52 protein-coding genes (1 of these 52 only partly in view) are annotated in these 56,261 nt (G+C 67.9%); 26 read left to right on the forward strand and 26 right to left on the reverse strand.

All coding sequences use genetic code 11. The annotated features are described in order from the left end of the window. Positions 1-65 precede the first annotated feature (65 nt). The gene (locus WHX56_RS28975; RefSeq protein ID WP_129243114.1) at positions 66-848 is read left to right on the forward strand and encodes an SDR family oxidoreductase; all 783 of its coding nucleotides are present in this window, start codon (positions 66-68) and stop codon (positions 846-848) included. Positions 849-1,680: 832 nt separating this feature from the next. Here WHX56_RS28975 and WHX56_RS28980 read toward each other — a convergent pair. Beyond that, positions 1,681-2,379, reverse strand: coding sequence for an HAD family phosphatase (locus WHX56_RS28980; protein ID WP_338879667.1), 699 nt, complete (start codon positions 2,377-2,379; stop codon positions 1,681-1,683). A gap of 77 nt (positions 2,380-2,456) precedes the next feature. Next, positions 2,457-3,440, reverse strand: coding sequence for a tripartite tricarboxylate transporter substrate binding protein (locus WHX56_RS28985; protein WP_338879668.1), 984 nt, complete (start codon positions 3,438-3,440; stop codon positions 2,457-2,459). 87 nt (positions 3,441-3,527) lie between these two features. On the opposite strand from WHX56_RS28985, the gene acnA reads away from it, so the two are divergent. Genes acnA through WHX56_RS29000 form a run of 3 tightly spaced genes read left to right on the forward strand, consistent with a single transcriptional unit; the run spans position 3,528 to position 8,142 of the window. Next, positions 3,528-6,161 carry an aconitate hydratase AcnA gene (gene acnA, locus WHX56_RS28990; protein ID WP_338879669.1) on the forward strand — a complete coding sequence of 878 codons (2,634 nt, stop codon included), beginning with the start codon at positions 3,528-3,530 and terminating at the stop codon, positions 6,159-6,161. Beyond that, complete coding sequence (locus WHX56_RS28995) at positions 6,158-7,051, forward strand: GntR family transcriptional regulator (RefSeq protein ID WP_338879670.1); 894 nt, start codon at positions 6,158-6,160, stop codon at positions 7,049-7,051. Before acnA ends, WHX56_RS28995 begins: the two co-directional genes overlap by 4 nt. Positions 7,052-7,086: 35 nt before the next feature. Beyond that, positions 7,087-8,142, forward strand: a complete 1,056-nt coding sequence (locus tag WHX56_RS29000; protein WP_338879671.1) for a lactonase family protein — start codon at positions 7,087-7,089, stop codon at positions 8,140-8,142. Between the two features lie 12 nt (positions 8,143-8,154). On the opposite strand, the gene WHX56_RS29005 is transcribed toward WHX56_RS29000, so the two are convergent. The 5 genes from WHX56_RS29005 to WHX56_RS29025 form a co-directional block, all read right to left on the reverse strand. Further along, positions 8,155-10,620 carry a TonB-dependent receptor gene (locus tag WHX56_RS29005; RefSeq protein ID WP_338879672.1) on the reverse strand — a complete coding sequence of 822 codons (2,466 nt, stop codon included), beginning with the start codon at positions 10,618-10,620 and terminating at the stop codon, positions 8,155-8,157. 96 nt (positions 10,621-10,716) lie between these two features. Continuing rightward, positions 10,717-11,688 carry a FecR family protein gene (locus WHX56_RS29010; RefSeq protein ID WP_338879673.1) on the reverse strand — a complete coding sequence of 324 codons (972 nt, stop codon included), beginning with the start codon at positions 11,686-11,688 and terminating at the stop codon, positions 10,717-10,719. Positions 11,689-11,707: 19 nt separating this feature from the next. Further along, complete coding sequence (locus WHX56_RS29015) at positions 11,708-12,226, reverse strand: sigma-70 family RNA polymerase sigma factor (protein WP_338879674.1); 519 nt, start codon at positions 12,224-12,226, stop codon at positions 11,708-11,710. A gap of 78 nt (positions 12,227-12,304) precedes the next feature. Next, the gene (locus WHX56_RS29020; protein ID WP_129243093.1) at positions 12,305-12,547 is read right to left on the reverse strand and encodes a hypothetical protein; all 243 of its coding nucleotides are present in this window, start codon (positions 12,545-12,547) and stop codon (positions 12,305-12,307) included. A 211-nt stretch (positions 12,548-12,758) separates the two neighbouring features. Next, on the reverse strand, positions 12,759-13,646 hold the full coding sequence (locus WHX56_RS29025) for a prohibitin family protein (protein WP_129243091.1): 888 nt from the start codon (positions 13,644-13,646) through the stop codon (positions 12,759-12,761). A gap of 332 nt (positions 13,647-13,978) precedes the next feature. Here WHX56_RS29025 and WHX56_RS29030 point away from each other — a divergent pair, with 332 nt between their 5' ends. Together WHX56_RS29030 and WHX56_RS29035 are read left to right on the forward strand one after the other, a co-directional pair. After that, positions 13,979-15,040 (forward strand): M4 family metallopeptidase, encoded by a 1,062-nt coding sequence (locus tag WHX56_RS29030; RefSeq protein WP_338879675.1) that lies wholly within the window; start codon positions 13,979-13,981, stop codon positions 15,038-15,040. Further along, positions 15,037-15,366 carry a protealysin inhibitor emfourin gene (locus WHX56_RS29035; RefSeq protein ID WP_287753953.1) on the forward strand — a complete coding sequence of 110 codons (330 nt, stop codon included), beginning with the start codon at positions 15,037-15,039 and terminating at the stop codon, positions 15,364-15,366. The genes WHX56_RS29030 and WHX56_RS29035 overlap by 4 nt, the downstream gene beginning before the upstream one ends. 40 nt (positions 15,367-15,406) lie before the next feature. Here WHX56_RS29035 and WHX56_RS29040 read toward each other — a convergent pair whose 3' ends face one another. Then, entirely contained in the window at positions 15,407-16,624 is a 1,218-nt protein-coding gene (locus WHX56_RS29040) for an MFS transporter (RefSeq protein WP_338879676.1), read from the reverse strand. Positions 16,625-16,745: 121 nt separating this feature from the next. Between WHX56_RS29040 and WHX56_RS29045 the strand changes: the two genes are divergently transcribed. Next, entirely contained in the window at positions 16,746-17,543 is a 798-nt protein-coding gene (locus tag WHX56_RS29045) for an AraC family transcriptional regulator (protein WP_287753951.1), read from the forward strand. Between the two features lie 187 nt (positions 17,544-17,730). On the opposite strand, the gene tam is transcribed toward WHX56_RS29045, so the two are convergent. Next, entirely contained in the window at positions 17,731-18,504 is a 774-nt protein-coding gene (tam, locus tag WHX56_RS29050; RefSeq protein WP_338879677.1) for a trans-aconitate 2-methyltransferase, read from the reverse strand. Between the two features lie 109 nt (positions 18,505-18,613). After that, complete coding sequence (locus tag WHX56_RS29055; protein WP_338879678.1) at positions 18,614-19,612, reverse strand: TerC family protein; 999 nt, start codon at positions 19,610-19,612, stop codon at positions 18,614-18,616. A 106-nt stretch (positions 19,613-19,718) separates the two neighbouring features. On the opposite strand from WHX56_RS29055, the gene WHX56_RS29060 reads away from it, so the two are divergent. From WHX56_RS29060 to WHX56_RS29070, 3 genes are all read left to right on the forward strand, one after another. After that, positions 19,719-20,612 (forward strand): LysR family transcriptional regulator, encoded by an 894-nt coding sequence (locus tag WHX56_RS29060; RefSeq protein WP_129243079.1) that lies wholly within the window; start codon positions 19,719-19,721, stop codon positions 20,610-20,612. A gap of 83 nt (positions 20,613-20,695) precedes the next feature. Next, entirely contained in the window at positions 20,696-21,091 is a 396-nt protein-coding gene (locus WHX56_RS29065) for a hypothetical protein (protein WP_338879679.1), read from the forward strand. Between the two features lie 48 nt (positions 21,092-21,139). After that, positions 21,140-21,760 (forward strand): hypothetical protein, encoded by a 621-nt coding sequence (locus WHX56_RS29070; protein WP_338879680.1) that lies wholly within the window; start codon positions 21,140-21,142, stop codon positions 21,758-21,760. A gap of 6 nt (positions 21,761-21,766) precedes the next feature. On the opposite strand, the gene WHX56_RS29075 is transcribed toward WHX56_RS29070, so the two are convergent. Next, positions 21,767-22,168 carry a hypothetical protein gene (locus WHX56_RS29075; protein WP_287753946.1) on the reverse strand — a complete coding sequence of 134 codons (402 nt, stop codon included), beginning with the start codon at positions 22,166-22,168 and terminating at the stop codon, positions 21,767-21,769. A gap of 143 nt (positions 22,169-22,311) precedes the next feature. On the opposite strand from WHX56_RS29075, the gene WHX56_RS29080 reads away from it, so the two are divergent. Genes WHX56_RS29080 through WHX56_RS29090 form a run of 3 tightly spaced genes read left to right on the forward strand, consistent with a single transcriptional unit; the run spans position 22,312 to position 24,568 of the window. Next, complete coding sequence (locus WHX56_RS29080; RefSeq protein ID WP_338879681.1) at positions 22,312-22,887, forward strand: hypothetical protein; 576 nt, start codon at positions 22,312-22,314, stop codon at positions 22,885-22,887. 12 nt (positions 22,888-22,899) lie between these two features. Continuing rightward, positions 22,900-23,481 (forward strand): YdcF family protein, encoded by a 582-nt coding sequence (locus WHX56_RS29085; RefSeq protein WP_338879682.1) that lies wholly within the window; start codon positions 22,900-22,902, stop codon positions 23,479-23,481. Between the two features lie 43 nt (positions 23,482-23,524). Continuing rightward, complete coding sequence (locus WHX56_RS29090) at positions 23,525-24,568, forward strand: histone deacetylase family protein (RefSeq protein ID WP_338879683.1); 1,044 nt, start codon at positions 23,525-23,527, stop codon at positions 24,566-24,568. Here WHX56_RS29090 and WHX56_RS29095 read toward each other — a convergent pair. After that, the gene (locus tag WHX56_RS29095) at positions 24,556-25,455 is read right to left on the reverse strand and encodes a LysR family transcriptional regulator (RefSeq protein WP_287756307.1); all 900 of its coding nucleotides are present in this window, start codon (positions 25,453-25,455) and stop codon (positions 24,556-24,558) included. The genes WHX56_RS29090 and WHX56_RS29095 overlap by 13 nt on opposite strands. Positions 25,456-25,597: 142 nt before the next feature. On the opposite strand from WHX56_RS29095, the gene WHX56_RS29100 reads away from it, so the two are divergent. After that, positions 25,598-26,926 (forward strand): aspartate aminotransferase family protein, encoded by a 1,329-nt coding sequence (locus tag WHX56_RS29100; protein WP_287756306.1) that lies wholly within the window; start codon positions 25,598-25,600, stop codon positions 26,924-26,926. A gap of 53 nt (positions 26,927-26,979) precedes the next feature. Beyond that, positions 26,980-27,996, forward strand: coding sequence for an amino acid ABC transporter substrate-binding protein (locus WHX56_RS29105; protein WP_287756305.1), 1,017 nt, complete (start codon positions 26,980-26,982; stop codon positions 27,994-27,996). A 67-nt stretch (positions 27,997-28,063) separates the two neighbouring features. Here WHX56_RS29105 and WHX56_RS29110 read toward each other — a convergent pair whose 3' ends face one another. Continuing rightward, complete coding sequence (locus WHX56_RS29110) at positions 28,064-29,398, reverse strand: MFS transporter (RefSeq protein ID WP_287756304.1); 1,335 nt, start codon at positions 29,396-29,398, stop codon at positions 28,064-28,066. 223 nt (positions 29,399-29,621) lie between these two features. Here WHX56_RS29110 and cyoA point away from each other — a divergent pair, with 223 nt between their 5' ends. The 6 genes from cyoA (at position 29,622) to WHX56_RS29140 (ending at position 35,774) form a co-directional block, all read left to right on the forward strand. Continuing rightward, positions 29,622-30,665, forward strand: coding sequence for a ubiquinol oxidase subunit II (gene cyoA, locus WHX56_RS29115; protein WP_129243052.1), 1,044 nt, complete (start codon positions 29,622-29,624; stop codon positions 30,663-30,665). A gap of 71 nt (positions 30,666-30,736) precedes the next feature. Beyond that, positions 30,737-32,743 carry a cytochrome o ubiquinol oxidase subunit I gene (cyoB, locus tag WHX56_RS29120; protein ID WP_129243049.1) on the forward strand — a complete coding sequence of 669 codons (2,007 nt, stop codon included), beginning with the start codon at positions 30,737-30,739 and terminating at the stop codon, positions 32,741-32,743. Continuing rightward, positions 32,736-33,377 carry a cytochrome o ubiquinol oxidase subunit III gene (cyoC, locus tag WHX56_RS29125; RefSeq protein WP_129243047.1) on the forward strand — a complete coding sequence of 214 codons (642 nt, stop codon included), beginning with the start codon at positions 32,736-32,738 and terminating at the stop codon, positions 33,375-33,377. Before cyoB ends, cyoC begins: the two co-directional genes overlap by 8 nt. Continuing rightward, positions 33,374-33,775, forward strand: coding sequence for a cytochrome o ubiquinol oxidase subunit IV (gene cyoD, locus WHX56_RS29130; RefSeq protein ID WP_129243045.1), 402 nt, complete (start codon positions 33,374-33,376; stop codon positions 33,773-33,775). The genes cyoC and cyoD overlap by 4 nt, the downstream gene beginning before the upstream one ends. After that, positions 33,775-34,554 carry an SURF1 family protein gene (locus WHX56_RS29135; RefSeq protein ID WP_287756303.1) on the forward strand — a complete coding sequence of 260 codons (780 nt, stop codon included), beginning with the start codon at positions 33,775-33,777 and terminating at the stop codon, positions 34,552-34,554. Before cyoD ends, WHX56_RS29135 begins: the two co-directional genes overlap by 1 nt. 113 nt (positions 34,555-34,667) lie before the next feature. Beyond that, positions 34,668-35,774: a porin gene (locus WHX56_RS29140; RefSeq protein WP_338879684.1), complete on the forward strand. Its 1,107-nt coding sequence runs from the start codon at positions 34,668-34,670 to the stop codon at positions 35,772-35,774. Here the strand turns inward: WHX56_RS29140 and WHX56_RS29145 are convergent. Continuing rightward, positions 35,771-36,586: a helix-turn-helix transcriptional regulator gene (locus WHX56_RS29145; RefSeq protein ID WP_338879685.1), complete on the reverse strand. Its 816-nt coding sequence runs from the start codon at positions 36,584-36,586 to the stop codon at positions 35,771-35,773. The genes WHX56_RS29140 and WHX56_RS29145 overlap by 4 nt on opposite strands. Positions 36,587-36,669: 83 nt before the next feature. Between WHX56_RS29145 and WHX56_RS29150 the strand changes: the two genes are divergently transcribed. The 3 genes from WHX56_RS29150 to gvpU all read left to right on the forward strand — a co-directional run bounded on the left by WHX56_RS29150 (position 36,670) and on the right by gvpU (position 39,811). Further along, complete coding sequence (locus tag WHX56_RS29150) at positions 36,670-37,848, forward strand: MFS transporter (RefSeq protein ID WP_338879686.1); 1,179 nt, start codon at positions 36,670-36,672, stop codon at positions 37,846-37,848. Positions 37,849-37,931: 83 nt separating this feature from the next. Beyond that, positions 37,932-39,227, forward strand: a complete 1,296-nt coding sequence (locus WHX56_RS29155) for a ParB/Srx family N-terminal domain-containing protein (RefSeq protein ID WP_338879688.1) — start codon at positions 37,932-37,934, stop codon at positions 39,225-39,227. A gap of 137 nt (positions 39,228-39,364) precedes the next feature. Then, a complete protein-coding gene (gvpU, locus tag WHX56_RS29160; RefSeq protein WP_338879690.1) occupies positions 39,365-39,811 on the forward strand; it encodes a gas vesicle accessory protein GvpU in 447 nt (148 codons plus the stop codon). 19 nt (positions 39,812-39,830) lie between these two features. Here the strand turns inward: gvpU and WHX56_RS29165 are convergent, their stop codons facing one another. From WHX56_RS29165 to WHX56_RS29175, 3 genes are all read right to left on the reverse strand, one after another. Next, positions 39,831-40,820 carry a helix-turn-helix domain-containing GNAT family N-acetyltransferase gene (locus WHX56_RS29165; RefSeq protein ID WP_338879691.1) on the reverse strand — a complete coding sequence of 330 codons (990 nt, stop codon included), beginning with the start codon at positions 40,818-40,820 and terminating at the stop codon, positions 39,831-39,833. An 82-nt stretch (positions 40,821-40,902) separates the two neighbouring features. Continuing rightward, on the reverse strand, positions 40,903-41,532 hold the full coding sequence (locus WHX56_RS29170; RefSeq protein ID WP_338879692.1) for a DNA-3-methyladenine glycosylase I: 630 nt from the start codon (positions 41,530-41,532) through the stop codon (positions 40,903-40,905). Between the two features lie 23 nt (positions 41,533-41,555). Next, positions 41,556-41,969, reverse strand: coding sequence for a lysozyme inhibitor LprI family protein (locus WHX56_RS29175; RefSeq protein ID WP_129243029.1), 414 nt, complete (start codon positions 41,967-41,969; stop codon positions 41,556-41,558). A gap of 134 nt (positions 41,970-42,103) precedes the next feature. Between WHX56_RS29175 and WHX56_RS29180 the strand changes: the two genes are divergently transcribed. Beyond that, positions 42,104-42,922 carry a metallophosphoesterase gene (locus WHX56_RS29180; protein WP_287756295.1) on the forward strand — a complete coding sequence of 273 codons (819 nt, stop codon included), beginning with the start codon at positions 42,104-42,106 and terminating at the stop codon, positions 42,920-42,922. Here the strand turns inward: WHX56_RS29180 and WHX56_RS29185 are convergent. The 6 genes from WHX56_RS29185 to WHX56_RS29210 form a co-directional block, all read right to left on the reverse strand. Further along, on the reverse strand, positions 42,912-45,017 hold the full coding sequence (locus tag WHX56_RS29185) for a TonB-dependent receptor (protein WP_338881851.1): 2,106 nt from the start codon (positions 45,015-45,017) through the stop codon (positions 42,912-42,914). The genes WHX56_RS29180 and WHX56_RS29185 overlap by 11 nt on opposite strands. Positions 45,018-45,210: 193 nt before the next feature. Beyond that, complete coding sequence (locus WHX56_RS29190; RefSeq protein WP_287756294.1) at positions 45,211-45,642, reverse strand: YciI family protein; 432 nt, start codon at positions 45,640-45,642, stop codon at positions 45,211-45,213. 572 nt (positions 45,643-46,214) lie between these two features. Then, on the reverse strand, positions 46,215-47,264 hold the full coding sequence (locus WHX56_RS29195) for an NADP(H)-dependent aldo-keto reductase (protein WP_338879694.1): 1,050 nt from the start codon (positions 47,262-47,264) through the stop codon (positions 46,215-46,217). Between the two features lie 122 nt (positions 47,265-47,386). Continuing rightward, positions 47,387-49,879, reverse strand: a complete 2,493-nt coding sequence (locus WHX56_RS29200; protein WP_338879695.1) for a TonB-dependent siderophore receptor — start codon at positions 49,877-49,879, stop codon at positions 47,387-47,389. Positions 49,880-50,056: 177 nt separating this feature from the next. Continuing rightward, positions 50,057-51,043 (reverse strand): FecR family protein, encoded by a 987-nt coding sequence (locus tag WHX56_RS29205; protein WP_338879696.1) that lies wholly within the window; start codon positions 51,041-51,043, stop codon positions 50,057-50,059. Beyond that, complete coding sequence (locus tag WHX56_RS29210) at positions 51,030-51,539, reverse strand: RNA polymerase sigma factor (RefSeq protein WP_129243019.1); 510 nt, start codon at positions 51,537-51,539, stop codon at positions 51,030-51,032. Before WHX56_RS29210 ends, WHX56_RS29205 begins: the two co-directional genes overlap by 14 nt. 168 nt (positions 51,540-51,707) lie before the next feature. On the opposite strand from WHX56_RS29210, the gene WHX56_RS29215 reads away from it, so the two are divergent. Beyond that, positions 51,708-52,484 carry a hypothetical protein gene (locus WHX56_RS29215; protein ID WP_287753821.1) on the forward strand — a complete coding sequence of 259 codons (777 nt, stop codon included), beginning with the start codon at positions 51,708-51,710 and terminating at the stop codon, positions 52,482-52,484. A gap of 30 nt (positions 52,485-52,514) precedes the next feature. Here WHX56_RS29215 and fhuE read toward each other — a convergent pair whose 3' ends face one another. From fhuE to WHX56_RS29230, 3 genes are all read right to left on the reverse strand, one after another. Beyond that, positions 52,515-54,710 (reverse strand): ferric-rhodotorulic acid/ferric-coprogen receptor FhuE, encoded by a 2,196-nt coding sequence (gene fhuE, locus WHX56_RS29220; protein WP_338879697.1) that lies wholly within the window; start codon positions 54,708-54,710, stop codon positions 52,515-52,517. A 190-nt stretch (positions 54,711-54,900) separates the two neighbouring features. Further along, positions 54,901-55,527: a response regulator gene (locus WHX56_RS29225; RefSeq protein WP_129243014.1), complete on the reverse strand. Its 627-nt coding sequence runs from the start codon at positions 55,525-55,527 to the stop codon at positions 54,901-54,903. A 17-nt stretch (positions 55,528-55,544) separates the two neighbouring features. Further along, positions 55,545-56,261, reverse strand: partial view of a Bug family tripartite tricarboxylate transporter substrate binding protein gene (locus WHX56_RS29230; protein WP_129243012.1) — the 3' portion only. 261 nt of this gene lie beyond the right edge of the window; only the last 717 of its 978 coding nucleotides appear in the window; the start codon falls outside the window, past its right edge; its stop codon occupies positions 55,545-55,547.

The following is a 56,261-nucleotide window of genomic DNA, read 5'->3' on the forward strand; positions in this document are numbered from 1 at the left end:
CACAACTGGTTTACAACCTCCTGGTGTCCCGCGCTGTCGCGGGCGAGAACCGACCGGAGGGTTTCATGGATTTGCAGCTAGGCGGTAAACGCGTGCTCATCACGGGCGCATCCAAGGGCATCGGCCTGGCCTGCGCCATCGCGTTCGCCCGCGAAGGCGCCGAGCCCATCCTGGTGGCGCGCGACGACGACGCCCTGCATGCCGCCTCGCAAGCCATCGGCGCGCAGACCGGCCGGCAGGCCCGCGTGCACACGCTGGACCTGGCGCAGCCCGGCGCGGCGGAACGCCTGAGCAAAGAGGCGGGCGACGTCGACATCCTGGTGAACAACGCCGGCGCGGTGCCCGGCGGCGCCCTGGACCAGGTGCAGGACGAGCGCTGGCGCGCCGGCTGGGAACTGAAGGTGCATGGCTACATCGCCCTGGCGCGCCACTACTACCCGCGCATGCGCGAGGCCGGCGCGGGCGTCATCGCCAACATCATCGGCATGGCGGGATCCGCGCCGCGCGCCGACTACATCTGCGGCGCGGCGGCCAACGCCTCGCTCATCGCCTTCACCCGCGCGCTGGGCGGCGAGGCGCCGCGCCATGGCGTGCGCGTCTTCGGCGTGAACCCGTCGCGCACCCGCACCGACCGCGTGCTGACCCTCGCGCGGCAGCGCGCGCAGGCCCGCTGGGGCGAAGAAAGCCGCTGGCAGGAAACGCTATCCGACCTGCCCTTCGGCCGGCTGATGGAACCCGACGAAGTGGCCGACATGATCGTCTTCGGCGCCTCGCCGCGCGCCGGCTACCTCAGCGGAACGGTGATCGACCTGGACGGCGGCGAGCAGTATGCGAGTCATGGGCGGTGAACGGTTCATCCGCCCTGGTCGAGGTCGGTGTTCGACACCTTGGAGGTCAGTGTCTGACACCCCAGGAGATGCCCTGCATCCTGCACGGGTATCGCATGGGTGTCTGACACGGCATTCGCGCATCGGCGGGTGTCAGACACCCGGGAAGATCGGCTTCATCCTGTACGGGCATCGCATTGGGTGTCAGACACGTGACGCGCTGTCCGCTGTCTGAGGGTCAGTGTCTGACACCCCAGGAGACGCCCTGCATCCTGCACGGGTATCACACGGGTGTCTGACACCGCATTCGCACATCGGCGGGTGTCAGACACCCGGGAAGATCGGCTTCATCCTGTACGGGCATCGCATTGGGTGTCAGACACATGACGCGCTGTCCGCTGTCTGGAGGTCAGTGTCTGACACCCCGGGAGACGCCCTGCATCCTGCATGGGTATCGCATGGGTGTCTGACACGGCATTCGCGCATCGGCGGGTGTCAGACACCCGGGAAGATCGGCTTCATCCTGTACGGGCATCGCATTGGGTGTCAGACACATGACGCGCTGCCCGCTGCCTGGAAGTCAGTGTCTGACACCCCAGGAGATGCCCTGCATCCTGCACGGGTATCACACGGGTGTCTGACACGGCGTTCGTGCGTCGGCGGGTGTCAGACACCCGGGAAGATCGGCTTCATCGTGTACGGGCATCGCGTTGGGTGTCAGACACGTGACGCGCTGCCCGCTGTCTGAAGGTCAGTGTCTGACACCCCAGGAGACGCCCTGCATCCTGCACGGGTATCGCGCGGGTGTCTGACACGGCATTCGTGCATCGGCGGGTGTCAGACACTGTCTCTGTCAAGCACCCGCCGCCCGCAGCTCCCAGCCGGCCAGCAGCGCCGGCAGTTGCGCCATGTCGGTGAACACGCGGGCCACGCCCACGCCGCGCAAGGCCTCGGCGCCGCTGTGGCCGCTCGCGTCCGGGCTGTATCCGAATACCGTGGCGCCCGCGGCCACGCCGGCGGTCGCGCCGGTCACCGTGTCCTCCACGATGGCGCAGCGCCGGGGATCCACGCCCAGCGCCTCGGCGGCGGCCAGGTACACGTCCGGCCAGGGCTTGCTGCGCGGCATTTCGTGGCCGCTGAACACGCGCCCGCCGAAGCAATCGGCGATGCCCACCTTGGCCAGTTGCAGTTCCACCTTGCGGCGGTCGGCACCCGAGGCGACGGCGATCCGTCCGTCCAGCGCCTGGTGCAAGGCGCGCACGGCATCCGGCGCGCCGGGTATTTCCAGCAGGTCGCGGTCCAGCGCGTCGTTGCGCCGCTGGCGGAACTGGGCGAACCATTCCTGGCCGAGCGTGGCGCCGGTGCGGGCCTCGATCAGCGGCAGTTCGTCCCTGACGGCCTTCCCGGTGAAGATGCGCATGGTTTCTTCATGCACGATGTCCCAACCCAGTTCGTTGAGCATCTGCGTCAGCACGCGGCTGGTGATGGGTTCGGAATCGACCAGGACGCCATCGCAGTCGAACAGCACGGCGTCAAAGGGAAAATCAGTCATTGCGGCAAGCCGGGGGAAATCCATGAAGCGGGTAAGCATACTTCAAGCGGCCCGGCCTCCCCCGGCGCGGACGCGCCTCAGTTTTCCGCCGTGATGTGCCCGTCCGCCACGACCTTGGCGAACACCGCCGTCTGCGCCTTGATGAAATCGCGGAATTCGTCCTGGCTCATGGGCTGCACTTCCCCGCCCAGTTCGCGCAGGCTGGCCACCAGCTTCTCGTCCTTCAGCGCGCGGCCGATCGCGGCGGCCAGCTTCTGCTGCACGTCCGCCGGCGTCGCCGCCGGCACGAACACGCCGAACCAGTTCTCCAGCGCGTAGTCCGCGAGCGGCGCGTACTCCGCCACGGCGGGAATATCCGGCGCGAACGAGGCCCGCTTCGCGGACGTGACGGCCAACGGCTTGACCTTGCCGCTCTTGATGAAAGGCAGCGCGCCCGCCAGGCTGACGAACGTCAGGTCCACGCTGCCGGCGGCCACGTCCACCAACTGCGCCGACGCCCCCTTGTACGGGACGTGCACCATCTTGATCCCGGCCAGCGATTGCAGCAGCTCGCCATTCAGGTGCTGCGGATTGCCCACGCCGCTGGTCGCGTAGGTCAGCCTGTCGGGATTGGCCCGGCCGTAGGCAACCAACTGCTCCACGCTGGACACCGGCAGCCTGGGATTGGCGACCAGCACGTTGGGCACGCGCGCGATCAGCGCGATCGGCGCCAGGTCCTTGTCCGGCTGGTATTGCATCTTGCTCTTGAACACCAGCGGATTGATCGCGGTCTCGCCCGCCGAGCCCAGCAGCAGGGTGGCGCCGTCCGGAGCGGAACGCACCACCGTCTGCGCGCCCAGCATGCCGCTGGCGCCAGGCTTGTTTTCGACCACAACCCCTTGCGGCATTTCGCCGCGCAGCCGCTCGGCCAGCAGCCTGCCCATCCCGTCCACCCCGCCGCCCGCGGCAAACGGCACGATCAGGGTCACGGGCCGGCCCGCGGCCGGGTCGGCGGCGTGCAGCGGGACCGCCGCGGCCAACGCCAGGGCCGCGCCAGCGGCCAGGGTACGGATTGCATGCATGGTCTGTCTCCTGTGCGGCCGGTTCTCTGCCCGGCCGGGTTTTTCCTTAATTGCATTTTATAGATTCAATATGCAAAAATGGCAGCTATGGAAAACACCAATGCCACGCCGCGCCGCGCCAGCTTCACGCTGGACGGCGTCCGCTACACCTATCTGGACCTGGCCGGCGCCTATAGCGAGGCCTACTTCCGCCTGCCCGTGGTGTTGCGGCTACTGCTGGAAAACGCGCTGCGCAACATGGCCGATACCGAGCGCGACGCCGCCGCGGCCGCGCTGTTCGGCTGGCTGGAACAGGGCACGAGCGAAGCCGAGATCGCCTTCCAGCCCGGACGCGTGCTGATGCACGACACCACCAGCACCCCCGCGCTAGTCGATATCGCGGCGATGCGCGACGCCCTGGCCGAGGCCGGCGTCGACCCCGGCCTGCTGAACCCGGTGCTGCCCGTGGACGTATCGGTGGACCATTCGCTGGCGGTGGAAGCCTACGCGCGCGCCGACGCGGCCGCGTTGAACCTGGACCTGGAACTGCGCCGCAACGCCGAGCGCTACCGGTTCCTGCGCTGGGCGTCCAAGGCCCTGTCCAATGTGCGCATCCATCCGCCGGGCACCGGCATCATGCACACCATCAACCTGGAGCAACTGGCCGCCGTGGTCTGCCGGAAGGACGGCGCCGACGGCGTCTCGCTGCATCCGGACATGATGATCGGCACCGACAGCCACACGCCCATGATCAACGGCATCGGCGTGCTGGGCTGGGGCGTGGGCGGGCTGGAGGCGCAGACCGTCATGTTCGGCATGCCCACCCTGCTGCGCATCCCCGACGTGATCGGCGTGCGCCTGACCGGCGCGCTGGCGCCGGGCGTGACCGCGACCGACCTCGCCCTGACCGTGACCCAGCGCCTGCGCGCCATCGGCGTGTCCGGGGAATTCGTGGAGTTCTTCGGGCCCGGCGCCGCCACGCTGTCGGCAGGCACCCGGTGCGTGGTGGCCAACATGGCGCCCGAGTATGGCGCCACGACCGGCTACTTCCCCATCGACGGCGAAACGCTAGCCTATCTGCGCCAGACGGGCAGGCCCGAAGCGCACATCGCGCTGGTGGGCGCATACGCCGAACGGGCCGGCATCGCGCTGGACCCGGACGCCGCGCCGCGCTATACCCGCGTGGTCGACATCGCGCTGGACCGCGTGCAAATGCACGTGGCCGGCCCGAAGCGGCCGCAGGACCTGCATCCCTACACCGAGACGAAGGCCATCCTGCAAAGCCTGGGCTTCACGCCCCGGGCGCGGGCGGACGGCCTGCCCCGCCATGCCATCGCGATCGCCGCCATCACCAGTTGCACCAACACCTCGGACCCGCGCCTGCTGACGGCGGCGGGCCTGCTGGCGCGCAAGGCGCGCCAGGCCGGCCTGCGCGTGCCCGCCTGGGTGAAGACGTCCCTGGGGCCCGGTTCGCCCGCCGCCGCCGCGTATCTGGCGCGCGCCGGCCTGCTGGAGGACCTGGCCGCCGTGGGCTTCGATATCGTGGGCTACGGCTGCACCACCTGCATCGGCAACTCCGGCCCCCTGCCCGCCGCGGTGCGCGACGCCATGGCGGCCGGCGCGGTCCATCCGGTCGCCGTGCTGTCCGGCAACCGCAATTTCACCGGCCGCATCCATCCCGACCTGGACCTGGGCTTTCTCATGTCGCCGCCGCTGGTCATCGCATTCGCGCTGGCGGGCGACGCCGAGCGCGACCTCGGCCGGGAGCCGGTGCAGATCTCGCCGGACGGCCGCGCCATTCATCTGCGCGATCTCTGGCCCGACGAGGCCGAGATCGACGCCGCGCTGGCCGCCGGCCAGCGGCCCGGCGACTACCGCGGCGCGTTCAGGATCGCCAGCGCCAATCCCGCCTGGCAGGCGCTGCAATCGCCGGATACCGCCCGCTTTCCCTGGGATCCGGCATCCACGGCGCTGCGCCGCCCGCCCTTCGCCTCCACCGAAGAGGCCGGCCAATTGGGCCGCTACACGGCCCACCCCCTGCTGGTGCTGGGCGACGACGTCACGACCGACCACCTGTCGCCCGCCAGCGCCATCCCGCCGGACAGCCCGATCGCCGACTTCCTGGTCGAGCGCGGCGACAAGCGCGACGACCTGAACGTCTTCGCGTCGCGGCGCGGCAACTGGCAAGTCATGATGCGGGCCGCGTTCTACAGCAAGAGCCTCGTCAACCTGCTCTGTCCCGAGGCCCCCGTGGGCCATACGCGGCACGCGCCCAGCGGCGGGATCGAGCCCATCTGGGCAGCCGCGGCCCGCTACGCGCAGGCAGGGCAGCCGGTCGTGCTGGTGGCGGGCGAGCGCTACGGCACCGGGTCGTCGCGCGACTGGGCCGCCAAGGGCCAGCGCCTGCTGGGCATACGCGCGGTGCTGGCGGTCAGCTTCGAACGCATCCACCGGTCCAACCTGATCGGCATGGGCATCCTGCCCCTGCGCCTGCCCGAGGGCGTTACGCCCGCCAGCCTGCGGATACGGTCGGGCGACCGGATCGACATCGACGCCGATCCCGCCGCGCTGATGCCGCGCGGCGCGGTGCCGGTGCGCATCCTGCGCGCCGGCGGCGGGACCGAAACGCTGCTGGCCGCCGCGGCCGTCGAAACCCGGCTGGAAATCCGCCTGTTGCGGATGGGCGGCGTCATTCCCGCTATCCTGTCGGACACGATCGAATCGGCCCAATCCCATCCATGAGCGCGCAAACCAATACCGTCAACAAAATCCTGGAGCTGATCAAGGAAGAGCGCCTGCCCGAAGGCGCGCACCTGACCGCGCAGAAGCTCGCGGACCGGCTGCGCCTGTCGCGCTCGCCGGTCAACGACGCGCTGGGCATTCTCGAACGGCACGGCATCGTGACGCGCAGGCCCAACCGCGGCTACTTCCTGCGGCAGGATTTCGATGCGCTGGCGCAGGACGGCGCCGGGCTCGCGCAGCCCTCCGTCGACGACATCGTGACGCAAAGCTATTTCAGGCTGGCCGACGAACTGCTGCGCGGCGAACTGCCCATGCAGTGCAGCGAAGCCCAGTTGCGCGCGCGCTACGCGCTGACCAACGCGCAGACCCAGGCCCTGCTGGCGCGCATCTCGCAGGAAGGCTGGGCGCATCGCCGGCCCGGCTACGGCTGGGAATTCTCTTCCATGATGACGACGCCGGACAGCCTGCTTCAGTCCTACCGGCTGCGGCTGGCGCTGGAGCCGGCGGCGCTCCTGGAACCCACGTTCCATATCGACAAGGCCGTCCTGGCGCGCTGCCGCGCCGCGGAAAAGCACCTGTTGGACGGCGGCATCGCCACCGACACGGCGGATCAACTGCACGAACGCGGCGTGCGCTTCCACGAATCGCTGGTGGAAGCGTCGGGCAACCCCTTCTTCATCGACACGATCAAGCGCGTCAACCGCGTGCGCCGCCTGCTTTCGTACCGATCCATGCAGGACCGCAGCCGCTACAAGCAGCACTGCGACCAGCACCTGGCGATCCTGGACCTGCTGGAGCGCGAACGCAACGAAGAGGCCGCCGAGGCATTGGCCGCCCATCTGCGCAGCACCCTGGACAACCTGGCCCGCATCCGCGGCATCCTGGCCTAGGGCCGGCTCCATTCCTACCCGACGAGGCTCGCGCCATGCACGTCTATATCGGCTCCCGCACCACGCGCGAACGCAACGCCCGCGGCGAGGGCATCAGCGTTTTCGACTACGACCCCGGCAGCGGGACGCTGACCCTGACGCAGGTGATGGGCGGCCTGCTCAATCCTTCCTACCTGCTGCCGCATCCCGCCCTGCCGGTGCTGTACACCGTGCATGGCGACAGCCACGAGGTCAGCGTGCTGCGCCGCGACACGCGCGACGGATCCCTGGCGCCGTGGCGCACGCAGTCCTGCGAAGGACGCAATCCCGTGCATCTGGCCCTGGGTCCCTCGGGCCGCTACCTGATGGTGTCGAACCACCTGGCCGGCACGCTGGCCGTGCTGCCCGTGGCGGGCGACGGGTCGCTGCACCCCGTATCGCAAACGGTTCGCCTTGAAGGCGAGCCCGGGCCGCACCGCAAGGAGCAGCCTTTCGCCAAGCCGCACTACAACCTCGTCGACCCGTCCGGCCGCTACGTGGCGGTGCCGGACAAGGGCCTGGACCGCGTGTTCCTCTTCGCGCTGGACGAGCGCGGCCTCGGCGCGGAACCGGTTTGCGCGGCCGCCGCGCGCGAAGGCGCCGGCCCGCGCCACGCCGTCTTCCACCCGTCCGGCGCGTGGCTCTACGTGGTCAATGAACTGGACAACACCGTGGCCGCCTATGCGCTGGAAGCCGGCGCGCTGCGGCCGTTCCAGGTGCTGCCCACGCTGCCCGACACCTGCACCGGCAACAGCCGCGCCGCCGGCATCGCGATGGACGCGCACGGCCGCCACCTGTACGTCTCCAACCGCGGCGACGACAGCATCGCCGTGTTCGGGGTAGACCCCGCCAGCGGCAGGCTGACGCCGCGCCAGCACGCATCGACCCGCGGCAGGACGCCGCGCTTTTTCACCCTGTCTCCCGACGGCCGCTTCCTGTTCGCGCTCAACGAGGACAGCGACACCCTGGCGCGGTTCCAGATCGATCCGGGCGACGGCACCCTGGCGGAAGACGGCTGCGTCCTGCGCGTCGGCAGCCCGGTGTGCATGGTGTTCGCGCCGCGCCAGGCGTGATGCGCGGCGGCTTCAGAAATCCATGGAAGCCGACAGCATCACGGTGCGCGGCACGCCCTGCGAGATCGTGCCGTACGAAGCCACGCCGGACCAGTACGCCCGGTTGAACACATTGACCACGTTGGCCCGCAGCGTGACGTCCTTGCCGTAGACCTTGGCGGCGTAGCGCGCCCCCAGGTCGAAGGTGGTCCACGACGGCACGGACTGCGTGTTGGCCTGGTTGATGTATTCGCGTCCGGTGTGGACCATGCTGCCCGTCAGGGTCAGGCCGGCCACCCACGGCGTATCCCACTCCGCGCCCAGATTGACCGACACCTTGGGCACGCCCACGGGCCGGTTGCCCACCCTGGCGCGGCTGGCCGTGCGCGTCAGCTCCGCGTCCAGGAACGTCACCCCGCCCAGCAGGCGCAGCCCACGCAGGGGTTCGCCGGCGACGTTGAACTCCAGCCCGCGATTGCGCTGCTCGCTGTCGGCGCCGTACACGCCATCGGTCAACTGGCCGCTGGGCTTGGTGATTTCGAAGGCGCTCAGCGTCAGCATGGCGCTGTCCAGGTCCAGCTTGACGCCCACCTCCTTCTGCTTCGCCTTGTAGGGCTTGAACACCTGGCCCGCGTTGGACGCGGTGGCGGGCGCCACGTCGCCCTTGCTCAGGCCTTCAACGTAGTTGGCGTAGAACGACACATGGTTCCAGGGCTTGACGACGAGGCCCGCCAGCGGCGTGGTCGCGCGCTCGTCATAGCTGACGGTCCGCTCGCCGGTCGCCGCGTTGAAATTGCGGGACTCGATGCGCTGCTGGCGCACCCCCAGGGTCAGTTGGGCGCGCTCGTCCAGGATGCTGAGCGTATCGGCCAGGGCCAGGCCGGAAAGGTCGGACGACGACACCTTGGGCACGTTGGCCGGCGCGGGGATGTACTGCTCCGGACGCGTGACGGGGTGGTAGATGTTGGACGCGAGGGGCGTGCCCATCACGCTCGCCTGCGAATTGCGGTCGCTGTACAGGCTGCCCATGAAGCTGATGGCATGGCGCACCGGCCCCGTGTCCAGCTTGGCCCGCAAGCCGGCGTTGTAGGTGCTGCGGTCCACCTGGAACCGGAAGTTGTTCGGCGTGACGAGCGTATCGCCGGCTTCGTTCACGATCGTGGGCGTCTGGTCCGACAGCCGCGCGATGCTGGTGTCCGAACCGCCCGCATCGGCGAACACCGTCAGGCGGTCGCCGATGTCGTACTCCACCCTCAGCAGCGCCGATTGTCCGTCGGACTTCCACCAGCCCCACGGCTGCGTGGCGTTGCGCCGGCCGTCGGCCGCATGCGGCGCGTCGATGCCGGCGGCCACCAGGAAAGGCCGCGTGGGCGCGTCGATCTTCTCGTTCTGCGTCAGCAGGTCCAGCGACGCGCGCAGGCGTTCGCCCTGGTAATCCAGCGACAAGGCGCCGATGTCGGTGCGCGAATGCAGATTGTCCAGCGGCGTATCGCCCTGGCGGTGCATGCCGTTGACGCGCACCCCCCATTCGCCGGCGGCGCCGAAGCGGCGGCTCAGGTCGGCCCGGGCGCCGAACTGCGAATCGGCCATGTAATCGGCCGACACGCGGGTCAGGTCCTCGGGCAGCGCCCGCTTGGGCACCATGTTGATCACGCCGCCCACGCCGCTGTTGGGCGACATGCCGTAAAGAAGCGCGGCCGGCCCCTTCAGCACCTCCACCCGCTCGATGTAATCGGTGAAAACGTGATAGTTGGGCGCCACGCCGTAGACACCGTCGAAGGCGATCTCGCCGAGGTTGCCTTCGCCGATGGGAAAGCCGCGGATGTAGAACGAATCGGTCACGCCGCCGATCTGGCCGGTGAAGCGCACCGAGGGTTCGACGTTCAGCGCGTCGGCCAGCGTCACCGCCTGGCGGTTCGCCAGCAGTTCGGACGTGTAGTTCGTGACGTTGAACGGCGCGTCCATCACGTCGCGGTTGCCCAGCAGCCCCAGGCGGCCGCCGCGGGCCACCTGGCCGCCGGCGTACTCCGCCGGCAACGCATCGCCTGCCACGCCCGCGCCGGCGACGGTAACCGTGGGCAGCACGGTCAGCGGCTCTCCCGGGCCGGGCGGCAGCTTGCGCAAGGCATAGGCGCCATCGCCCTGCTCCGACAAGGCATAGCCCGATCCGGCCAGCAAGCGGGAAAATCCCTCCTGCGCGGTGTAGGCGCCGTTCAGCCCGTCGCTGCGCCGGCCCGACAGCATCGCCGGATCGAACGACAGGGGCACGCCCGACGCCGCGGCGAACTGGGCGAGCACGTCGCCCAGGGGGCCCGCGGCGATGGCGTAGGACTTGCGCGCCGCGCTGCTGACGGTGTCCGCCGCCGCGGCCGGTGAAGGGGCTCCCGCCGCGGCCAGCAGCGCCAGGCCCAGGCCAGCGGCCCGGACCATCGCGCCCACGGGCGGCAGAACGGCTTTGCCGCGAGGCGTGCGCGGCAAACGGGGAATTCTGGAAACCATGAAACGATCCTTCGTAAGGGACTGGGTAGCGCGCGGGTCGCGGCGATTCACCCGGTACACCGAACGAAGCGGAAAAAAGTGTCAGCCGGTCTGCGATTAATTTGTAACGCCGGCGCGGGGCGCGAGCGTCGTCCAGTACGGCGTGATCCGGCTCACCCTCACCGGCAGGGTCTTTTCCAGGAGCCGCAGGCTGGCGTCGATGTCGTTCAGCGGGAAGGCCCCCGACACCCGCAGCCCGGCCACCCCCGGGTCGCAGCGCAACACGCCCCGCCGATAACGGCCCAGTTCGTCCACCAGGTCGGCCAGCCGCCAATTCCGGACGGCAAGCATGCCCTGCTCCCACGACACCGCGGACTCGTCGGCCGGAACCTGGAGGCCGGCTTCGCGCGCGTTGAAGACCGTCTGCCGCCCCGCCGGCAGCAACATGGCGGCCGCTCCCGCCGACGCGGGCCGGATCTCGACCGCGCCGTCGAAGACCGCAACGCGCACCGAGCCGCCTTCGTCGCGCACCATGAAACGCGTGCCCAGCGCGCGTATCGCGCCCTGTCCGGTCTGGACGATGAAGGGGCGCGGAACCGGCGAAGGATCGTGGCCGGTGGTCAGCAGGATTTCGCCCGCCCGCAGCCACAGCAGGCGCTGCCGGGGGGTGTAGTCGATGTCCACCGCGCTGGCGGTGTTCAGCACCAGTTGCGTGCCGTCGGCCAGTTCCATGCGGCGGCGCTCGCCGGTCGCCGTGCGCGCATCCGCGCTCCACGCCCGCCAGGGCAGTTCGCGCGCGCCCCACCACACGGCGGGCGCCAGGACCAGCAGGCCGCCCAGCGCGCGCATGGCCTGCCGGCGGCCCGGGCGGTCGAGCCGGCGCAAGGTGTCGCCTCCGATCCGCAGCGGCACCTGCCCGAATCCGCGCAGCATTTCCTCGGCCCGCGCCCAGGCGGCGGCATGCTCGGCGCTGCGCCCGCGCCAGCGCTCGAACGCGGCGCGATCGGACGCCGACAGGGTCTCGGACTGCCAGCGCACCACCCAGCCCGCCGCTTCCTTCAGGATGGCGGGATCGACGGCGGCGCTCATCGGACCACCTGCTGCGGGCTCATGGCGCGTCGGCCTGGTAGGCGATCAGGCAGGCGGTCAACGCCGCCTGCATGCGGCGCTTGACGGTGGACAGCGACACGTTCAGCCGCTGCGCGATGGCGTCGTAGCCCATCCCGTCGAACTGCGACATCAGGAAGATTTCGCGCGTGCTGGCCGGCAGGGCGCGCAGCGTGGCGTCGATGGCGAGCAGGGTTTCCAGGATGAGCGCCCGCGCCTCGGGCGACGGCACCTCCGGCGCCGGAAGCTGCGCGACGACGGCCAGATAGGCGTCCTCCAGCGCGCGGCGGCGCCAGTGGTCCACGACCAGCCCTTTCGCGATGTGGGTCAGCAGCGCGCGCGGCTCGGCGCCGGCCCCCTGCCTGCGCCCGGCCATCAGGCGCACGAAGGTGTCGTGCGCCAGGTCCGCGGCGTCGAAGGAATTGCCCAGCTTCTTGCGCAGCCAGCCCGACAGCCAGCCGTGATGATCCCGGTAGATCTTCGTGACGGTGTCGGCGCTCAAGGAATCGGGCGTAGGCAAGGCGCTACCCTGGATAGAACGTAAATAGGAACTATTTATATTCTATCCTATCCCCTCACGGCCCTTTAACGGCCGCGCTCAGTAATCCATCGGGATATGGCACTGGGCGGCCCTCAGTTCCTCCAGGTGCCGCTCGGCCTCCTGCCTTTCCGCGGCTGGCGACAGAGCCCGCCAGCTCACCATGTTTCCGGTCGCCTTCACCGGCATCCAACCCAGCACGCTGTAGAGCGTGATCGCGGTGCACCCCGTGTCGAACCGCGTTTCGTAATAGCCGTGACGGTCCGGCAGGGTATCGCCGGGCGTCCATTCCATCTGAGACATCCACGTCTCCTTCTTGCTGAAGCTTATGCGCAAGCGCGCGGATCCCGCGGGGATCTTCCGGCGATCGTATCGCCGGCCGCGTTTGCCTGTACGGTCAAGATGCGCCCGGTTTGCAATTCTTGACAGAGGGATATCCCTAGGCCGCGGGAGGCTCCCGCGGCGGAATGTGGCGAAAATCGGACGAAGCGATGGAGGGCGTCCGCCGCGGCGGCTACTTGATGCCGATGAAGGGCAAGGCCGCGCCCGGGACCTGCGTCGCCGGCAGCACGCCGTCCCATTTTTCCACCGCGTTCAGGCTCACCAGGTTGGTGTTGGCGGCCAGCGCTTCGGCCTTGGCGCGGATCGCGGCGGCCTCGGCCTCGCCCCGCATGCGGATGCCGTCGGCTTCCGCCGTGAACTGCTGGCGGCGGGCGTCGGCCTCGGCCTTGGCCTTCACCACCTGGATTTCGGCGTTGATCGTCGCCGTTTCCTTTTGCTGGCGGGTGGTCTCGATCTGCACCTGGGCCAGCATGCGCTGCTCGATGGAATGCTCGTAGGCCTGCGAAAACCCGACCTCTTCGATCTGCACGCCCACCACCTGCACCGGCGCGCCCTCCATCGTCTTGCGCACGGATTCGTTCACGTCCAGGCCCAGCTTCTGGCGTTCCTGGATGGCGCGCACGGCGGTGTACTGGCCGAACACGTTCTTCACCGAATCCGGCGTCTTGCGTTCCAGCACCCGCATCTGCAGATTGTTGATCGTGCCGTATTCGGAATACAGCTCGGCCACGTGCTCGGGCGGCACGCGGTAGGTCACCGACACCCGCAGCGACGCCGGCTGCTGGTCATAGCTGTAGGCCTCCAGCTTCTCGAACACGAACGTATGGTCGCGCACGGACACCATCATCACGCTGTCGATGAAGGGGGTCTTGAAGTCCAGGCCGGGTTCGGACACGCGCACCAGCTTGCCGTTGCGCAGCACCACGCCGCGCTCGCCCTGGTCCACCTGGAACCATGAGCCGAAGGCCAGGAAGAGGATCAGCACGAACAGCACCGCCGTAATGGCCGCGACCTTGATGCTGCGCGGCTTGACGGCGCCTATCGATTTGACGACCTGCATGTCTGTCGGCTTCACTTGGAATCCCTTTCTGATTTTGAACGTTTACGATCCGAGAGCACGGCGGCAATGCCCCGCGCCAGCAAGTAAGCGACGACGGCCGCTCCCACCAAGATCAGGAAATACCTCATCGAGCGTTCCCCCCGGAAAAGAAGCAGGGGATTCTATCGCGACTCCCTGCGCCTTCGAATTGTGACGATTGTTGCGCGGCCCGGCGGTAAAGTTCCTAGCATCAGGCCGCAACCTGTTACGTCCCTCGGGCCGGACCATCTGCTACCGTTGTTCCAGACCCTTGCGCCGCGGCCCTGGTCCGGCGCCCACGACGGAGACCGCGCATGCCACGTCCTTCCGAGTCCGCGCCCCTGATCGGTGTGATTCCTCCCTACCTGCTGGACCGCCTGGCGCAGCACGCCGACGCCCGGGTCAGCATGCCGGCGGTGAAAACGCTGATCATCGACCAGCAGCAGCGCGGCTTGCGCGAAATGGCGGTCCAGCCGCATCGCGCCAAGCCGGCCCCGGCCAAGCGCGCCGGACCCGCCGGCAAGCCGCGGCGGGCCGTTCACGACGCCGGCAACACGACCACGCTGCCCGGCAAGCTGGTGCGCGCCGAAGGCCGCCCCGCCAGCGGCGACGACGCGGTGGACGAAGCCTATGAACACCTGGGCGCGACCTACAAGCTGTTCTGGGATATCTACCAGCGCCATTCCATCGACGGCGATGGGCTGCCGCTGGTCGGCACCGTGCACTACGGCGAAGACTACGACAACGCTTTCTGGAACGGCGCCCAGATGGTGTTCGGCGACGGCGACGGCGAAGTGTTCAACCGCTTCACGGTGGCGCCCGACATCATCGGCCACGAACTCACGCATGGCGTCATCGACGCCGAGGCCGCCCTGCTCTACCAGGGGCAGTCCGGCGCGCTGAACGAATCCATCTGCGACGTCTTCGGCGCGCTGGTCAAGCAGTACGCCCTGGGCCAGGACGCCCGGCAGGCCGATTGGCTGGTGGGCGCGGGACTGTTCACCGCCAAGGTGCGCGCCCGCGCGCTGCGTTCCATGGCGGAGCCGGGCAGCGCCTATGACGATCCCGTGCTGGGCAAGGATCCGCAGCCCGCCCATATGGACGACTATGTCGACACGCCCAGCGACAATGGCGGCGTGCACATCAATTCCGGCATCCCCAATCGCGCCTTCCACCTGGCGGCCACCGCCCTGGAAGGCCCCGCGTGGGCCGTTGCCGGCCGCGTCTGGTACGACGCCCTGTGCGGCGGCCGGCTGCGCCACGACGCGGACTTCGCGCAGTTCGCGGCGCTGACGCTGGAAGCGGCGCAACGCCAGGGCGCCGCGGCCCGGGACGCCATCGCGAAGGCCTGGCAAACCGTGGGAGTCCAGCCATGATCGAACTGCCTTCCCTGGACCTTGCCCTGCTGGTGCGGCTGACCCGCGAAGGCGGCCTGGCCTATCTGCCGGCGATGGCGCGGCCGCGCAGCATCGACCTGGCCACCTGCCCGCCCGAGGTGCGCCGGGAAGTCTGCGACGCCCTGCAGCGCGCCGCGCCCGTCGCCGTCGCGCGCGACGCGTGCGCCGGCGGCGACCGGCGCTACTTCCGCGTGGAGGTGGTGTACGGCGGCGCCGAGGTGCCGGACGTCAGCTTCGACGTGCCGGAGACCGACGCGCCCGACACGCTGGTGCGCCTGTGGAAGGAGCCGCCCCGGCAGGAGTGAAAGCGCGGGCGCGCCGTTCCCGGCGCGGCGCCTGCGCCGCCTACGCGGGCGCGTGGACCCGGAATTGCCCGATCTGGATGGCCCGGCCCGCATACAGGCCGGCGATCGCCATCGCCACGCACAGCGCCGCGCATACGCCCAGCGCGACGTCCCAGCCGCCCAGCGCATCATGCATCGCGCCCATCAGCGCGGGCCCGGTCGCGGCGAACAGATAGCCCACGCATTGCGCCATGCCCGACAGCGCCGCGGCCTGCTGCGCGTGGCTGGCGCGCAGTCCCACGAACGCGAGGCCCAGGATGATGCCGCCGCCCGTGCCCAGGCCCAGCAGCACGATCCACAACGTGGCCCAGCCGGGCGCGGCGATCAGGCCCAGCATCGCGGCGAACGAGGCCGCGGCCGAGCAGAACGCGGCGGCGCGCTGGTCCTTCATGCGCCGCACCACCGGCGCCAGGAACAGGGCCGGGGCGGCGGACATCAGTTGCAGCAGTCCATGCAGCGTGCCGGCGCGTTCCGCCGTATAGCCCGCCTCGCGCAGGATGGCCGGCAGCCAGCTCACGCCCACGTAGAACACGAAAGAGTTGATGCCCAGGTACAGCGTCACCTGCCAGGCCAGCGGCGAACGCCACAAGCGGCCGCCGTGCGGCGCATGCGCCGTGGACGCCGCGGGCGCGGTGTGATTGGCCAATTGCGGCAGCCACAACAGGACGCCGACGACGGGAATCAGCAACAGGCAGCCTGTCGAGAAACGCCACGTCGCATCGGACAGGTTCGCCAGTGGAATGGCGATGGCCGACGCCAGGCCGGCCGCCAGGCTCATGGTCAGCACATAGGCCGAGGTCAGGCCCGCGACGCGCTGCGGGAAATCGCGTTTCAGCAGACTGGGCAGCAGCACGTTGCCGATGGCGATGCCCGCCCCGATGACCGCCGTGCCCAGGTACAGGCTCCAGGCCGGTCCCAGGGTGCGCACCCCGATCCCGCCGGCGATCAGCAGCAAAGCGGCGAACAAGGTGCGCTCCAGGCCGTGGCGGCGCGCCAGGCCCGCCGCGAACAGCGACACCACCGCGAAGGCCAGCAGCGGCAGGGTGATCAGCATGCCGGCCGCGGTAGAGTTCAGCCCGAGCTGCTCGCGGAGCATGCCGATCAGCGGCGGCACGCCCGTGATGGGCGCGCGCAGGGCGGTGGCGATGCAGAGAATGCCCGCGATCAGCAGCAGGGGATTGCCGGCGGGGCGCTTGGAGGAAGCAGAAAGAGAGGTCATGCGCAGGAAGCCCTTGGACGGGTCCGTCAGTGTGGACAGGTCTCCAGCTTAAGCAAAACCGCCTTTACCGAATTTCGAGATAATGACAAACTATCCCCAAAACCAGCCAACCCCTCAGCCCATGCCCGCCCTGGACGGCCCCGCCCCCTTCCTCGACCTCGACATCGACTCGCAATGGACCAGTGCGATGCGCGTGCATGCGGCCGAGAACGACCACGAATCCCCCCCGCACCGGCACCGCATGAGCCAATTGGTGCTGGCGCTGCATGGCGGCGTGACCTGCTCGGTGCCGCAGGGGCTGTGGATGGTGCCGCCGCACTGCGGCGTCTGGATTCCCGGCGGCGTGCCGCACAGCAACCGCGTCACGGTGAACGGGCGCGTGTGTTTCCTGTTCGTGCCGCCCGGCACCCCGGATCTGCCAAGGCAGTGCTGCACGCTGGCCATCACGCCGCTGCTGCGGGAACTCATCGCGCACCTGGCGGACCTGTCGCCGGCGGAAGCGGCCACCGCGGCCAACCGGAAGCTGGCGGAGGTGCTGGTGGACCAACTGGCCCGCATGCCGACCGAACACCTGCACCTGCCGATCCCGGATCACCCGCGGCTGCGCGAAATCGCCGACGCGCTGCGCGCCGACCCCGCCGACCGCAGCACGGTGGCGCAATGGGGCAGGCGCGTGGCGATGAGCGAACGCACGCTGGCGCGGCTGGTGCACCAGGAACTCGGCATGAGCTTCGGCCGCTGGCGCCAGCAGATGCACATCATCCAGGCCCTGCAGCGCCTGTCGGCCGGCGTCTCGGTGCAGCGCACGGCCGAAGACCTGGGCTACGAATCCGTCAGCGCCTTCATCACCATGTTCCGCAAGACGCTGGGCAAGACCCCCACCCGCTACTTCGCGGACAAGGCCGACGGCGCGCTCTAGGCCAGGAATCAGGCCAGGTGTCGGACCAGGTGTCAGACACCCCACGAAATGCCCGCCAAATGAAGCCGCCCTTCCCGGGTGTCTGACACCCAAGCACCGCCAACGCAGGCCAGGTGTCAGACACCCCACGAGACACCCACCGAATGAGGCCACCCTTCCCGGGTGTCTGACACCCAATCACCCCCAACTACCCCTCCCGCGCCCCCGCCACGATGAACAACCGCGGAAACGGCAACAACACCGTCCCGTCGGCCAGCGCCGGATAAGCCTCTTCGATCAACGACTGGTAGCGGGCCAGGAAACCCGCCTGCCCCTCGGCGTCCAGCCGGTCCAGGTACGGCCGCAAGGCCGTGCCCTTGAACCACTCCACCACGGCCCCCGCCCCCGCCAGCGGATGGTGGTAGGTCGTGCGCCACACGTCCAGCCGGCCGCAATGCGGCTTGAGCAGTTCGTAGTACCAGGCCGCGCTGTGCCGCGGCGGATGCGTGAAGCCGCCGATGCTGGCCGCCCAAGGGGCCTCGCCGGCCACCTGGCGCGCCAGGCGGTGGGCGGGCTCTTCGAGGTTGTCCGGCGTCTGCACCGCCAGGCTGCCTCCGGGCGCCAGCTTGCCGACCAGGCGGGGATACAGCGTATCGTGGTCCGGCACCCATTGCAGCGAAGCGTTCGCCAGGATCACGTCGTAGGATTGCGGCGGATTCCAGGCGGCGATGTCGGCCAGCTCGAAGCGCAGCGCGGGCAGGCGCTTGCGGGCGGCCTGGATCATGTCGTCCGAATTGTCCAAGCCGGTCAGTTCCGCGTCCGGATAGCGCGCGGCCAACACCTCGGTGGAATTGCCCGGGCCGCAGCCCAGGTCCACGGCGCGTTTCACTTCCTGGTTCGGCAAGGCGGCAACCAGGTCCCGCACCGGACGGGTGCGCTCGTTCTCGAAAGCGGAATACTGCTTGGCGGACCAACTGGTCATGGCGGTTCCTTGCGTAGGGGTTCGCCAGCACTCTACGCCTGCCCTACCCATACGACAAATCCGAATCCGGAGAGTCCGCCATATCCACGGGATATGGCGGACCCGGGCCTTACTCGGCCGCCAGTTCGGGCTTGGCGCGTTCCGAACGCGTCTTCCACAGCGAGAACGCCACGCCGCCGGCGATCAGGCCGAACGTCACCGAGAGGGACACGGCGGCCGGCACCTTGCCGATGAAGCCCACCAGGAATATCTTGGTGCCGATGAACACCAGCACCAGGGCCAGCGCGTACTTCAGGTAATGGAAGCGGTGGATCATCGCCGCCAGCGCGAAATACAGCGCGCGCAGGCCCAGGATGGCGAAGATGTTGCTGGTGTAGACGATGAACGGATCCGTGGTGATGGCGAAAATCGCCGGCACCGAATCCACCGCGAACAGCAGGTCCACGAATTCGATCAGCACCAGCGCCAGCAGCAGCGGCGTGGCCCAGCGCACCGTCTTGGACGTGGCGGGATCCTCTTCGCGCACCCAGAACGCATTGCCGCGCAGGCCGTCCGTGACCCGCATGCGGCGCTTCAGGAACTTCAGGATGGGGTTGGACGCGATGTCGGGCGTCTGGTCCGCGATCATCCACATCTTGATGCCGGTGAACACGAGGAAAACGCCGAACACATACAGCAGCCAGCCGAAATTGCTGACCAGCGCGGCGCCCAGGCCGATCATGATGGCGCGCAGCACGATCACGCCCAGGATGCCCCAGAACAGCACGCGGTGCTGGTATTGGCGCGGAATCGCGAAGAAGCTGAAGATCAGCGCGATGACGAAGACGTTGTCCATCGACAGCGACTTCTCGATCATGAAGCCGGTGTAGTAGGCCATGCCGCTGGCGGCGCCCATCTGCCACCAGACCCAGGCGCCGAACAGCAGCGCGGCGGTGATGTAGCCGGCGGAAAGCAGCAGGCTTTCGCGCACGCCAATCTCGCGGTCTTCCTTGTGCAGGACGCCCAGGTCGAAGGCCAGCAGCGCCACGACGATGCCCAGGAAGAGCAGCCAGCTCCAGGCGGGGGTGCCGAGGAAATCGGCGGCCAGAAAGGTCATTAAGGTTTCCATGATGTTCCGCTCTTGTTCGAAGGGCCTCATGATCCGGATCGGACGCCGATGTAAAAATCAGCCTGAAATTGAGTTAAGGTTCGAAAAAACCGAAGTGAGCCGAGCCATGCTGAACTACCGACATCTCTATTACTTCTGGATGGTCGCCAAGGAAGGCGGTTTTTCGCGCGCCGCCGAACGGCTGGACATGGCCATCCAGACCATCAGCGCGCAGGTCCGGGAACTGGAGAAGAACCTGGGCCACCAGTTGCTCAAGCCGGCCGGCCGCGGCGTGGCGCTCACCGAGGCCGGCGAAGCCGCCTTCGCCCGCGCCGAGGAGATCTTCCAGATCGGCCATGCGCTGCCCCAGGAAGTCCGCGCGGCGGCCACCAAGCCCGTCATGCGCCTGGCCGTGGGGCTGTCCGACGGCATTTCGAAACTGGCCGTGCACACCCTGCTGGGCCCGGTGCTGCACACGCCCGACCTGCGCCTGACTTGCCACGAGGGCGAGGTCCAGGAACTGCTGGGCGAACTCGCCCAGCACCACCTGGATCTGGTGCTGGCGGGCCAGGGCGCGCCCGCCAACCCCAACCTGCGGCTCACCAGCGACCGCCTGGTGTCGTCCCCCGTGGACTGGTACGGCCCCGCCAAGTGGGTGCGCAAATCCGACGCGCGCGATTTCCCGCGCTGCCTGGAACGCCTGCCGGTGCTGCTGCCCACCGGCCATTCCGTGCTGCGCCAGACGCTGGACCGCTGGTTCAACGAGCAGGGCCTCTACCCCAACGTGGTCGGGGAATTCGAAGACAGCGCCCTCATGTCGGTGTTCGCCGCCCGGGGGCTGGGCGTGTTTCCGCTGAGCCGGCTGGGCGGCGGCGACATCGGCCTGCTGCGGGGCCTGCGTCCCCTCGCCCGCTGCGATGAAGTGCACGAGGAAATACACGCGATCCGCAACCGCCGCGGGCAGCATCATCCGCTGGTGCAGGCCGTGCTGCTGCATGCGAAAACTTCGGTTTTCTCTTAATGTTTGTCACACCCGCTCTGGTTTTTCGGAAATAGAATCCGCTTTATCGTGGCGTTCCCTTGAAATATCGGAGTACCGCTTCAATGAAAAAAATCATCTGGCTCGCCTTCGCCGTGCTTGCCGCGCTCTGGACCGGGCTGGTGGCGCTGACGCTGCAATTGACCGATTGGGTCCTGGCCTCCGTCGCCTCGGCGCAGGTGCCGGGCGCCGCGTTCGACACGTCGCAATGGGTCGCGCCCGCGTGGGCGGCCGCCTGGGTCGATCCCGCCTGGCTGCAATCGCTGCAATCCGGCCTGGTGTGGGCCGCGCAAGGCCTGAACCAGGTGCTGCCCATGGCCGGCAGCCTGGGCACCTTGATCGCGGTGGTCGGCTGGATCTTCTGGGGCTTCATCATTACCGGACTGCTGGTGCTGGCGCTGGTTCTCCACTGGCTGGCCGGCAAGCGGGAACAGGCGGCGCCCGGCCGCCAAGTGGTGTAATAGGGCAGGCAACGCGTGCCCGGCGCGCTGCCCTCCAAGGAGCCCGCCGTGCCCGCTGTCCGTCCCCGTCCCCTGCCCTTCCTCCTGGCGGCCTTGTGCGCCGCCGCCATGGCGAACGCCCAGGCCTCGCCCGCCTACGGCGTAGAGGTCTGCACGGTGACGGGCACCTCCGGGGAATACAGCGTCCGCGTGCGCAACACGGGGACGGGGCCGCTGGCCCGCGCCGACATCGCCGGCGTGCGCCTGGACGCCGGCGGCCAGGCCGCCGGGAATCTCAGCGTGGAACTCGCCGACATCCCAGCCGGCAAGTACAAGACCGCCGTGCTCGGCCGCCATGGGGATTCCGTCGCGCTGGTCAGCATCGCGACCTATGTTTCCGTCCAGGGCGTGGAGACCCGCCAGGAAGACCTGTACGCCGGCAAGGTGGCGCACGTCTCGCCCGGTTCGGCCGTGCCCTACACGCTGGCGCCGCTGGCCGTGCGCGGCTGGACGGTGGTCTATGGCTCGAAGCTCGGGCCCAAGCTGGAAGCCGGCAGCGCGGTGTTGCTGATCTATCCCGCCCGCCCGGGCAAGAAGCGGGACGCCACGCGGCCGGAAGCCGGCCGCGCGCCCGCCGACGTCGTGCCGCTGGCGCCCTGCCGCGCGCCGGCGGGCGGCAAGCGTTCCTGAACGCGCTCAGGCGCCGTGGAGCAGGTCGCGCTCGTTCAGCAGCGCATAGACGATTTCTGGCCGGCTGTCGAAACTGCGGCGGATGGCGGCGGGAATGGCGGCGCGCGTCTTGCGGCACAGCCCCGGCTGGTCGTCGAGCTGGATCGAAATGCCGCGCGAGGTGCGCACCTCGTTTTCGCTGGGCGTGATCCTGACCACGATGCCCAACTGCGCCTGGATGCGTCCCTGCATGGCCCGCAGGTCCTCCAGGCTGGCCAGGTTCTCCAGCCGGGCGACCAGGCGCTTCTCTTCTTCCTTGGTCAGCCGCAGGACGCGGACGTCCGCCACGGGATCGGCCAGCAGCCGGTCGCGGTCGCACACACAGGCGCCCGGCGGGCATTCTTGGCGGATGGGAAACGGAAAATTCATGGCGCGGGCGCGTTCCGGACGGTCTTGCCTATCCTGGGATTCTACCCACGATCGCTCCGCCGCCCGCTGGCGCGCGACTCTCGTAAACCCGCGGCCCGCTGCGGCATAATCCCCGTCACCCATTCCAGCGTAAGGACATCCACGTGAAGGGAATATTGTTCGGGGCCGTTCTGGCCGCGCTCGGCCAGAACGCCTGCGCGCGCGAGTATCCGTACGCCGTCGCTCCGGGCCTGCCCGCGGTGGTGACCGTCTCCGGCCTGCCGGATCAGCGCCTGCGCGTGCGCGTGGGCGACGGCCCGGAACACGAAGTGGCCCGCCTCGGCGGCGATGAAGAAGTCGACCAGTTCCAGGCCGTGGACGTCGACCGAGACGGCTACCGGGATTTCGCCATCGGCCAGAGCGGCGGCGGCGGCCAGGTCCTGACGCGCATTTTCCTGTACCGTCCGCAAGACCGGGCTTTCCGCGAACTGCCGCACCCCGACAGCGCTTCCAGCCCCTGCCATGGCTTCGTCAATCCGGTCTTCGACGATACCCGGCCCGCGTTCGCGGTGGCATGCCGCTATGCCGCGGCCGACTACGGTTTCGAGGAATACGCGGTGTGCCCGGACGGCACGGCGCAGGCGACCTCCTGGTCCAGGCGGAGCGGCGAATCGCTGAAGCGGCTGCCGCTTCCGGCCCCGGCCGCCGCCACGTGCCGGATCCGGCCGAAGCGCCGCTAGCGCCCCCTCTCCATGCCCCGCCCGCAACGAATCCGACACCGCCTGGCGCGATGCGCCGCCGTCCTGGCCGCGGCGGTGCTGCTGGCGGCCGCCGCGCTGGCCGCCGGCCTGCTTGCCGGCGCGCGCAGCGCCGACGTGGCCGTCGTGCTGGGCAATACCGTGCAAGCCGACGGGCGGCCCTCGCCCCGGCTCGCGGCCCGGCTGGACCGCGCCCATGCCTGCTATGCGGCCGGGCAATGCCGCGTCCTGTTCGTCAGCGGCGGCGTGGACCCGCAAGGCGCCGACGAAGCGGCCGCGATGCGCGACTATCTGCTGGCGCGCGGCGTGCCCGCCGAGCGCATCGCGACCGACAGCGCGGGCGTGGACACCTGGGCCACTGCGCGGCACGCGGCCGCCTACATGCGGGCGCACGGCTATACCAGCGCCATGGGCGTCACGCAGTACTTCCACGTTCCGCGCACCGTGCTGGCGCTGAGGCGCCACGGCATCGTGGACGTCAGCGGGGGCTACCCGTCCTTTTTCGAAGGGCGCGACCTCTATTCGATCTTCCGCGAACTGCCCGCCATGGCCTGGTACGCATTCCGGCCGCTATAGTTGCGCTCTCGCCCCCAACCGCCATCCCCAAGGACCGTCCGCCGTGCTGATTTTCCACAACCCCGTCCACGAGAAACATGCCGGCCGGCAGGAAATGTTCCGCGGCAAGCTGGTGCCCTGCCACGAAACGCCGGCGCGCCTGGAATACGTGCTGGAGGCGCTGCGCCAGCGCGGCATCGGGGAACTCCGCGCCCCGGCCGCGGCCGACATGGCCTTGCTCAAGCGCGTGCACACGCCGCGCTACGTCGACTTCCTCGCCGGCGCCTGGCAGGAATGGATCGCGCTGGATCCGGCCAACGCCGAGCTGGACGTGCTGCCTTCGATCTGGCCGGTGCGCGGCTTTCGCCACGACATCGAACCCACCAATTTCGCGGCGCGCGTCGGGCTGTTCTCGTTCGATAGCGGCTGCCCGCTGACCGCCGGCACCTGGGAAGCCGCGCTCGCCGGCGCCGCCTGCGCCATCGACGCCGCGCTTGCGGTCTCCGCCCCGGGCGGCCCGCGAGCCGCCATGGCGCTGACGCGTCCGCCCGGCCATCACGCCGGCCCCGACTTTTTCGGCGGCTACTGTTTCCTGAACAATGCCGCGCTGGCCGCCCAGGCCCTGCGCGAGGCCGGCGCCGCCCGCGTCGCCGTGGTGGACGTCGACTATCACCACGGCAACGGCACGCAGAGCATCTTCTACGAGCGCGGCGACGTGCTGACGGTATCGGTGCATGGCGATCCCACCACCGAGTATCCGTTCTACCTGGGCTACGCCGACGAGCGCGGCCAGGACGCAGGGGCGGACCGCAACCTGAACCTGCCGCTGCCCGCCGGCACCGGCTTCGAGGACTGGACGCGGGCGCTGGAACAGGGCCTGGCCGCCGTCCGCGCCTTCAAGGCCGACGCGGTCGTGATCGCATTGGGCGTGGACACCTACGAAGGCGACCCCATCTCCCGGTTCAAGCTCAAGAGCGCCGATTACCTGCGGGTCGGCCGCCTGCTGGCCGGCCTGGGCCTGCCGGCCGTGTTCACCATGGAAGGCGGCTACGCCGTGGCCGACGTGGGCATCAACGTGGCGAACGTGCTGGAAGGCTACGCCGGCTGAGCGGCCGCCTTCATCCGCTCCCACAGCGCCTCCACCGAGGCGCGCGGGTCGGCCCGGTCCTTGAAGGCCAGGATCGACACCTCGATGTCCCAGCCACGGTTGGGCAGGGGCGCCAGGTCCGCCGCCGCCAGGCGCTGCAGCGCGCTGTCCGCCAGCCAGGCGACGCCCAGTTCCTGCGCGGCCATGTCGCCCAGCACGTCCGACATCTCGGCTTCGAACACCCGCACGCCGTGCAGCGGCTCCGCCGCCGCTTCTATCGCGGCGTCGATCAGGCGGGCGAAATACACATTGGCCGAATACATCAGCAGCGGCACCGGCCTGGCCGCCGTGCCGGGCAGGTCCAGCCCCGTCCGCTCGATCAGGGCGCGCGCCGCGTACGGCCGTATCAGCTCCGTCCCCAGCGTCAGGCAGTCGTAGCGGGCCAGGTCCAGCGGCAGGGGCTGGGCGACCTGGTGGAAGCAGATCAGGAAATCCGCCGCGCCCGAGGTGAAGGCCGATACGGTGTCGTGCACATTGCCCGTCTGCAGGCTGCAACTGAGCAGCTTGCCCTCGGTCCATGCGCGCCACCACTTCGGCAGGTGCGTGGTCGCCAGCGCATAGGAAGTCGCCAGCCGCAACTGGTTCTGGGCCGGCACGCCCGCGATGCCGGCGCGCGCCTCGGCAAGCTGGTTGACCAGCTCTATCGCCGCATCGCGGAAACGCTCGCCCGCCTCCGTGAGCTGGGTGGGGAACGCCGAGCGGTCGATCAGGCGCGCGCCCACCCAGTTCTCCAGGCTCTGGATGCGGCGGCTGAACGCAGCCTGCGACAAATTGCGCGCCTCCGCGGCGCGCGTGAAATTGCGTACCTCCGAAAGCGTGATGAAGTCCTGCAGCCATCGGGTATCCATGAAGCTCCTTGCGTATTGCGCATCGGCCATGCGCGCGGCGCATCGCCGCGCATGCTTACTTCGCATTGGACGGCGCCGGCGCCCTGCCGGACACTGCCTGCGTCGGTTCCGCATTGGAGCCCACCTGCCACGGAGTGTAAACATGGAAAAAACCCTGCGCGACGCCGCCCGCGAATACCTGGTCCGGTACGGCGGCGATACTTTCCCCAACCTGTTCACGTCCGCCAAGGGCGCGATCGTGCGCGACGACACGGGGCGCGAGATCCTGGACTTCACCTCGGGGCAGATGTGCGCCACCATCGGCCACAACCACCCCGCCATCGTCGCGGCCGTGCACCGCGCGGGCGAAACCGCCTTCCACTTTTTCAGCGGCATGATCCCGGAAACGGTGGCCCAGTTGGCGGCCACGGTGGCGCGCGACTGGATGCCCGCCGGCCTCACCAAATCGATCTTCGTCAACACGGGATCGGAGAGCAACGAGATCGCCCTGCGCATGGCCAAGATGCACAAGAGCGGATTCGAGATCCTGGCCATCGGCGGGTCCTGGCACGGCGTGACCAGTGGCGCCGGCTCGGTTTCCTACGCCAGCGACCGCAAGGGCTATGGCGTCCCGCCCGCCGGCGTGTTCGTGATGCCGGAGCCCAACGCCTACCGCCCCTACATCGCGGGCATGGACGCGGAGCAATCGGCGCTGGCCTGCCTGGACATCGGCCTGAAGATGTTCGACATGGCCTCGGCCGGCAGGCCGGCCGCCATCATCGTCGAGCCCGTCATCAGCGCGGGCGGCGTGCTGGTTCCGCCCAAGTCCTATATGCAGGCGCTGCGGCGGGCGGCGGACGCGCGCGGCATGCTGTTGATCTTCGACGAAGCGCAGACCGCGTTCGGCCGCATCGGCTACCGCAGCGGGTCGGAGTACTTTGGCGTGACGCCCGACATCATGAGCGTGTCCAAGACGCTGGGCGGCGGCCTGCCGCTGGCCGCCGCCATCACCACGCCCGCCATCGAACAGGACGTGCACGAAAAGGGCTTCACCTTCTACACCAGCCACGTGTCGGATCCGCTGCCGGCCACGGTGGGCCTGGCCGTGCTCGAAACCATCGAACGCGAACAACTGATCGAACGGGCCCGCACGCAGGGCGACTATCTGCGCCGCGGCCTGCTCGAATTGCAGCAGCGCCACGAAGCCATCGGCGACGTGCGCGGCCTGGGCCTCTTGCTGGGCGTGGAACTGGTGCGGGACCGCGAAACGCGCCAGCCCTTCCATGAGCTTGGCGCCCTCACCACCCAGCGCTGCTTCGAACTGGGCCTGTCGATGAACATCCGCCGCCGTCCGGAACGCGGCTCGGTCTGGCGGATCGCGCCCCCGCTGACGGTGAGCAACGCGGAAATCGACCGCGCCATCGCGATCCTGGACCAGGCCCTGACCGAGAGCCTGGAAAAAGTGGCGAAACCGGCGGCGCGCGCCGCCTGAAACCTTCCCTTCCGATCCATCCGGCGCCGGGCCCGCCCCGGCAGGAGAACGACATGCCGCAATACAAACTGGCCGCCTGCGCCCTGGCGCTGGCCGCCGTGTCCAGCCATGCCATCGCCGGCCCCACGCTCGACGCGGTCAAGAAACGGGGATACGTGCAATGCGGCGTATCGACCGGCATCCAGGGGTTTTCCGCGCCGGACGGCAAGGGCGCCTGGCACGGGCTGGACGTGGACATGTGCCGCGCGATCGCGGCCGCGGTGTTCAACGACGCGGCGAAGTACCGGCTGACGCCGCTGACGACGCAGGCGCGTTTCACCGCCCTGCAATCCGGCGAAGTCGACGTGCTGACGCGCAACGTCACGCCCACGATGGCCCGCGACACCACGCTGGGCCTGCTGAGCGTGGCGGTCAACTATTACGACAGCCAAGGGGTGATGGTATCGCGCAAGCTGGGGATCAAGGCGCTGAAGGAACTGGACGGCGCCACGATCTGCGTGCAGCCGGGCACGGTGACCGAGCTCGACCTGGCCGACTGGTTCCGCTCCCGCTCGCTGCGCTTCAAGCCCGTCGTTATCGAAAAGTACGATGAAATCGTGCGGGCGTTCGCGGCCGGGCGCTGCGACGCCTTCACCTCCGACAAGTCGCAGCTTGCCGCCACGCGCATGACGCTGGAAGACCCCGACGGCTACGAGATCCTTCAGGAGAACATTTCCAAGAGCCCGCTCGGCCCCATGGTGCGCCAGGGCGACGACAACTGGATCAACGTCGTGCGGTGGTCGTTCTACGCCATGCTGGAGGCCGAAGAATTCGGCATCTCTTCCTCGAACGTCGACGCGCAGTTGAAGACCAACAATCCGAACGTGCAGCGCATCCTGGGCGTCACGCCCGGCATGGGCCGCAACATGGGCGTGGACGACCGGTGGGCCTACAACATCGTGAAGCAGGTGGGCAACTACGGCGAAAGCTATGAGCGCAATCTGGGCATGGACAGCCCGATGAAGCTGCCGCGCGCGCTGAACGCGCAATGGCGCGACGGCGGCCTGATGTACGGCTGGCCCGTGCGTTAGCCGCGCCTTGCCCGAAAAGGTCCGCGGAACGGGCCGCGCAGCCGCAAGGCCGCGCGGCCCGTTTTTTTCAGTCCCGCGTTTCCAGGGCCTTGTTGATCCGCAGCGCGATCAGCGTGCAGGCCGCGCCGGACAACAGGTAGACGCTGACCGCGACCAGCCCGAAACGGGCGGACAGGCCAAGGGCCACCAGCGGCGCGAACGCCGCGCCGATCAGCCATGCCATGTCGGAGGTCAGCGCCGCGCCGGTGTAGCGGAAGCGGCGGGTGAAATTGGCGGTGACGGTGCCCGAGGCCTGGCCGTAGGACAGCCCCAGCAGCACGAACCCCACCAGGATGAACGCGTCCTGCGCCTTCGGCCCGCCGCCCAGCAGCCAGGGCGCGAACAGCGCGAATATCGCGATCAGCGCCGCCAGCAGTCCCAGCGTGGTGCGCCGGCCGATGCGGTCGGCCAGCCATCCCGAAGCAATGGTGCCCAGGATGCCCAGCCCCGCGCCGATGATCTGCACCACCAGCACGTCGGGAATCTGCTGCGTGGCGCTGACGGCGATCCATGACAGCGGGAACACGGTGACCAGGTGGAACAAGGCATAGCTGGCCAGCGCCGCGAACGCGCCGATGAACAGGTTGTAGCCCTGCTCGCGCACCATCTGCGCGATGCCGATGGGTTCGAGTTCGCCTTCTTCAAGCAGTTGCGTGTATTCCTCGGTGACGACCAGGCGCAGCCGCGCGAACAGCGCCACCACGTTGATGGCGAACGCCACGAAGAACGGATAGCGCCAGCCCCATTCCAGGAAGTCGGCCTGGGTCAGCGTCACGTGCAGGAACAGGAACAGCGCGCTGGCCACCATGAAGCCCACGGGCGCGCCCAACTGGCCCAGCATGGAGTACCAGCCGCGGCGGTTGGGCGGCGCGTTCAGCGCCAGCAGCGACGGCAGGCCGTCCCAGGATCCGCCCAGCGCCAGCCCCTGCAGGCAGCGGAACACCGCCAGCAGGACGATGGCGTGCGCGCCGATGGCGTTGTAGCTGGGCAGGAACGCCATGCCCACCGTGGCCGTGCCCAGCAGGAACAAGGCGATGGTCAGCTTGGTCGCGCGCCCCCAGCGCCGTTGCGCGGCCATCGACAGCGCGGTGCCGATGGGCCGCATGATGAAGGCGAAAGAGAAGATGACGAAGGACCAGAGCGTACCTTCGAGCGGCGCTTCGAAAGGGAAGAAGACTTGCGGAAAAACCAGCACGCAGGCGATGCCGAAGACGAAGAAATCGAAGTATTCGGAGGCCCGTCCCACCACCACCCCCACCGCGATTTCGCCCGGCGCCACCTTGGCGTGGCTGCCTGCGCCGCCCGTCGGGAGCGGCTGCGGAATCGAAGGAGCGTGCCCCGGGTATTGCGTGGTGGTCGCCATGTGATTGCTCGCTGAAAGGAGGTTCGAAATACGCCTTGTCTACGATCCTGCAACGCACCTGCATGCGGGAAGCGCGCCTTGCGCAAAGCCGCCCCATTCCTGGGATGCAGCCCCGGCCCGCATGCCTTGCCCCGCACACTTTTGTTCTTTTTACCCTAGATTTTTCGCGGCTTCCAGCGTAGTGTTGCGTTTACTTCCCACGGTTACGTTTCGGGGTATGGTCATGCCGTCCTTCCCAAGGCTCCGCGGATTGGTCCTGGTTACCGCTCTGCCATTGCTCGCCGGATGCAATGCGGTCCTGCTCTCGCCCTCGGGCGACGTGGCCGTGCAGCAGCGAAACCTGATCCTCATCTCTACCGGCTTGATGCTGCTCATCATCGTCCCGGTCATCATCCTCACCCTGCTGTTCGCGTGGCGCTACCGCGCCAGCAACAAGGCCGCCCGCTACGACCCGGAATGGAACCACTCCACCGTGCTGGAGCTTCTGATCTGGGCCGCGCCGCTGCTGATCATTATCGCGCTCGGCGCCCTGACCTGGGTGAGCACGCACCAGCTCGATCCCTACCGCCCGCTGGCGCGCCTGTCCGAGGGCCGCGAAGTGCCGCCCGACGCCAAGCCGCTGGTGGTGGAGGTCGTGGCGCTGGACTGGAAATGGCTGTTCGTCTATCCCGAGCAGGGCATCGCGACCGTGAACGAAATGGCGGCCCCCGTCGACCGTCCGATCCAGTTCAAGATCACCTCGTCGACGGTGATGAATTCCTTCTTCATCCCCGCGCTGGCCGGGCAGATCTACGCCATGCCCGGCATGCAGACCACGCTGCACGCCGTCATCAACCATCCCGGCGAATACGAAGGCCTGTCCGCCAACTACAGCGGTTCGGGCTTCTCCGGCATGCGCTTCAAATTCCACGGCGTCGACCAGCAGGGCTTCGACAAATGGGTGGCCGATGCGCGCGCGTCCGGCGCCGCGCTCAGCCGCGACACCTATCTGAAGCTGGAGCAGCCCAGCGAACGCAATCCCGTCCAGCGCTACGCCTCCGTCGCGCCCGGCCTGTTCGAGGCGATCGTGAACCGCTGCGTGGAGCCCAACCGGATGTGCATGCGCGATGCGATGGCCATCGACGCGCAAGGCGGCATGGGCATTCCCGGCGCGCTCAACGTCACGACCCTGGACCCGGAAACGCGGCAGCGCCTGGGGCTGACCGGCACGCCGCCGCGCAAGTACGTGGGCGCGATGTGCACGGCCACGCAGGGGCTGGTGCTGTAGCGGGCCGCGCGGGCGGCGCTCCGGATGCGGCGCGGACTTCATGAAATCCTGGTCTTTATGGTGGAACCGAGATGCCTGATCAACCAGACCTCACCAAGCTGATCTTCGGTCGACTGACCTGGGACGCCATCCCGTTCCACGAACCGATCCTTCTCATCACCTTCATCATGGTGGCGGTCGGCGGCATCGCGGTGCTGGGCGCGATCACGTACTACCGCAAGTGGGGCTACTTGTGGCACGAATGGTTCACCAGCATCGACCACAAGAAGATCGGCATCATGTACGTCGTCCTGGGCATCGTGATGCTGCTGCGCGGCTTCGCCGACGCCATCATGATGCGCCTGCAGCAGGCCGTGGCGTTCGGCGATTCGGCGGGCTACCTGCCCCCGCACCACTACGACCAGATCTTCACCGCGCACGGCGTGATCATGATCTTCTTCGTGGCCATGCCGCTGGTCACGGGTCTGATGAACTACATCGTGCCCTTGCAGATCGGCGCGCGCGACGTGGCCTTCCCGTTCCTGAACAACTTCAGCTTCTGGATGACCACCGGCGGCGTGATACTGGTCATGATGTCGCTCTTCGTGGGCGAATTCGCGCGCACCGGCTGGCTGGCGTATCCACCTTTATCGGGGATCATGCAGAGCCCCGACGTGGGCGTCGATTACTACATATGGGCCTTGCAGATAGCGGGGGTGGGCACATTGCTGTCCGGCGTCAACCTGCTGGTCACCATCGTCAAGATGCGCGCGCCCGGCATGACCATGATGCGCATGCCCATCTTCACCTGGACCGCGCTGTGCACCAACGTGCTGATCGTGGCGGCCTTCCCCGTGCTGACCGCGGTGCTGGCCCTGCTGTCGATGGACCGCTACGTGGGCACCAACTTCTTCACCGCGGACTTCGGCGGCAACGCCATGATGTACGTGAACCTGATCTGGATCTGGGGCCACCCCGAGGTCTACATCCTGATCCTGCCGGCGTTCGGCATTTTCTCCGAGGTGGTATCCACTTTCTGCCGCAAGCGCCTGTTCGGCTACGCCTCCATGGTGTACGCCACCGTCGTGATCACGGTGCTGTCCTACCTGGTCTGGCTGCACCACTTCTTCACCATGGGGTCCGGGGCCAGCGTGAACTCGTTCTTCGGGATCACCACCATGATCATCTCGATCCCGACGGGCGCCAAGATCTTCAACTGGCTGTTCACCATGTACCGCGGCCGCATCCGCTTCGAAGTCCCCATGCTGTGGACGGTGGGCTTCATGGTGACTTTCGTGATCGGCGGCATGACGGGCGTGCTGCTGGCCGTGCCGCCCGCCGACTTCGCCCTGCACAACAGCCTGTTCCTGATCGCGCACTTCCACAACGTGATCATCGGCGGCGTGCTGTTCGGCCTGATGGCCGGCATCACGTACTGGTTCCCCAAGGCCTTCGGCTACAAGCTCGATCCGTTCTGGGGCAAGTGTTCGTTCTGGTTCTGGCTGGTGGGCTTCTACGTCGCCTTCATGCCGCTGTACGTGCTGGGGCTGATGGGCGTGACCCGCCGCGTCAATCACTTCGAGGACATGTCCTTGCAGATCTGGTTCCAGGTGGCGGCCTTCGGCGCGCTGCTGATCGCCTGCGGCATCGCCTGCTTCCTCATCCAGCTCGTGGTGAGCTACCGCCGCCGCGAATCGCTGCGCGACGAAACCGGCGACCCCTGGGACGGCCGCACGCTGGAGTGGTCCACGTCGTCGCCGCCGCCCAACTACAACTTCGCCTTCACCCCGCGCGTGCACGACCTGGACGCCTGGTGGCAGATGAAACAGCACGGCTACGACCGGCCGCGGCAGGGCTTCATCCCCATCCACATGCCCAGGAACACGTGGGCCGGCATCGTGCTGGCGGGCATCAGCGTGGTGATGGGCTTTGCGCTGATCTGGCATATGTGGCCGCTGACCGTGCTGTCGTTCGCGGCGCTGATCCTGGTATCCATCGTTCATACCTTCAACTACAAGCGCGACTACTACGTGCCGGCCGACGAGGTCGTGCGCACCGAGGATGCGCGCACTCAATTGTTGGCGAAAAGCAATGTCTGATACCCTCGCCCCCACCCTGCCCGGCGGCGCCACGCCGCCCCCGGAGCCCGTGTTCTACGTCCCGGGCGAACACCACCCCAAGAACGGCACGCTGCTGGGCTTCTGGGTCTACCTGATGAGCGACTGCCTCATCTTCGCCTGCCTGTTCGCCACCTACGGCGTGCTGGGCCGCAACTATGCGGCGGGCCCCTCGGGCGCCGACCTGTTCGACCTGCCGCTGGTGGCGGTGAACACCGCGCTGCTGCTGCTGTCGTCCATCACCTACGGCTTCGCCATGCTGGAGATGCGGCGCAACCGCATCGGCGCCACGCAGCTCTGGCTGGCCGTGACCGGCATCCTCGGCCTGGGCTTCCTGTCGCTGGAACTCTACGAATTCGCGCACCTGATCCACCAGGGCGCGGGCCCGCAGCGCAGCGCCTTCCTGTCGTCCTTCTTCACGCTGGTGGGCACGCACGGGCTGCACGTCACCTTCGGCATCGTCTGGCTGGTGACGATGATGATCCAGGTGCAGATGCACGGCCTGATCCCGGAAAACCGCCGCCGCCTGATGTGCCTGTCGATGTTCTGGCACTTCCTGGACCTGATCTGGGTGGGCGTGTTCACTTTTGTCTATCTCATGGGAGTCCTGCCATGACCGCGCATACGGATCACCTGGCCCATCCGGGCGGACACGACGGGCACCATGACGACGACGACGGCGCCGCCCACGGCACCTTCAAGAGCTACATGACCGGCTTCGTGCTGGCGGCCGTTCTCACCGCCATCCCGTTCTGGCTGGTCATGGACCGGGTCTTCGCGGATTCGCGCACCACGGCGCTGGTGATCCTGGCTTTCGCCGTGGTGCAGATCGTGGTCCACATCGTCTACTTCCTGCACATGGACACCAAGTCGGAAAGCGGCTGGAACATGTTGGCGTTAATATTCACGCTGGTGCTGGTCGTCATCACGCTCAGCGGATCCATCTGGATCATGTATCACTTGAACTCCAATATGATGCCCATGTCCACCCACGACATGCGCAAAATGCCCTGATGCCCGCAGTAAAAGAATCTTCTTCCGGCGACACCCCCCGTAAACCGCGCAGCGCAGCCACCCTGGTCATCCTGGGGGTGGTTGCCGCCGCCATTTTCGCGGGCCTGTGCGCCCTGGGCACCTGGCAGGTGCACCGCCTGGCCTGGAAGCGCGCCCTGATCGCGCAAGTCGACGCGCGCGCCCATGCGCCCGCCGCGCCGGCCCCGGACCGCGGGGAATGGCCCGCGCTGACGTCCGGCAACGCCGAGTACCGCCGCGTCTCCGCCGCCGGGGTCTACCAGTACGACCGCCAGACGCTGGTGCAGGCGGCGACCGAACTGGGCAGCGGCTACTGGGTCATGACGCCCTTGCAGCTTGCCGACGGCGGCACGGTGCTGGTCAACCGCGGCTTCGTGCTGCCGGAATGGCGCAAGGGCCAGGCGGGGTCGGCGCAGCCGCCCGCGCCGGCCAGCGTCACCGGCCTGCTGCGCATGGGCGAACCGGGCAGCGGATTCCTGCGCAACAACGACCCCGCGGCCAACCTCTGGTATTCGCGCGACCTGCCCGCGATCGCCGCCGCGCGCGGCCTGACGGACGTGGCCCCGTACTTCATCGATGCCGATGCCGACCCCGGCGGCGAACGCGATGCCCGCAAGGCTCCCATCGGCGGCCTGACGGTGCTGGCCTTCCCCAACAATCACCTGGTGTACGCCATCACCTGGTATGCGCTGGCGGCCATGGTGCTGGTCGGCGCGTTCATCTTCGTGCGCGAGGAAAAGCGCGCGCGCCGCAAGGGCTGAGCCGGCCGGCCGCGGCCGGTATCCTACAATGAGGGCCGGGAACACCGTCGGGCGCTATGCGCTGCGTGGTGTTCCCTTTGTTTTTTCAAACCCTCAGACAGGAGTCCCTCCGGATGAAAAAGACGCTGCTCGCAGCCGCAATGTTCACTACTTTTGCAGGCGTCGCTCAGGCAGAATCGTCGGTAACTCTCTATGGTGTCATCGACACCGGCATCGGCTACAACAAGATCGAAGGCGATGGATACGACGGTAGCAAACTCGGCATGATCAACGGCATCCAGGCCGGTTCGCGTTGGGGCGTGCGCGGCGCCGAAGACCTGGGCGACGGCCTGCGCGCCGTATTCAAGCTGGAAAGCGGCTTCGATTCCGCCAACGGGCAGCGCGGACAATCCGGCCGCCTGTTCGGACGCCAAGCCACCATCGGCCTGGCCAACGACGCCTGGGGCTCGCTGGAATTCGGGCGCCAGGCCACCATCGGCTCGAACTACCTCGCCGACATCGACCCCTTCTACACCAGCTACACGCAGTCCAACCTGGGCCTGGGCTTCAGCGCGGCCAACACCATGCGCTGGGACAACATGGTCATGTACCGCACGCCCTCGGTGAACGGCTTCGAATTGGGCGTCGGCTACGCTTTCAACGCGGACGACACGACCGAGGACCAGACCGGCTTCCCCACCGCCGACAACACCCGCGGCATCACCGCCGGCCTGCGCTACGTGCAGGGCCCGCTGAACGTCGCGCTGACGTACGACCAGCTCAACGGTTCCAACAGCGCCGCCATCGACCACAACGCCACGCCGCGCCAGTACGCGCTGGGCGTGTCGTACGACCTGCAGGTCGTCAAGCTGGCGGCCGCCTACGGCCGCACGACCGACGGCTGGTTCGTCGGCCAGGACCTGCCCGCCGGCACGCCGTTCAGCGACGAGTTCGGCACCAATCGTTTCGTGGACGGATTCAAGGCCAACGCCTACATGCTGGGCGCCACCCTGCCCGTCGGCGGCGCCGGCAGCCTGTTCACGTCGTGGCAGCACGTCTCGCCGAACAACGACAAGCTCACCGGCGGCGACGCCAACATGAACGTCTGGAGCGTGGGCTACACCTACGACATCTCCAAGCGCACCAACCTGTACGCCTATGGTTCCTACGGCAAGGACTACGCCTTCATCGACGGCCTGAAGAGCACGGCCGCGGGCGTGGGCGTGCGCCACACGTTCTAAGCGTCCTCTTCGCGGCAGCAGGCGCCGGCATCAGGATCGTGCCGGCGCTTTTTTCGTCCCGGCGGTTCGCCATAGGCGCGCCGGTACATGGCGATGAACGCGCTGTCGCTGGCGTAGCCCACCGCATGCGCCACCGCCGTGACGGAGGCGCCTTCGGCGAGCCGGGCGCGCGCGGCCAGCAGCCGGCATTGTGTTCGCCAGCGGCTGAACGGCAGGCCGGTTTCGGCCAGGAACAGGCGCGCCAGCGTGCGGCCGCTGGCGCCCACGCGCCCGGCCCAGTCGTCGAGGGACAGCGGGCAGGCCGGATTGGCCAGCAGCTCCCGCGCAATCGGTGCCAGCCGGCGGTCGCGCGGCATGGGCAGGGGCAAGGGCACCACCGGCGCCGCGGCCAGCTCGTCCAGCAATGTGGCCACGATGCGCGCCTGGCCGGCGTCCAGCGCCGCATCCGCGGACCATTCCGTCACGCGCAGCACCAGCTCGCGCAGCAAGGGATTCACGTCCAGGATCATCGGTTCGGAGGGCAATTCCGGATAGGCGGCCACGTCGAAATACAGGCTGCGGTAGGCGAAGCGGCCATGCATGGCGGTGCGGTGCGGACAACCGGCGGGCAGCCATGCGGCCTGCAGCGGCGCCAACTGGCCGACGCGGTCGGGCAGGTACAGGGTGACGCCGCCTTCGGCCTGATAGAGCAACTGCGCGCGTCGGTGCGCATGCCAATCGGAGGCGTGCGCCCGGGTGTCGATGGCCAGGCCCACCACCGGGCAGGCGGCGGTGTCCGGATCGGCCACGGCGTCGGGTGAATAGTGCGGCATGTCTGATACGCGATGTTTTATGGCTCGATATCGCAATTCTGCTTTGTGCCGGCTGGATACGCTAGGGCCCTTTGCTCCGAGCCATGACGTTCTCTTCCCTTTCCCCCCGCGGCGGCCTGCCGCCGCGCGGCTTGGTCATCGCGCTGCTGGCGCTGCCGCAGATCGCCGAAACCATCCTCGCCCCGGCCCTGCCGGACCTCGCCCGCCACTGGCGGCTGGACGCGGCCGCCGCCCAGCCGGTGATGGGGGTTTTCTTCCTGGGCTTCGCCGTGGGCGTGCTGCTGTGGGGCCACCTGGCGGATGCCTGGGGCAGGCGGCCCGCCCTGCTGAGCGGACTGGCGGTCGGCCTGGCGGGAACGGTGGGCGCCCTGCTCGCGCCCGATTTCGGACTGCTGCTACTTGGACGGTTCGTCCAGGCGCTGGGGCTGGCCACCTGCTCCGTCACGACCCAGACGTTGTTGCGCGACAAGCTCGGCGGCGAATCGCTGACCCGCTATTTTGTGACGCTGGGCGCCGTGCTGGCGTGGTCGCCCGCGGCCGGGCCGCTGGCCGGACAGTTGGTCTCGGACTGGAAAGGCTATCGGGGCGTGATGGCGGGGATCGCGCTGGCCGTCTCGCTGGCGCTGCTGGCCGGCATCGCGCTGCTGCGGGAAACCCGGGGCGAGGCCGCCAGGACCGTCGCGCTACCCGTGCTGGCCCGGCAGATGCTGGGCGACGCCAGGCTGCGCCGCGCGGCCGTGCTGGTCGCCGGCCTGAACCTGCTGGCGTTCTCGTTCTATTCGGCCGGCCCTTTCATGACCGGTCCTCTGCCCGGCCTGGGCTTCGGCTGGATCGGGCTGGCGGTCGCCGTGGCCGGGACCCTGGGCGCGCTGTTCAACCGCCGCCTGCCGGGCAGCGCCGGGCCGGCGCAGCGCGTGGCTTACGGGCTGGGCTGCGTCCTGGCCGGCGTGGCCGCCCAGGCGGTCGCCATCATGTTCCACCCCGAACCCGGTCCGCTATGGGCCTTGGCCGCGCTACCGCTGTTCGCGGGCTACGGGCTGGCCATCCCGAACCTGCTCGGTCCGGCGCTGAAGCACTACGGCCATTGCCTGGGCCGCGCCGGCGCCCTGTTCGGGGTGGCCTACTACAGCCTGCTGGGACTGGGGCTCGCGGCCACGTCATGGCTGCCCTTCGATGCGCCCCAGCCCCTGTCGCTCGCGTGGCTGGCGGTCGTCGCCGTGCTGCTGGCGGCGCACCGCCGGCAGCGCGACGAGCAAGGCTGATCGAATCCGCCGCGCTGCAATCCGCGGGAAACACAGGTCGGTCATGATCGGCTACTTTTCGACCGGTAGACCAGAAACGGCCCATGACCCCCACCCTCCTGCCTTCTCGCTTCCCCCTCCCCGGCGCCCGTCCGCAAACCCTGCTGCGCCTGCTGGCCGCCGCCCTCCTGCCCCTGGCCCTGGCGGCCTGCAACGGCGGCGCAGACGACGACGAGCGCGACGACCCACCCGCGGCCGTGGCGCCGCCACGCAACACCGCCTATCTGGAAACCAGGCCGGGCGACGTCATCCGGGTCCGCATCGAAGAACTGCGGCCCACCCAGGCTGCCATCGGCTACGACCAGATCTACTACAAACTGGGCCGCTGGCAAGGCGATTTCGACCGTCCCACCTGGGCGGCCGACCCCGCGCTGCAACTGGACTACCTGAACCGCACCGTCGGCAAGAAGTTCGACGACTACTGCGAAGACATGGGCGGGACCGAACGCGCGCAGCCGTTCCAGACCATCGCCGAGGCGCGCGCCGCGCGTCTGGACCAGCCCGGCACCTTCACGTGCAAGGACGCGCCCGGCACGCATGCCGCCAATCTCAAGACCGTGGCGGTGGGCTGGGACGGCAATCTCTACCTGACCGACGGGCACCACACCTTCTCGTCCCTGCGCGAAATATTCGACGGCGGCCCCACGCTGCCGGTCTGGGTCAAGGTGGACGCCAACTACAGCGATCTGCCCAGCGCGGCCGCGTTCTGGCAGCGCATGGTCGACGAACGGCGCACCTGGCTGCGAGACGGCCAGAACCAGCCCATCACCGTAGACCAGTTGCCCGCCCGGCTGGGCCGGGCCAACGGCCAGGAAGCGGGCGGCATGCAGGAAGACCGCTACCGCTCGCTGGTGTACTTCACCCGGGACATCGCCTACAGCAACGGCAACCTGCCGGAGTTCGCGGAATTCCTGTGGGGCGACTGGCTGCGCCGCCAGGCCGCCGGCGGCCAACTGCCCAGCCTGGACCTGTACCTGACCGCGGCGCCCGCCAGCACGGCGCAGATCCTCGCCCCCGCCACGCTGGACAAGGACCTGCTCCCCCAGGGCGCGAACGACAGCTACGCGGCCGCCGTGCGCGACGCTTCGTTGAAAATGGCCGCGTTGGCCGACGCCGACATCGTGTACGGCGACCGCGACGCCGCCGGCCTGGGCCGGATTGCGCTCGAGCCCAACGCGGCCGGAGGCTCCCCCACCAAGAAGGCGCGCGACACGCTCGAGGAACTGCCGCGCCACGACGTCAAGGCCGACGACACGCCGCGCGGCGCCGGCAAGCTGTGGTTCGCGGTCAACTACCGCAACTGCGGCAAGCCCGCGGCGGGCACCTGCTGGGGCTGGTAGGCGCCCCGGACCCGCGCGCGGCCCTGGCGGCAGGATAAGGGTCCGATTCGGCTGTTTTTCGCCGAATCGGACCCTGGGTATTTCCACGCGATTCGAGTATCTTGATGCTCTTTTCCGACAACTTCCTGGACTCTTCCATGAGCATCGCCCCACCCCCCGGCCAGAACGCCGGCGCCGCGCCCGACGCCGACGCCTTTCTGCAATTCCTGGTCAACCTGGTCAACAACGGCAGCCAGATCGAAAGCATCGGCGTCACGCTGCAAATGGGCGGCATGCTCGTGTCGGGCTCGATCGTGTCGGGCGCCGAATACTTCGACAGCTTCGCCGCCAGTTTCACGGATTCGCTGAACGCGCTGGACGACTCCACCCGCTCGGCGGTGCACGCGTCCCTGGCCGAACTGGGCGACGTCTTCCGCGTGCCGCAACCGGCCGATCCGCTGCCGAACTACATCCATCTCGCCGACGCCTTGTTCTTCACGGCGGACGGCACGCCCATCGCCGGACAGCCCACGCTCTGGCGCGGCCGCACCAGCGCGGTCGACGGCTTCATCCTGGGCCGGCTGCAGGCCGAAGCGGAAGACTGAGGCCGCCGCCCTCCCGGCGTCAGCGCGGCCCGGCGCCCGGGTTGCGCCGGACAAAGCGCTGCTCGGTCACCTTGCTGCCCCACTGCCTGCCTTCCGACTCGTCGGTCAGGACGAAACCGGCGGATTCGTATAGGTGCCTGGCCGCGTCCAGCCCCTTGAAAGTCCAGAGATAGGTCTCGTCATAGTGCGCATCGGCGAACGCCAGCGCCCGTTCCAGCAAAGCGCGGCCCACGCCCATTCCGCGCAGCGACTCATCCACGATGAACCAGCGCAGGTGCGCCTGGCGGGCGGCGGGATCGCCGTCGATGACGATGGAGGCCAAGGCCCTGCCGCCGTCCAGGTACAGCCACACGTTCTTCCCGGCCTCGGGCAGGCCTTCGGCGAATTCGGACAGCTCGGTCGCCACCTTGCGTTCGAAGTACACGCCGAAACCCGAGGCCTGCGCGTAGTAGCGCGCATGCAGGCTCGCCACGTCGCCGATGCAGCCCGGCGCATAGCCTTCCTGGATCTGGCGTTCGATTCCGCCCGATCCTCCCGCCTGGGCCGTGTTGGGATTTTCCTTCGACAAGGCATCCGCGTAGAGCGAAAGGAAGCGGATCAGCGATTCCTGGTCGGCCGGAGCCAGTTGCCGTAGCGCGCGCGACACCTGGTCGGTGGCGAACCGGTCGATGCGCGCGCGCAGTTCGCGCCCCGCGTCGCTCAGGTAGAGGCGCGACGAGCGCGCGTCGGCGCTGTCCGTTTCGCGGGTCAGCAGCCCGGCCGACTCCAGCCTGGCCACCTGCCGGCTGGTATTGGATTTGTCCAGCCGCAGGATCGCCGCCAGGTCGCGCGCCTGGATGCCCGGTTGCAGGCCGATCTCGATAATGGCGTGGACCGCGGACGGCGCCAGGTCGCTGCCGGCCAGCGACGCGCGCATGAAACCCAGTTCGCGCACCAGCTTGCGGGAGAACTCCCGCAGGTCCTGGATGGTCTTGTCCCGGGACTGGGAAGGAATGTCGATGAGATCCATGGCGCGCCTCAAAAGTTGCGACTCGCAACCAATATACTTGCGAGACGCAACCAATTCAAGCCCCGGGATTCCCGGAGCCGCGCTAGGCTGGCCGCCTGAAACCGGCCCGGGCCCGCTCGACTTCCTCGCGGCAGGCGCAACCGCACAGATGGTCGTTGACCATGCCCACCGCCTGCATGAAGGCATACATCGTCGTCGGCCCCACGAAGGTCCAGCCGCGCTTCTTCAGGGCGCGGGACAAGGCCGCCGACGCGGCCGAGGTCGGGTTGTTGTTCCAGTAATCCAGGTCCACCGCCCGCGGGCGGTCCTGCGGCGGCGGTTCGTGCTTCCACAGCCAGCCCGCCAGGGAACCCGTTTCCTCCGCCAGGGCCAGCGCGCACTTCGCGTTATTGATGGCGGACAGGATCTTGCCGCGGTTGCGCACGATGCCCGCGTCGCCCATCAGGCGTTCCACGTCGCGGTCGGTATAGCGCGCCACCCGCTCGAAATCGAAATCGTCGAACGCCGCGCGGAACGCTTCCCGCTTGCGCAGGATGGTGATCCAGGCCATCCCGGCCTGGAAGCCTTCGAGACAGATCTTCTCGTACAGCCGGCGGTCGTCCGCCACCGGACGCCCCCATTCGTTGTCGTGATAGTCGGGCATGGACGGCTGCCAGAAGCAGCGCGCCACGCCTCCGCCATCCGTAACCAACCCGGAATTGTCGTCGCCCATGCCTTTGCCTTCCCGGATCGCCGCTACGGTTTGCCGGGCACCGGGCAGGTCAGGTCGCCCTCCCCGCACTTCAGGTAGGCGCGCAACTCCCGGGTGCGAGCCTGCGTCAGCTTGTCCAGGCACGTGCTCAACGCCATCGGATAGGCGCTGCCGCCCGACGTGCCGCCCGCCGCGAAGGCGCATTCCGCGTCGCGGAAGAACAGCCAGGCCCGCTGCGCGGCGTGGAACTGGGTCGTGGCGGTCTTGTCGTCCTTCAGGCGGGCGTTCACTTCCTGGTAGGCGGCGTTCAGGCCGGCGTCGGACTTGCGGTACGCCTGGTCGGCGCACAGGCTCATGTCCGTCTGCGTGGCCGCCTTGCCGCAGTCCAGCGGCTGCGGTTGCGCCTGCGCGCCGGCCGCCAGCGCAAGAACGGCTGCCGCCGCGATCGCGATACGCATGGAATTTCCTCCTGTCTGTCTTCGCGGTCCGGGGGCCCGCGCCTACCGTGTCCCGGTCGATCCGGGAAAGTGTCTCATGGAAAGGCCGGGCTCCGCTTCCGCGGCCCGGGCCGCGGTCGCCTAAGATTGAGGGTATGAAGATCCAACTGCTCTCCGACCTGCACCTCGAAACCGATCCCACCTTCCTGGCCCGGCCCGCGCCCGGCGCGGACCTGCTGGTGCTGGCCGGGGACATCGGCTCGTACCGCAGGGGGTCCCGGCTGAATGGAACGGACTTCGGGCTGGGCAGCTACGCGCCGCGCAACGGCTGGCCCACGCCGGTGGTCTACGTTCCGGGCAACCACGAATACGACAACCTGGACTTCGACGAAACGCACGAACGCCTGCGCGAACTGTGCCGCGCGCTGGACATCCACTGGCTGGAACGCGAAACGCTCGTCATCGGCGGCATGCGCCTGGTCGGCACCACGCTCTGGACCGATTTCGACGCGCTGGCCGCCGACGGCGACACGGTGGGCGACGCGCTGAACAAACGCGCCAAGGCGTTCCGGGCGGCGGACTTCTATCTGGAAAAGGCCGAGATGCGCCGCCATGGCGCCCCCTTCATGGCCGAGCAGATGCGCGAACAGGGGCTGGCCTGCCAGCAATGGCTGGAGGCCGCCCTGCGCGAGCCGTTCGACGGCCCCACGGTGGCGGTCACCCACTTCGCCCCCACGCTGGCCAGCGCCGACCCGCGCTATGGCGTGACGCCCGGCACCGCGGGATTCTGCAATGCCCTCGACCACCTGCTGCCCCTGGCCGACTACTGGCTGCACGGCCACCTGCATTGCCCGCAGGACTACCTGAAGGACGGCTGCCGGGTGCTGGCCAACCCGCTGGGCTACGCCAAGAAAGGCGAGCAGCAGGACTTCACACCCGGCCGCGTATGGGACCTGGCCGCGCCTAGAACTTGAGGCTGGCGCTCAGGCTGTAGGTGCGCGGGTCGCCCGCCTTCACGTAGTCCGAGGACTGGTACAGCCAATAGCGCTTGTCCGCCAGGTTGTTGATCCCGGCGCGGAAGGTAGTCTCGTAGCCGTAGATCCGCGTGTCGTACGTGGCGCCGATGTTGACGATGGCGTAGTCGTCCACCTGCACCGCGTTGGACGCCCCCAGCATGGCGCCGCCCGTGTACTTCACGTCGGCCCGCAGCTTCAGGCCGGGCAGTTGCGGCACCGCATAGGCGACCTGGGCCGCGGCGACGAACTTCGGCGCGCCCGCCACGCGGTTGCCCGTGAAGTCCGCTCCCTTCTTGTACTCGGTGTCCAGGAACATCAGGCTGCCGCCCACGTTCCAGTTCGTGGCGATGCGGGTCGAGGCCCCCAGCTCCAGGCCCTGGTAGATCGACTTCCCGTCCTGCACCAGTTCATTGGACGCGTTGGCGTACTCCGCCTTTTTCTCGATCCGGAACAGCGCCGCGGTCGCCGCCCAGCCATCCTGGCTGGTCTTGATGCCCACTTCGTACTGTTTGCTCTTGAGCGGATCGAGCAGCTCGCCGACGTTGGCGTAGGTATTGCCGACCGAGGAGCCCGGCTCCAGCGACTCGATGTAGCTCGCGTACGCCATGGTCTGCGGCGTGATGTTGTACATCAGCGCCAGCGTCGGCGTGAGCACGCCGTTCTTGTCGTAGCGCGAGGCGCGCGCGCCGGTGGCGTCGAAGCCGACCTGCTCGTAGTCGGTGTAGCGCAGGCCGCCCAGCACGGACCAGCCTCCGGTCAGGTCGATGGTGTCGCTGGCAAACAGCGCCTTCTGCGTGATCTCGGCGGCGCGGTACAGGTCCAGGCCGCCCTCGCTGTAGTACGTGTTGGCGTTCTGCGTACGCAGATTGCCCGTGCCCTGCAACTGGTAGACGCCGTTGGAGCTGTAGTCGTTCTTCTGCTTCTGCCACGACGCGCCCGCCACCACCTGGTGCTTCAGCGGGCCGGTGGAGAACTTGCCCTCGACCATGCCCTGCCACTGGTTGTAGGCGTAGGCCTCGCCGTAGTCCGAGCGGTAGTCGTCGTAATCGCCGGCCTGGTTCTGCAGGAACAGCACCGACTCGTTGCGGCGGGTGCGCGTGGAACTGTAGCTATAGTCGGTGCGCAGCGTCCAGCCGTCGGACAGCCGGTACTTCAACCCGGTCGAATAGAAGCGGAACTTGTTGTCCGCGTACGGGCCTTCGCCCACCATCCTGCCATTGTCGTTGCGCACCGGCGACGGCAGTTCGCCGCCCGCCATCGCGCCGGCATAGATGGTCGGCTCCTGGCGGATCGCCTTGCGGTCCTGGTAAATGGACTGGAAGTCCCAGGTCAGCCTGTCGGTCAGGCGCGCATCCAGCGCCAGCGACACCGAATCCTGGTAGAGCGAGCCGCCGTTATAGGTATTGCCCTCGTCGTGCGTCGCGTTGAGCCGGTAGCCGAACCGGCCGCTCTCGCCCACGCGGCCGCCCAGGTCTACGTGCTCGCGCAGCAGTCCCTTGGACACATAGCCCAGCTCGATGCTGCGCACGGGCTCGTCGGTCGGCTTCTTGGTCACGTAGTTGATCAGGCCGCCGGGCGAACCGAAGCCATACATGAAGCCCGACGCCCCCTTGAGCAGGTCGATCTGTTCGAAGTGCTCGTAGGGCAGGGTCGTGACGTAGCTCAGGAACGGCTTGCCGTCGATACGGTAGGAGTTCTGCCAGTCCAGCGGAAGGCCGCGCACGCTGAGGTAGCTCGCCCAGGCGCCGTACGACGCGCTGTTGTCGGTCACCGACGCGTCCAGGGCAAACACGTCGCCCAGCTTGTTGACCTGCCGTTCCTCGATATCCGCGGCGGTCACGACCGTGGTGGAGAACGGCGTCTCCAGTTGGCTGCGGTTGCCCAGCGCGCCGGTGTTGACGGGCGCCGACAGGTGCTCCAGCGTATCGTCCACCGACGTGGCGTTCACGGTGACGGCGGGAAGCTGGGCCACGCCCTGCGGATCGGCGGCCGCGCCCGGCGGCGAAACGGACTGGGCATGAGCGCCCGCGGAATGGGCCAGGCCCAGCGTCAGGACAAAAACATAAGGCGAAACTGCGAACCGTGCTTGCTTGCGCGCACGGCACTTCCTGGTGGAAGCGGAACGGACCACGTTGAATACTCCAGAGCGGGGGGGAAGGCTATTTTTTATGAATAGAACTGATTCGCAATTATATTGGTAATCGCAAAACCTCCCTGCCCCGCCCGCGCGGCCCGCGGTCCTTGCCTCAATGCGCCGGCTTGTTCTCCAACTGCTCGCGCAGCCGTTCTTCCTGTTCGCGCAGCTCCGGCGTGAAGGCGTCGCCGAAGTCCTCGGCCTCGAAGATCCGGCGGATCTCGATATCGGATTCGCCGGGCATCGGGTTGGGGCAGCGCTTGACCCAGGAGATCGCCTCCTCCATGGACGCGCACTGCCAGATCCAGAAGCCGGCGACCAATTCCTTGGTTTCGGCGAAGGGGCCGTCGATCACCTGCCTGGCGCTGCCCGAAAAGCGCACCCGGGCGCCCTTCGAACTGGGATGCAGGCCCTCGCCCGCCAGCATCACGCCGGCCTTCACCAGTTCCTCGTTGAACCGGCCCATGTCGGCCAGCAGTTGTTCCGTGGGCATGACGCCCGCTTCGCTGTCCGCCGTCGCCTTGACTAGTACCATGAATCGCATGTCGGTCTCCTTGGGGGGTGTCGGAACATTCTCGCTCCAGGAAGACGACGAACGCCGCGGCGCCAGATCGACAGCGGCGATGAAAAAAAGTGTGACGGCGTCAGTGTCTGACACCCGTACGAGACGGTCCGCCGGGCTGAAGCAGATCTTCCCGGGTGTCAGACACCAACGAAAGAGCACGACGCTTCGGTGTCAGACACCCGGGGAGCACCGGCGCAAACCCGGGATCCTCTCATACGGGTGTCAGACACAGGCACTTGGCCTCTCGCCGATCCTCACAGCGCTTCGGTGTCAGACACCCGGGAAGCACCGGCGCAAACCCGGGATCATCTCGTACGGGTGTCAGACACAGGCACTTGGCCTCTCGCCGATCCTCATAGCGCTTCGGTGTCAGACACCCGGGGAGCAACGGCGCAAACCCGGGATCATCTCGTACGGGTGTCAGACATAGGCACTTGGCCTCTCGCCGATCCTCATAGCGCTTCGGTGTCAGACACCCGGGCAGCAACCGCGCAAACCCGGGACTGTCTCGTACGGGTGTCAGACACTGGCACTTGGTTTCTCGGCGCCCCTCAAGGCGCCGGATTGGGCTGCCGGGCGTGGATCCGGTCGACCGCCTCCAGCACCTCGGCCGGCAGCGTCACCTCCACGCTGTCGATGTTCTCTTTCAGTTGTTCCAGCGTGGTGGCGCCGATCAGGTTGCTGGTCACGAAGGGGCGCTGGTTCACCCAGGCCAGGGCCAGGTGGGTCGGCGAGATGCCGTGCGCGCGCGCCAGCTCGACGTATTCGCGCGTGGCGGCCTCGGCCTGCGCGTTGCTGTAGCGGGTAAAACGCGTGTACAGCGTCAGGCGGGCGCCCGCGGGACGCGCGCCGTCCAGGTACTTGCCGCAAAGCATGCCCATCGCCAGCGGGGAATAGGCCAGCAGGCCCACGTCTTCATGATGGGTGAATTCCGACAGGCCGCTCTCGAAGACGCGGTTCAGCAGGCTGTACGCGTTCTGGATCGACGCGATGCGCGGCAGGCCCTTGTTCTCCGCATGCCGCAGGAACTGTCCGACGCCCCACGGGGTTTCGTTGGACACGCCGACGTGGCGCACCTTGCCGGCGCGCTGGAAGTCCTGCAGCACTTCCAGCGTTTCCTCGATCGGCACGGTGTATTCGTCCTTCACCCAGGGATAAGACAGCTTGCCGAAAGTGGCGGTGGTGCGATCGGGCCAGTGCAACTGGTACAGGTCCAGGTAGTCCGTCTGCAGGCGTTTCAGGCTGGCGTCCAGGGCGGCGGTCAGGTTCTTGCGGTCCAGGAAGGTCTTGCCGTCGCGGATGTGGCCGGGCCGCTTGGCGTCGCGCACCGGGCCGGCCACCTTGCTGGCCAGCACGATGTCGTGGCGGCGCTTGGTCCTCGCGAGCCAGGTGCCGATATAGGTTTCGGTCAGGCCCTGGGTTTCCGGCTTGGGAGGCACCGGGTACATCTCGGCGGCGTCGACCAGGTTGACGCCGCGCTCCAGCGCGTAATCGAGCTGCTGGTGGGCCTGCGCTTCGGTGTTCTGCTCGCCCCAGGTCATGGTGCCCAGGCCGATCAGGCTGACGTCCAGGTCGGTGCGGCCGAGTTTGCGGTATTTCAAGTTCTGCTCCGTGCGGGGTCTTAAAGGGGAATCGACACCTTACTCCAAGATGTTGGCGTTTCGCTGACAGGAGAAGAATGCGCGCGACTCTCGTCGCGCGCCGGTGCCGGTGTCCGGTATCCCTAGAAAGTGCCCCGCAGCGTCAGCATGGCATTGCGCGGCGTGCCATAGACGTTGTTGCCATTGAGCGTCCCGATCTGCTGGTAGTAGACGCGGTCGGTCAGGTTGTTGACGTTGAGCGTCATGTTCCAATGCGGCGTGATCTGATAGCGCACCATCGCGTTCAGGATGGCATAGCCGCCCTGGTTGAAATCGAACGGCACGAAATCGCCGCTGGCGTCCCTGGCCGTGCCGGACACATAGCTTGCGCTTTGCAGCAGCATGCTGCCGCCGACGGTCCATTTCGCCAGATCGCCGGGCAGCCGGTAGGCCGTGGCCAGCTTGAACAGATGCTTGGGCGTCACGCTGCTGTAGCGCGTGCCGGTGCTCTTGTCCTTCGTGGTGTTGAAGGTATAGCCGGCCGTGACTTGCCAGCCCGTGGCGATCTCGCCGCCCAGCTCCAGGTCGACGCCGCGGCTGACCACCTTGCCCTGCGCCAGGTAGCAGCAATTGCCGTCGTAGGCGCTGCTGCTGCTCTCGTAGGCGGGATCCAGCACCGCCGTGCCCGTGCGTTCCACATTGAACAGGCTGAGCGTTGCATTGGCCGCGCCGTCGAACAGTTCGCCCTTGATGCCGGCCTCGAAGCTCTTGCCCTTGATGGGAGGCAGGGCGCTGCCCGGCTGCGGCCCCTGCATCACCAGCGGCTGCGGCTTGTAGATGGCCGAATAGCTGCCGTAGACGGACCACTGCTCGTTCAGGTCGTAGATCAGGCCGCCGTAAGGGGTGATCTCCGTGGCTTCGTTGAACTTGGCGTCCTGGAACACCTGCCAATCGGCCGCGCCGCGCTTGGTGTTGATGATTTGCGAGAATTCGTAGCGGCTGATGCGCGCGCCGGCCACCACGCTCAGGCTGTCCGTGGGATGCAGGCGCAGCAGGGCGTAACCGCCCACTTGCTCCTGGCCCCAGGGGCCGTAATGCGCGCTGTAGTTGTAGTCCGCGTCCGTTCTGCCCGGATTCCACGCGCCGGGGTTGAAGGGGTCGACGGGGTCCCGATAGTTGACCGCGAGGTTGGAATTGACCCAGTCGCTGCGGACCCGCTGCCAGTCCGCCCCCACCACGAATTCGTGCGTGCGCCCCAGCACGTCGAAGGTTCCGCTGAGGTTGGCGTCCACCATGTCCTGCCGGTTCGAGCTTTTCGCGGTGCCCGCGCCCCAGGTCAGTCCGCCCAAGGTCACCGGATCCACCGAGCCCGACGTGTAGTTCCACATCCGGTCGGTCTTCTGGTCGGTATGGGTGGCGTTGAGCTTGGCGATCCAGCCGTTGCGGAAGCGATGCTCCAACTGGCCGAACACTTCCCAGCGGTCGGTATCGTCATAGGCCCACGGCTGCGACAGATTCGCGCTGCGCGACAGGCCCAGATCGGCGCCGTTGCTATAGCGCGGCAAGGTGGGCGGCGCGCCGTCATTGTTGATCTGGCTGTAGCTGCCGCCCACGGTCAGGAGCGTATCGGGGCCGAGGTCCGCCTCCAGCACGCCATACACGGCGGGGCGTTCGGTATGGCGATGGTCGATATACGAATCGCTGTTCTGGTAGCTGAACACCCCGCGGCCGCGCAGTTTGCCGTTGGCCGCCAGCTTGCCGCTGGCATCGATCTCGGTGCGCAGGTCGTCCCAGCTTCCCGCGGCCAGCGACACCTTCAACTGGTCCTGCGCCAAAGGCTTCTTGCGCACCAGGTTGATGATGCCGCCGGGATCGCCGACCCCGCCCAGCAGGCCGGACGCGCCGCGCATGACCTCCACGCGGTCGTAGAACGCCATCTGCTGCTGCGGATCGTAGTTGTAGGAACCCAGCGCCAGCGGCGCGCCGCCGTCGATCTGCATGCTGGTGATGGCAAACCCGCGCGAATAGAAATCCACGCCGTTGTACGTGACGCCCGGCACGGCCAGCATGGCCTGGCGGATATCCGTAATGTTCTGGTCTTCCATCTGCTGGCGCGTGACGACCGACACCGACTGCGGAATCTCGCGGAAGCTCTGCTCGGTCTTGGACGCGATGCTGCTAATGCGCGTGGTGTAGGACCCGGTGCCTTCCGTCATGCTGTGCCGCTCGGCCATGCCGATGACGGTGACCGCGTTCAACATGTCCGGTTCGCCGGCCGTCAGCATGAAACGGTCGCCCTGGCGCTGGTACCGCAGGCCGGTGCCCTTGAGCAGCGCGGCCAGCGCCTGGTCGGCGGTAAAGCTGCCGCGCAGGGCCGGCGCCGTCTTGCCGGCCACGATGTCCGGCGCGAACAGGATCTGGAGCCGGGTTTGCTCGGCCAGTTCAAGCAGGGCTTCCGACAAGGGCTGGCTGGCGATATCGACCTGTACGGCGCTGGCCTGCGCATGAACCGGCGCGGCGGCCAGGCCGCCCGTGAGCGCAAGCCCGACGGCGATGGCAAGACTGCCCAGGGTGGCGGCGGCGGGCCGGCGCCGCGCGCGCGGGGCGCGGGGCGTAATGCGGGAATGTGAATTCAAAGCTGGACTCGTTCGGTGATTGCTGCGGGCGCTTCGCGCCCTATCCCTTGGCCAAGGATCGTGACCGGCCGCCGGGTGCAAATCGGCGGCCTGTCATGCAATACGAATCACGGGGCAAAAGTCCTGAACGATTCCGGCAAATCAATTGTTTCAAATTGAAACAAAGCGCCCGGCCGTCTATGGCCGGTCGGTCCGGGCATCCAGCACTGCGCGGCCGTCCGGCAGGCGGCGGATGGTCACGGGCAGGACCGCCGGCAGGCCTTCGACAATGCCCGCCGGGTCATCGAGGCGGAACGAGGCGCTCAGCCGCAGGCTGCCCACCTGCTCGTTCGCCAGCGCCAGGGGCGCCGCCAGGTAGCGGTTCAACTCGCGTACCACGGCCGCCAGAGGCGCGTTCCGGAACACGACCCTGCCCTGCACCCAGGCCAGTTCCGCCGACAGGTTCACCGCGCGCGGCTCCGGCTGGCGGCCGTCGGCGTCCACCGAAGTCCCCAGGCCGGCAGTCAACACATTCAGGCGCCGAGACCACCATGGGCCGCTGCGGACCTCGACGGCCCCGGCCTGCACCGCCACGCTGACGTCGTCGTCGCCGCGCCGCACGTTGAACCGCGTGCCCGTCACCTGGACGCGGGCCAGGCCCGCCTCGACGATAAAGGGCCGCGCCGCATCGGCGCTCACGTCGAACAGCATCTCCCCCCGGTTCAGCGTGACCACGCGGCGATCCGGATACAGGGCCACGCTGGCCTGCGTGTCCGTGTTCAATTCAAGCACCGTCCCCTCGGGCAGGGGCACGCTGCGCCGCTCGCCCTTGCGGGTCGACCACTGCGCCGCGTAGTCGGCCGGCTTCTCGCGGCGGGTGGCCGCCACGGCCGCGGCGCCCGAGGCGCCGATGGCGAACAGCCAGACGCCCGCGCGCAGCGCCCGGCGGCGCCCAAGCCGGGGCCGCTCAGGCAGATCGCCGCCGTACAGCCGCCGCACCAGCGCGTCCGGCATTGACGCGGCGGCCCGGTTCAGCGCCTCCTGCGCCAGGAACTCTTTTTCGTGATCGGGATGCGCGCGCCGCCAGGCCAGGAGCTCGGCCTGCTCGGCCGCGCTCATCGTGCCGGAGTGGACTCGCGTGGACCAGCGGGACGCCGCGTCGGCGACGGTTTCAGCGCCACTCATGGGGGTTCAACGCGGCCCGTACGTGCCGGCACGCCTGCATCACATAGCGCTCGATGCTGTTGACCGACACCGACAGCGTCACCGCGATCTCGCGATGCGTCCAGCCTTCGATGCGATTCAGCACGTAGGCGCGCCGGCAGTTCAAGGGCAGGGCTTCCAGCGCCGCGACCAGGGCATTCATCAACTGATGCGCGCGCACGGCCGCTTCGGGACTGGGGACGCACGGGTGGTCCTGTTCAGGCAGGTCCTGCAGCGCGATATGCGGATTGCGCGCATCCCGCCGCCAGGTGTCGATGCGGCGATGCGCCGCGGCCCGGAAAAGAAAACGGCGGGCATGCTCGATGGTGGTCACGTCGCTGCGCGTCAGCAGTTGTTCGATCGCGTCGTGCGCCGCATCCTCCGCATCGCTGCGGTTGCCGAAGCGGTGCGCGAATGCCTGCATGAACTCGCGGTAAAGCGCGAGCCAGCCTGCAAGCGGAGAATGGGTCGGAGACATATCGTGCACGGGCCGGATGGCAAAAAGCAATTATTGCAAATAGTTATCATTTCTTCAAATAATCGGGAGTCCGGCCGCCCGCTTGCGCCAGATCCAGGTAATTCGCACCTTGCCCGCGCCGTTCGAATCGGCATACGCTTGATTCCCGATCGACTCCGGGATACGAACGTGCTGCGGGAAATCGACGAGACCTATGTTTTCTTCATCTGCGTCATCGTCTTCCTGGCGATCATCGAACTCGGCTTCCGCCTGGGCCGCAAGCATCGCAAGCCCTCCGACGAAACGCACAAGACCCACATCGGCGCGCTGCAGACCGCCCTGCTGGGCCTGCTGGCGCTGCTGCTGGGCTTTACCTTCGCGATGTCGGTCACGCGCTTCGAAACGCGCAAGAACCTGGTGCTGGAAGAAGCCAACGCCATCGGCAACGCCTACTGGCGCTCCCAGTTGCTTCCTCCGGCGGCGCGCGCTCCGATCGCGGCCCTGCTGGTGGAATACACCACGACGGCGCTGGATTTCCACGACGCCGACAACGACAGCGCCCGCCAGGCCGCCGCCGGCGCCGCGTCGCGGCGCATCGAGCGCCAGATCCGCTCCACGGCCGCCAGCGTGCTGGAATCCCCGCCGTCGATCTCCACCATCATGTTCATCCAGGCCATCAACGAGATGGCCCAGGTCAACGAAAAGCGCCGGGTCGCGCTGGAAAACCACGTGCCCGAGCCGGTGTTCTACCTGCTCTTCATCGTCACCTCGGGCGCCATGGCGTTCATCGCCTACGGAACCGGCCTGCAAAAGCGCAGGCGGCTGATTTCGACGGGCCTGTTCGCCACGTTGATCTCGCTGGTCCTGACCTTCATCCTGGACGTCGACCAGCCGTCCAGCGGCGTCATCACGGTCAGCCAGGAAAGCATGCTGCGGATGAAGGCGACGCTGGAACAGGAGCGGTAGGCGGCGGTCCGCCCCCGCTTCCGTCCCGCGTCAGTACTGGTATCGCATGGTCAGCATCGCGCTGCGGCCGGCGGCCCAGGCGCCTTGGCTGTAGAACCCGATCTGGCTGTAATACTTGCGGTCGAACAGATTGTTGACGTTGAGCTGCGCGCTGAGGTTGCGGTTGAAGCGGTAGCGCGCCATCAGGTTGGTGATGGCGTAGCTGCCCTGGCCGACGCGCTCATCGCCGTTGGGGCCGCTGGCGATGGTGTACACGTGGCTTTGCCAGTTCACGCCGCCGCCGACGGTCAGGCGGTTCCAGTCGCCCGGCAACTGGTAAGTGGTGAACAGGCGCACCAGGCTGCGCGGCTGGTCGGTCTGGATGGCATTGCCGTCGCCGTCCCGCGCGGTCCAGTGCGACCAGCCGGCGGCAAGGTTCCAGCCCGGCATCACTTCGCCCGAGACCTCCAGGTCGAAGCCGCGGCTGCGGGTTCCCTGCGCGGCGGTATAGGCCTGGTTGATGGTGCCGGGCACCATGTAGCCGGGGTCGGCCTGGGCCACGTTGTCCTGCTCCACCTGGAACACGGCGGCGCTGGCGTTCAGCTTGCCGTCCAGGAATTCGCCCTTGATGCCGGCCTCGTAGGACTTGCCTTCCAGCGGGTCCAGCCAACTGCCGTTGCGGTCCTGGTAGCTCTGCGGGTTGAAGATCCCGGTGTAGCTGACGTAGGCGGTGTAGTTCTCGTTGAGGTCGTACAGCAGGCCGGCGTACGGGATGAATTCGCTCTTGTCGAAGGCCTGGCGGTCGCCGCCGCCGAAACCGACGGAATCGGTCTTCCACGTCGCATAGCGCCCGCCCAGGATGAGCTTCAGCGGATCCGCGAGGCTCAGGCGCAGCGCGCCGTACCAGCCGGTCTGCTTGGTGGTGTAGCGCGTGGCGGTCACGGAAGCATCGTTCCATTCGGGCTCCGGATAGGAACCGTCCCAATCCAGGAAGCTGCCCATGGGCGCCGCGGCTACGGCCGAACGGTAATCGAAGTCGGCGTACTGGCGGTTGAAGCTGGCGCCCACCACGGCCTCGTGGCGGCGGCCGAACAGGGTGAACGGACCCGAGGCCTTGAGGTCCACGCTGTTCTGCTTGCGGTCGCCCAGGTACCACGCGGGCGACGCGCCCATGCCCAGGCCGGTGTCGCGGTCGGGCCACCCGTACAGATACAGCAGCTTCCCGTCCATCTCGTTCTTGGAGTGCGAGCCCACCGCCTGCACGGTCCAGCCGCTTTCGAAGCGATGTTCCAGGCTGGCGAACGCGCCCTGGGTCGTGCTGCCCCATGACGACCAGTCGGCGCCGGTGTTCAGCGACCGGACCCAGTCCGTGCGGCCGCCGTCCGCGTACCACAGGGGGAACCCGCCCCAACTGCTGCGCTTCGGATCGTTGTCCTGGTAATTGAAACCCACGCTCAGCGTGGTGCGCGACGTGATGTCGGCATCCACCACGCCGTAGAAGATCTTCTTGCTGTTCTGGTAGCCGTCCAGGTAGGAATGGTTGTCCTGGTAGGCCGATACGATTCGGCCGCGCACATTGCCGTTGGCGGTGAGCGGCGTGGACAGGTCGAGCGTGCCACGGTAGGTGTCCCAGTTGCCGGCGCTGACGCTCATGTCGGCGGTGAATTCGCGGCTGATGGCGTGCTTGCGCACCAGATTGATGGAAGCCGAGGGATTGCCGGTGCCGGACATCAGCCCAGTGGCGCCGCGCACCACTTCGACGCGGTCGTAGATGATCGGGTCCAGGGCCGACTCCCCGGCGGCGTAGCCGGTGTCGAAACTCGTGGGGACGCCGTCATACATGTAGTTGCTGATGCCGAAACCGCGCGCATTGAAGGAATAGCGCTCGCTGTCGTAGTTCTGCACCGAGATGCCGGGCGTGCTGGACATCACGTCGACGAGCGACAGCATGTTCTCGTCTTCCATGCGCTGGCGCGTCACCACCGTGACGGACTGCGGCGTTTCACGCAGCGTCAGCGGCAGGCCGGTGCTGGCGGCGGTGGCGCGCGGCGTGTACGAGCCGGTTCCTTCCGTGGTGGTGTTGTCCCCTTCTCCCAGCACCTGCACCGTGGGCAGGGTGGCGACACCGCTGTCCTGCGCGGCGGCCGCGCCGCAGGCCAGCGCCATCAGCACCAGGCAGGGAGTGCGCCGAAGCGCGAAACGCCGGCGGACCAGAAATTGGCGGCCGGCAGGCCGAGAATCTTGCATGTTGGCTTCCTTTCCCATGTCGAAACTTCAAATCGACGGGAAGTGTAATGCAAACGATTCTCATGTGTTTTATTATTTTTCGGCCTCCGGCGGCAGAAATGTCCCTATTTATCAAGGGATAACGGCGGCACGGCTTTCGGCCGCCGGCGCAAAATCGGAGAAAGGGATCCGCGCGCGGCGGAAAGGACGGCTAGTCGATCAGGCCGTGCCGGATGACGTACTGCACCAGTTCGGCGTTGCTGCCGGCCTTCAGTTTCTGGAGGATGCGCTGGCGGTAGGTGCTGATGGTCTTGACGCTGACGATGAGCTGGGTGGCGATGTCGGTGAGCCGCATGCCCTGCACGATCAGCATCATGATCTGGTATTCGCGCGGCGACAGTTTTTCATGCGGCACTTCCCCGCGCGCGATGGCGGAGGCGGCCTTGCCGGAAAGCTCGGCCGGAAAATAGCGCCCGCCCGCCGCGGCCTGGCGGATGGACAGGACCAGCACCTTGGAGTCCATGTCCTTGGCCACATAGCCGCTGGCCCCCACCTCGAAGGCGCGCAGCGCGTACTGCTCGGCCGGATACATGCTGAGCACGATGATGGGCAGCCGCGGCCATTCCGCGCGTATGGAAGGCAGCACGTCCAGGCCGCTGCGCCCCCGCAGGTTGACGTCCAGCAACACGACGTCGTAGCTGTTGGCGCGCAGCAGGCTCAGGGCCTCGGAGGCGTCGGCGGTCTCGCCCGTGACGCTGATATCGTCCTCCTCCGCGAGCAGCCTTTTCAGGCCGTCGCGGAAAATGGTGTGGTCATCGACAATCAGGACACGGATCATGGGCGCTGGCTGCGGCGTTATTGGCCGCCGCGGGGAACGTTGAGGGAAGCGAGGATGCGGTTTTCTTTCTCGATGGAGTCGCGCGCGAACTGGCGGTACGCCGCGCCATCCATGTACTGCTGTTCCATATCATAGTTCGCGAGCGCGTCCTGGAACGGCTTTTGCGCCATCGCCTGCCTGAAGCCGTCGTGCAGGCGCCGGATGGCCTCGGGCGGCGTGCCCTTGGGCGCGGCAAGGCCCCACGGCGAGGTCTGCACCATGTCGATGCCCACCTCACGCAGCGTCGGAACGTCGGGAAAGCGCGGCACGCGCTTTTCGGTCCAGACCACCAGCAGCCGCATTTTTCCGGACGTCACGTACGGCACCCAGGAAGACGCGTCGGCCACCGACATGATGTGCCCGCCCATGAGCGCCGGCAAGGCTTCGGCCACGCCCTTGTAGGGCACGTTGGTGAGTTGCAGCCCCAGGCTGGCGGAGATCTGCTCCATCGTCAGGTGCTGCGTGGTCAGGCTGCCCACGGTGCCGTAGGTCATCCTGCCCGGGTTCTTGCGGGCATACGCGACGTAGTCCTCGAAGGTCTTGATGGGCGAGTCGGCCGCGACGACCAGGCCCCAGGTAAAACCGGTGAGGCGGATGATGTAGTCCAGGTCGGCGGCGGGGTCCCACTTGATGTTGGAGATATAGGGCAGGCGGAAAACGCTGTGCGCGATCAGGCCCACGGTGTAGCCGTCCGG

It is taken from the genome of Achromobacter veterisilvae, from assembly GCF_037619525.1.
GTDB lineage: Bacteria > Pseudomonadota > Gammaproteobacteria > Burkholderiales > Burkholderiaceae_B > Achromobacter > Achromobacter veterisilvae.

Excerpts from the sequence above, each read along its gene's own strand:
- WHX56_RS28975 (WP_129243114.1), top strand. The coding sequence starts at position 66 with ATGGATTTGCAGCTAGGCGGTAAACGCGTGCTCATCACGGGCGCATCC.
- WHX56_RS28980 (WP_338879667.1), bottom strand. The coding sequence starts at position 2,379 with ATGACTGATTTTCCCTTTGACGCCGTGCTGTTCGACTGCGATGGCGTC.
- WHX56_RS28985 (WP_338879668.1), bottom strand. The coding sequence starts at position 3,440 with ATGCATGCAATCCGTACCCTGGCCGCTGGCGCGGCCCTGGCGTTGGCC.
- acnA (WP_338879669.1), top strand. The coding sequence starts at position 3,528 with ATGGAAAACACCAATGCCACGCCGCGCCGCGCCAGCTTCACGCTGGAC.
- WHX56_RS28995 (WP_338879670.1), top strand. The coding sequence starts at position 6,158 with ATGAGCGCGCAAACCAATACCGTCAACAAAATCCTGGAGCTGATCAAG.
- WHX56_RS29000 (WP_338879671.1), top strand. The coding sequence starts at position 7,087 with ATGCACGTCTATATCGGCTCCCGCACCACGCGCGAACGCAACGCCCGC.
- WHX56_RS29005 (WP_338879672.1), bottom strand. The coding sequence starts at position 10,620 with ATGGTTTCCAGAATTCCCCGTTTGCCGCGCACGCCTCGCGGCAAAGCC.
- WHX56_RS29010 (WP_338879673.1), bottom strand. The coding sequence starts at position 11,688 with ATGAGCGCCGCCGTCGATCCCGCCATCCTGAAGGAAGCGGCGGGCTGG.
- WHX56_RS29020 (WP_129243093.1), bottom strand. The coding sequence starts at position 12,547 with ATGTCTCAGATGGAATGGACGCCCGGCGATACCCTGCCGGACCGTCAC.
- WHX56_RS29025 (WP_129243091.1), bottom strand. The coding sequence starts at position 13,646 with ATGCAGGTCGTCAAATCGATAGGCGCCGTCAAGCCGCGCAGCATCAAG.
- WHX56_RS29030 (WP_338879675.1), top strand. The coding sequence starts at position 13,979 with ATGCCACGTCCTTCCGAGTCCGCGCCCCTGATCGGTGTGATTCCTCCC.
- WHX56_RS29035 (WP_287753953.1), top strand. The coding sequence starts at position 15,037 with ATGATCGAACTGCCTTCCCTGGACCTTGCCCTGCTGGTGCGGCTGACC.
- WHX56_RS29040 (WP_338879676.1), bottom strand. The coding sequence starts at position 16,624 with ATGACCTCTCTTTCTGCTTCCTCCAAGCGCCCCGCCGGCAATCCCCTG.
- WHX56_RS29045 (WP_287753951.1), top strand. The coding sequence starts at position 16,746 with ATGCCCGCCCTGGACGGCCCCGCCCCCTTCCTCGACCTCGACATCGAC.
- tam (WP_338879677.1), bottom strand. The coding sequence starts at position 18,504 with ATGACCAGTTGGTCCGCCAAGCAGTATTCCGCTTTCGAGAACGAGCGC.
- WHX56_RS29055 (WP_338879678.1), bottom strand. The coding sequence starts at position 19,612 with ATGGAAACCTTAATGACCTTTCTGGCCGCCGATTTCCTCGGCACCCCC.
- WHX56_RS29060 (WP_129243079.1), top strand. The coding sequence starts at position 19,719 with ATGCTGAACTACCGACATCTCTATTACTTCTGGATGGTCGCCAAGGAA.
- WHX56_RS29065 (WP_338879679.1), top strand. The coding sequence starts at position 20,696 with ATGAAAAAAATCATCTGGCTCGCCTTCGCCGTGCTTGCCGCGCTCTGG.
- WHX56_RS29075 (WP_287753946.1), bottom strand. The coding sequence starts at position 22,168 with ATGAATTTTCCGTTTCCCATCCGCCAAGAATGCCCGCCGGGCGCCTGT.
- WHX56_RS29085 (WP_338879682.1), top strand. The coding sequence starts at position 22,900 with ATGCCCCGCCCGCAACGAATCCGACACCGCCTGGCGCGATGCGCCGCC.
- WHX56_RS29095 (WP_287756307.1), bottom strand. The coding sequence starts at position 25,455 with ATGGATACCCGATGGCTGCAGGACTTCATCACGCTTTCGGAGGTACGC.
- WHX56_RS29100 (WP_287756306.1), top strand. The coding sequence starts at position 25,598 with ATGGAAAAAACCCTGCGCGACGCCGCCCGCGAATACCTGGTCCGGTAC.
- WHX56_RS29105 (WP_287756305.1), top strand. The coding sequence starts at position 26,980 with ATGCCGCAATACAAACTGGCCGCCTGCGCCCTGGCGCTGGCCGCCGTG.
- WHX56_RS29110 (WP_287756304.1), bottom strand. The coding sequence starts at position 29,398 with ATGGCGACCACCACGCAATACCCGGGGCACGCTCCTTCGATTCCGCAG.
- cyoA (WP_129243052.1), top strand. The coding sequence starts at position 29,622 with ATGCCGTCCTTCCCAAGGCTCCGCGGATTGGTCCTGGTTACCGCTCTG.
- cyoB (WP_129243049.1), top strand. The coding sequence starts at position 30,737 with ATGCCTGATCAACCAGACCTCACCAAGCTGATCTTCGGTCGACTGACC.
- cyoC (WP_129243047.1), top strand. The coding sequence starts at position 32,736 with ATGTCTGATACCCTCGCCCCCACCCTGCCCGGCGGCGCCACGCCGCCC.
- cyoD (WP_129243045.1), top strand. The coding sequence starts at position 33,374 with ATGACCGCGCATACGGATCACCTGGCCCATCCGGGCGGACACGACGGG.
- WHX56_RS29135 (WP_287756303.1), top strand. The coding sequence starts at position 33,775 with ATGCCCGCAGTAAAAGAATCTTCTTCCGGCGACACCCCCCGTAAACCG.
- WHX56_RS29140 (WP_338879684.1), top strand. The coding sequence starts at position 34,668 with ATGAAAAAGACGCTGCTCGCAGCCGCAATGTTCACTACTTTTGCAGGC.
- WHX56_RS29145 (WP_338879685.1), bottom strand. The coding sequence starts at position 36,586 with ATGCCGCACTATTCACCCGACGCCGTGGCCGATCCGGACACCGCCGCC.
- WHX56_RS29150 (WP_338879686.1), top strand. The coding sequence starts at position 36,670 with ATGACGTTCTCTTCCCTTTCCCCCCGCGGCGGCCTGCCGCCGCGCGGC.
- WHX56_RS29155 (WP_338879688.1), top strand. The coding sequence starts at position 37,932 with ATGACCCCCACCCTCCTGCCTTCTCGCTTCCCCCTCCCCGGCGCCCGT.
- gvpU (WP_338879690.1), top strand. The coding sequence starts at position 39,365 with ATGAGCATCGCCCCACCCCCCGGCCAGAACGCCGGCGCCGCGCCCGAC.
- WHX56_RS29165 (WP_338879691.1), bottom strand. The coding sequence starts at position 40,820 with ATGGATCTCATCGACATTCCTTCCCAGTCCCGGGACAAGACCATCCAG.
- WHX56_RS29170 (WP_338879692.1), bottom strand. The coding sequence starts at position 41,532 with ATGGGCGACGACAATTCCGGGTTGGTTACGGATGGCGGAGGCGTGGCG.
- WHX56_RS29175 (WP_129243029.1), bottom strand. The coding sequence starts at position 41,969 with ATGCGTATCGCGATCGCGGCGGCAGCCGTTCTTGCGCTGGCGGCCGGC.
- WHX56_RS29180 (WP_287756295.1), top strand. The coding sequence starts at position 42,104 with ATGAAGATCCAACTGCTCTCCGACCTGCACCTCGAAACCGATCCCACC.
- WHX56_RS29190 (WP_287756294.1), bottom strand. The coding sequence starts at position 45,642 with ATGCGATTCATGGTACTAGTCAAGGCGACGGCGGACAGCGAAGCGGGC.
- WHX56_RS29205 (WP_338879696.1), bottom strand. The coding sequence starts at position 51,043 with ATGAGTGGCGCTGAAACCGTCGCCGACGCGGCGTCCCGCTGGTCCACG.
- WHX56_RS29210 (WP_129243019.1), bottom strand. The coding sequence starts at position 51,539 with ATGTCTCCGACCCATTCTCCGCTTGCAGGCTGGCTCGCGCTTTACCGC.
- fhuE (WP_338879697.1), bottom strand. The coding sequence starts at position 54,710 with ATGCAAGATTCTCGGCCTGCCGGCCGCCAATTTCTGGTCCGCCGGCGT.
- WHX56_RS29225 (WP_129243014.1), bottom strand. The coding sequence starts at position 55,527 with ATGATCCGTGTCCTGATTGTCGATGACCACACCATTTTCCGCGACGGC.